We start from the raw sequence: 57,671 nt of genomic DNA on the forward strand, positions 1-57,671 counted from the left end.
ATGGTGCCGCAGATGGGTGCTGGCTGGTGTCCGCCGGGAATGCTGGGTATCGGTATCGGCGGTACCGCCGAGAAGGCAATGGAACTGGCAAAGGAATCCCTGCTGGACCCGATCGATATTCATGATCTGCAGGCCCGTGGTGCCTCGAATCGCGCTGAAGAGCTGCGTCTGGAGCTGTTCGAGAAAGTTAACGAGCTGGGCATTGGCGCTCAGGGCCTGGGCGGCCTGACCACGGTTCTGGACGTGAAAGTGAAGGATTATCCCACCCACGCCGCCAACAAGCCGGTGGCGATCATTCCGAACTGCGCCGCCACCCGTCACGCGCACTTCGTACTGGATGGCTCCGGCCCCTCACTGCAGACTCCGCCGAGCCTGGAAGACTGGCCGGAAATTACCTGGGAAGTGGGGGACAGCGTGCGCCGCGTGAACCTGGATACGGTGACACCGGAAGATGTGAAAGACTGGAAGCCGGGCGAAACCGTGCTGCTTTCCGGCAAGATGCTGACCGGTCGCGACGCTGCCCACAAGAAGATGGTGGATATGATCGAACGCGGTGAAGAGCTGCCGGTGGATCTGAAAGGCCGTTTCATCTATTACGTGGGCCCTGTCGATCCGGTGCGTGAAGAAGTGGTTGGCCCCGCAGGCCCCACCACCGCGACCCGAATGGACAAGTTCACCCGCACCATGCTGGAGCAAACCGGCCTTACCGGCATGATCGGCAAGGCCGAGCGTGGTCAGGTGGCGATTGATGCCATTCGCGAGTTTGGCGCTGTCTACCTGATGGCGGTTGGTGGCTCTGCCTACCTGGTCTCCAAGGCCATCAAGCACGCCGAAGTAGTGGCCTTCGAGGAGCTGGGTATGGAAGCCATCTACGAGTTTGAAGTGGAAGACATGCCGGTCACGGTAGCGGTCGACTCCAAAGGCTCCTCCGTCCACCAGACCGGGCCCGCCGAATGGCATGAGAAGATCATCGCCGCAAAAGCGGTCTGATACTCCCGGCCGGAATTACGACGAACAACTGATGCTGAGGTGCTTCCCCCAATTCGGGGGAGGCGCCGCGTACTCCTCGAAATGCGGCTGTTCGTCGAACGGCTTCTTCAGCACCTCCAGCAGCTCCTTCATCGGCTTGTAGTCCCCGCTCTGTGCTTCCAGGATCACCTGCTGTGCCAGGTAGTTTCTCAGAATGTACTTGGGGTTCACTTTGCGCATCTGGTATTCCCGCTCGTCATGGGCACGGGTTTCCGATTGCAGGCGCCGTTCATAGCGTTCCAGCCACTCATCCGCCACGCTGCGATCCACAAACAGATCACGGATCGGGGCCGAGCCACGGGAGATGAGGCTGGAAAGCCCCCGGAAGAACAGGGTGTAGTCCACATGGTGCTCGTGCAGCATGCTGAAGGTATCCATGATCAGGCTCAGGTCGGATTCATCCTCCAGCGCCAGCCCCAGCTTGTCCCGCATGTTCTGCAGGAAGCGTTCGTTGTAGGCCACCTCATAACGCCGCAGCCCCCGACGCACATCATCTTCGTTCATCACCGGCAGCAGCGCATTGGCCAGATACTGGCAGTTCACGAAACCGATGTTGGGCTGGCGATTGTAGGCGTAGCGGCCACCCTGGTCAGTGTGGTTGCAGATGTAACCGGCGTCGAAATCGTCCAGAAACGCGTAGGGGCCATAGTCAAAGGTATCACCGATGATCGACATGTTGTCGCTGTTCATCACGCCGTGACAGAACCCCACTGCCTGCCAGTCCGCGATCATCCGCGCCGTGCGCTCGACCACCTCAACGAACCAGCGCTGGTAACGCTCGTCCTGCGGCAGATCAATCAGGTGAGGAAAGTGCAGCGCAATCACATGCTCCATCAGGGCCCGCAGGGTCTCCTCGCCTTCATGATGCGTCGCAAACTCAAAATGCCCGAAGCGGATATGGCTTTGGGCCACCCGCATCAGCGCCGCCGCGGTCTCAATTGACTCCCGCCGCACCGGATCCCTGGCACTCACCATAAACAACGCCCGCGTGGTACGAATGCCCAGCGCCGCCATCGCCTCACTGCACAGATACTCCCGAATGGTAGAGCGAAGCACCGCCTTGCCATCACCGAACCGCGAATAGGGCGTCATCCCGGCCCCCTTGAGATGCCAGTCCCAACGCCGCCCGTCCGGGCCAATGGTCTCCCACAACAACAATCCACGGCCATCCCCCAGATCCGGGTTATACATCCCGAACTGATGCCCCGTGTACTTCATCGCCACCGGATCCATCCCCTCCAGCAATTCCGTCCCGGCACCCACACCGGTCCACTGCTGCGGATTCTCCGAGTGAAAACCCATCTCCCGGGCCAGATCATCGTTAAAACACACCATCCGCGCATCTTTCAGCGGTGTTGGCTGCACCCGCGTATAAAAACTGTCCGGTAGCTCAAGATAGCGATGTTCGATTTTAAAACCGTTGCTGCTCATAATGAATCTTGTCTGTTTTACTGAGTAGTTAACTCCCAAGTCTGAGAGCGGTGGTGGAAGCTGTCCTTTGCAGACCGTGCATTGCCAGGGATGGCAATGCCGAGCCCCCATGGACGGGTTCACGGCGTGTCTGCAAAGGACAGCTTCCATCGCCGCGTACTCCGAAGTTCATAACGCCAGTGTCCCAGATAACTCCCGGCCATCACAAACACACCCGCTTCCAACACCTATACTCCAATTGGTACAAAACCTGCAAAACCCGAAACAAACCAACAAGAGGGAACCAAGAACGTGTCCGCACCCGATCTGACCACCACCATACAAAACCTGATCAACCAGGAATCCCTCCCTGCTTCCTACGCCGACACCGTAAAAAAGACCATCCTCCCCCTCGCCCAACACATCCACAGCCTCCGCAAAGCCCGGGAGGAACCCGTCGTCATCGGCATCAACGGCGCCCAGGGCACCGGAAAATCCACCCTGACCGAATTCCTCAGGGAACTGCTGACCACCCATTACCGCATGCCCACCGCCAGTTTCTCTCTCGACGACCTCTACCTTACCCGCGCCGAGCGCGAAAAACTGGCACAAGATGTCCATCCGCTATTTATCACCCGCGGCGTCCCCGGCACCCACGATATTGCCCTGGGCCAGCGGGTCATCGACCAACTGAAAGCTGCCGGCCCCGGTACCGAAACCCGCATTCCCGTCTTCGATAAATCCCGCGACGACCGCAGCCCGCAGCACCTCTGGCCGGTATTCCGGGGCAGGGCGGAAGTGATCCTGATCGAGGGTTGGTGCATGGGCGCTGCACCCGCAGCCAGCGAGTCGGAACTGATGCAACCGGTCAATGAACTGGAACGGTCGGAAGACCCTGAAGGCACCTGGCGACAATACGTTAACCGGTGTCTCAAGGGTGGGTATGGCCGTTTTTTCAATCAGATCGACAGTCTGATTATGCTGCGGGCGCCTTCCATGGAATGTGTTCTTGAGTGGCGCACTCTTCAGGAGCACAAACTCCGTGAGCGGTCCGGCGTTGCACCGAAAGAGAGCGAAATAGCGAGTGAGGCTGCACAGCCATCGCGCATCATGAGCGATGAGGAGGTCGTGCGCTTCATCATGCACTACGAGCGAATCACCCGTGCCAGCCTGGATGAAATGCCGGCACGTGCCGATTGCCTGATCAATGTGGCTGAAGACCACAGTTTCGGTGAACCGCTGATACGTCAGCGATCCTAGAGGACGCAGCCATGCCCAGACCCCGTCTGGTTCTGTTTTCCGACCTTGATGGCACCCTGCTGGACCACGACAGCTACGACTGGTCCCCTGCGAAACCCGCGCTGGCGCGCCTCGCAGCGAGTGAGATACCCGTGGTGCTCAATTCCAGCAAAACCGCAGGCGAGATCCGTGCGGTCAGGCAGCAACTCGGTAACACGGCCCCTTTTATCGTGGAAAACGGTGCTGCAGTCATTATCCCCGCGAACTATTTTGAGCCGGGCCCGGAGCAGGTGCGGAGTTTCGGGGCATCGCGGGATGAGGTGCTGGCGCTGCTTGGGCAGTGCAGGGCGGAGGGTTTCCGGTTTCGCAGTTTCTCGGACATGAGCCCGGCGGAACTGGCCCGGCACACCCGCCTCTCGGAGTCGGAAGCCGTACTGGCGAAAGACCGCGTCGGCACAGAGCCGTTGCTGTGGCAAGGAGACGGGGATTCTCTGGTCCGGTTCCGTCAGAAACTGGGTGAGCATAACTGCCGTCTGGCGCAGGGTGGGCGCTTTCTTCATGCCATGGGCACCTTCGATAAAGCCGATGGGGTCCGGTTTTTGCTGGGTAAATACAGGCAGCATCATCCCGTTGAGAGAGTCATCGCTGTTGCGCTGGGCGACAGTCCCAATGACCAGCACATGCTGGAAGCGGCGGATATTGCGGTGATCGTTCGGGGTGTGCAGTCCGGGAGCGTGTCCCTGCCGTCACAGAGCCGCGCCATAAAGTCGATCAAGACTGGCCCGGCCGGCTGGAACGAATGCGTACTGAATCTGTTGATTGAGTACGGTTACTGAAACCGGGTCTTGGACTAACAGGAGAGCCGCCATGGGCGACTTTTATCAGAACGGCATCATCACCACCCTCCATAATCTGTGCCGGCGACCGGTCGAAGAGCTTGAGCGGGAACTGATGAGCTTTCGCAAGACCCGACCCATGTCGCTGGTATTGCCATCGCTGTATTCAGAACTGGAAGGTCCGGCCCTGAAGAACATCGTGAAGGAACTGGCAAAGGTGCCCTATCTTGAGCAGATCGTCATCGGCCTGGACCGCGCCAATGAACAGGAATATCGCCATGCCCTGGAGTACTTCGCCGGACTGCCCCAGCATGTGCGGGTGCTGTGGAATGATGGCCCAAGACTGAAGGCTCTGGATCGCCAGCTTCAGGAGCAGAACCTGGCACCCACGGAAATGGGCAAAGGCCGCAACGTCTGGTACTGCTTCGGGTATGTACTTGCTTCCGGCATGAGCAGATCAGTGGCTCTGCACGATTGCGACATACTGACCTATTCCCGTGACATGGTAGCCCGGCTGATCTACCCGGTAGCCAATCCCAACTTCAACTACATGTTCTGCAAAGGCTATTACGCACGGGTGGCGGATAGCAAAATGAACGGCCGGGTCAGCCGCCTGCTGGTCACGCCGCTGATCCGCGCCCTGAAAAAAGTCTGCGGCCCCAATGACTTCCTGGATTATCTGGACAGCTATCGCTACCCGCTGGCCGGCGAGTTCTCCTTCCGTACCGATGTGATTGACGACCTGCGCATACCCAGCGACTGGGGGCTGGAAGTCGGCGTGCTGTCGGAGATGAAACGCAACTACGCCACCAATCGCCTGTGCCAGGTGGATATTGCCGATACCTACGATCACAAGCATCAGGAGCTGTCCCCGCAAGATGCCAGCCGTGGCCTGTCCAAGATGAGCACGGATATCAGCAAGGCGCTGTTCCGCAAACTGGCCACCAATGGTGAAATCTTCTCCAATGAAAAATTCCGCACCATCAAGGCCACGTATTTCCGCATCGCGCTCGATTTTGTGGAAACCTACCAGAGCGATGCTGTCATCAACGGGCTTACTTTTGACCGCCACAAGGAAGAGAAGGCGGTGGAACTGTTCGCCCAGAACGTCATGAGGGCAGGGGCCTATTTTCTGGACAACCCCATGGACACGCCTTTCATTCCAAGCTGGAATCGCGTCACCAGCGCCATTCCGGATATCAAGGAACAACTGCTTGAAGCCGTGGAGCTGGACAACGAGGAATATCGCTAGTGCGCACCGCGCCGGAGCCCAAGCCATGAGCAACACCCTGCACCACAAGCTCGCCACCATGCTGGAGGTGGTTTATCCCGCCACTGATACCGGCTTCCTGGCGGACCAGCTCATCAAAACCATGGGGCTGGAGCCGGACACCCCGGCGCCTCCCGCCCACCAGAATAACTGGGACGAAGCCGATGTCATGCTGATCAGCTACGCAGACACGGTTCAGAGCAGTGACGAAAAGCCCCTGAAGACCCTGTTCCGGTTTCTCGAGGACTGCCTCAGGGACACGGTATCGGCAGTGCATATCCTGCCGTTCTTTCCGTACAGTTCGGACGATGGTTTTTCCGTGATGGACTATCTGTCAGTGAACGAATCCCATGGTGAATGGGAAGACATCGAGCGCATCGCCGGTAATTACAAAGTGATGGCGGACGTGGTGATCAACCACATGTCGGCCCGAAGCCGCTGGTTCGAGAACTTCAAAAAACGGATTGATCCCGGCAGGGATTATTTCTTCGAGGCCAGGCCTGCCGACGACCTGAGCGCCGTGGTCAGGCCCCGGACATCGCCGTTGCTCAATGCGGTGCAGACAGACGACGGCGAGCGTTATGTGTGGTGTACCTTCAGCGAAGACCAGGTGGACCTGAACTTTGCCAACCCGCAGGTGCTAAACGAGTTCGTGGCCATCATCCGCTATTACCTGGAACGGGGCATAACCATTTTCCGGCTGGATGCCGTGGCGTTTTTGTGGAAAGAGGTGGCTACACCCTCCATTCACCTGCAACAGACCCACGAACTGATCAAGATACTGCGGCTGCTGATCGAGCATCACACCCCTCATGGCGTGGTGATCACCGAAACCAACGTCCCCAACCGGGAGAACCTGACCTACTTTGGCAACGCCAACGAAGCCCATGTGATCTACAACTTTTCACTGCCGCCATTGCTGATCAACACGCTGGTTACCGGCAACTGCCGGCACCTGAAAACCTGGCTGATGAGCATGCCCCCGGCCCAGATGGGCACCACCTATCTGAATTTTATCGCCTCCCACGACGGCGTGGGCCTGCGCCCGACCGACGGGCTGCTCTCGGAGAAAGAAAAGCAGCGGCTGATCAATACCATGGAATCCTTCGGCGGCAAGGTGTCCTATCGGCGCACGCCGGACGGCAAGGATCAGCCCTATGAAATGAACGTTGCACTGTTTGATGCGTTAAAGGGAACCGCAGAGCGGGGCGCAGACCATTGGCAGTTGCACCGGTTTATCTGTGCCCACACCATCATGCTGGCTCTCGAGGGTATTCCCGCATTCTATATCCACAGCCTGCTGGGCACCGAAAACGACCGCGAGCGGATGGAGAATACCGGACGTCTGCGCTCCATCAACCGCAGCCAGTGGAACCTGGACCGGCTGGAGGCAGAGCTGGCGGACCCCCTGAGCCATCACCACAAGGTGTTCACCGAACTCAAGCGGCTGATCGCCATTCGCCGCAGGCAGCCGGCTTTTCATCCCAATGCCACCCAGTTCACCCTGCACCTGGGCCTGCAGCTGTTCGGCTTCTGGCGCCAGAGTATGCGCCGTGACCAGTCCATTTTCTGCATCCATAATGTTACCGACGAGGTACAACAGGTCTCCCTGGGGGATATCAATCTGATCGGTACCGACCAGTGGCAGGATCTGATCTCCGGCCTCCGGATAGACGACCTGTCCGGGTGCCTGACCCTCAAGCCCTATCAAAGTGTGTGGCTGTCCAACCGGGAATGATGGCAGAATGCGCGGATGCCATCACAGCTTCCATACCATCGGCCCCGCATCCTGCTTTTATCCGCCTACGACGCCGGCAGCCACCAGCGCTGGCGGGAACAGCTGGTTGCCAGCCAGCCGGATTTCCACTGGGAGGTGCTGGCGCTGCCGCCCCGGTTTTTTCGCTGGCGGATTCGGGGCAACGCACTGAGCTGGCTGCAGGAGCCGGCGCTTCGGGGCCGTTATGACCTGCTGATCGTCACCTCCATGGTGGACCTGGCCTCGCTGAAGGGGTTTCATCCCCATCTGGCGCACACGCCCTCGATTCTTTATATGCACGAAAACCAGTTTGCCTACCCGGACTCCGGTCGTCAGCATTCCAGCGCTGAACCGAAAATGGTGAATTTATACAGCGCTGTTGCGGCTGACCAGGTACTGTTTAACAGCACGTGGAACCGGAACAGTTTTCTGCAGGGAGCCTGCCGGTTCCTGGACAAGATGCCGGACGGACTTCCCGATGGTCTGATTGGCCGTATCCGCGAAAAATCCCGGGTGTTGCCGGTGCCCATTGAGGATCGGTTGTTTACCGAAAGACATTATACCGTCAACACTCAGTGCCCCCATCTGCTCTGGAACCATCGCTGGGAGTACGACAAGGCGCCAGACCGGTTGCTATTGATGCTGGATGCCCTGGCGGCGGCTGGCCAGGACTTCCGGCTGAGCGTGGTGGGGGAACAGTTCCGTAATCAGCCCAAGTCATTTAACCTGATACACGAGCGTCACCGGGAACGAATTGTGGGCTGGGGGTATCTGCAAAGCAGGGCAGATTACGATCGCCTGCTGGCGGAAGCGGATGTGGTCATTTCCACCGCTCTCCATGACTTCCAGGGGCTTTCGGTGCTGGAAGCGATGGCCTCCGGTTGCGTGGCGTTGACTCCGGACCGCCTTGCCTATCCGGAATACGTGCCTGCCACACAACGATACGCCAGCCATGCTGATGACCCGGTGGCGGAAGCGAATGCAGCAGCCAGCCTTTTGTGCAAGCTGTTGCAACAGAATACCGGCCCTTGCGTGCCGGAGGCCTGGCGACTCAGCGAACTGCAAAAGAAATATTACAATGTGATCAGTGCAACTCTGGGCCGGCTGACGGTATCCTGAGCCTGACTCAAAACATGGAGTAAGCGCAGATGATGAGAGCCATCAAGGTCAGTGGCGACACCTTAAGTTGGGAGTCTTACGACATCCCTTCCGAAGTACCGGAACATCATGTAGCTATTGATATTGCATGGACCGCCATCAACCGTGCGGACCTGATGCAGCGAGCCGGTGTGTATCCGCCACCGCCGGGCGCCTCGGAAATCCTGGGTCTGGAAGTGAGCGGAACCATTTCCGAAGTGGGGGAGGGCGTGGATCACCTTAAACCGGGCGACGAAGTCTGTGCCCTGCTTACCGGCGGTGGTTACGCTACCCATGTGGTGGTGCCGGCTGTTCAGGTACTGCCGATTCCGAAAGGTTTTACTCTGGAAGAGGCAGCGGCAATTCCGGAAGTGTTCGCCACGGCCTGGCTCAATCTGTATCACGAAGCTGGTCTGAAGCCCGGTGAAAAAGTGCTGGTTCATGCTGCTGCCAGCGGTCTTGGTACAGCAGTTATCCAGTTGGCGACGGCGCTAGGTAATCCCGTGTTTGCCACCGCAGGGGATAACGGGAAACTGGAGACCTGTAAGAGACTGGGCGCCAGTGGCGTCTGGAATCGCAAGGACGGTTCGTTCGTCGACGCTATCAAAGCCTGGGGCGGGGTAGATATGGTGCTGGATCCGGTTGGTGGCAACTACATCACTGACGATCAGAAGGTGCTGAACGCGGATGGCCGGATCATACTCATTGGGCTGATGGGCGGGCGCATGGCGGAAGTCGATCTGGGACTGATGTTGATGAAGCGTCATCGGCTGATCGGCTCGACCCTGCGTTCACGGCCGGTAGCAGACAAGGGCGACGTAATGAGCGCCCTTTACAAGCATGTCTGGCCGCTGCTCAGTGCGCGGCAGATTGATCCGGTGATTGACAGTTCCTGGCCCATTGAGAAGGCCGGCGAAGCCATGGAGTACGTCGCCCAGAACCGGAATACCGGAAAGGTGTTGCTGCAGGTAGTCGGGTAGACCTCCATCCCTGGAGGTCTGACGGGTCAGTCGGCGATGTGCACCAGTTGCTTGCCGAAGTTCTTGCCTTTCAGCATGCCTTTGAAGGCTTCCGGCGCGTTTTCCAGGCCTTCGGCGATGGTCTCGAGATATTTGAGCTCACCGGCGGCCACACGATCCGCCAGGATATTGGTGATTTCCTGGTGTCTGTCCTGCCATTCGGTGACCAGGAAGAAGCGATGCTCCGGCACCGGGGCCAGCGCCTTGAGTACGTGGAAGGGGGTTTCCACCGAGCTCATGTCTTCCGCGTTATAGGCTGACACAAAGCCGCAAATGGGCACCCGCGCGCCAGGATTCAGCAGGGGCGCCACGGCACGGGTCACCGCTCCGCCAACATTCTCGAAGTAGATATCGATGCCATCAGGGCAGGCGGCTTTCAGGTCGGCCTCCAGGTTGCCCGCTTTGTAATCGACACAGGCATCAAAGCCCAGCTCTTCCACTACGTAACGGCATTTTTCGGGGCCGCCGGCCACACCGACTGCGCGACAGCCTTCTTTCCTGGCGGTCTGGCCAACCACGGTTCCAACGGGGCCGGACGCCGCAGAGACCACCACCGTTTCGCCGGCTTCTGGCCTGCCCACGTACATCAGGCCACAGTAGCCCGTACGCCCGGGCATGCCGGCCACACCCAGATAAGCCTGCAGGGGTACATTGTCCTTCTGGTCTATTCTGTAGATCATTTCCGCATCGCCGGGCAACACTGCATACTCCTGCCAACCGGAATAACAGGTTACCAGATCGCCCACCTTCAGCTTGTCGGAGCGGGACTCAACAATTCGCGCAACGCTTTCGCCAACGATCACCTCACCAAGACCGATAGGGTCCATGTAACCTTTGGCGTCGTTCATGCGTGGGCGCATGTAAGGATCCAGAGACAACCACAGCACTTTGGCCAGAACTTCGCCTTCCTTCAGGTCACGGACCGGGCGTTCTTCCAGTACCAGGTCGCCCTCGCTGATCTCGCCCCTGGGGCGCTGGTCAAGAATCACAGCTCGATTGGTATAGTTGCTCACAAAATCTCTCCGGTTGCATAATGAAACCAGATTAGGGTGCAGCAGAATCGTTTTGAGGTCAACATCGGAGGTTGGAGAACGCCGGGTTACACGCAAGGTAGGTGTTACTTGCAATAATTTTCAAATTTTTACGTTTGCGGTAAGCAGGCCGGTAATTTTCGGCGTACTCTGGTGGCCACCATTCGGAAAACCGGTCTCTACATGAGTCAGTCCAGGTTTATGGCTGCCAGGAATCCAGTCAGGGAAAGTCGTCCGCAGTTCTGGCAGGTCGCCAAGCGCTGTTGTCAGCTCGCGGCAACGGTTGATGTGGCGTTTTTCTTCCTTTTCCATCTTCTCGGCTCCCCCATTCTGGCCTGGGTCAATGTGGTCAGCGTTGCCATGTATGTGGTGGCTTACCGGGCGCTGGGCAAAAAACAGAATGGCCTGGCCATCACGTTGATCTGGGCCGAGGTAATCATTCACGCCGGGCTTGGGGTCGTGCTCATTGGCTGGGAGAGCGGTTTCCATTATTACCTGCTGATGTTCATTCCGGCGCTGTTTGTCAGTATGCGGTTGCGGGGAGCGATAGCGGCGCTCGCCGGACTATGGGGCTATTACGTCGCGTTGTATCTTTTGATGTGGTTTATTGAACCATTGCAGCCCATTGCTCCCGGGCCCCTGCTTGGAGTTTACCTGTTCAACCTGAGCGTGGTGTTCGCCATGTTCAGTTATCTCTCCTTTTTCTACGTCACCATGGTGACATCGGCGAACAGGAAGCTGCGGCGAATGGCGACCACGGACCCGTTAACGGGCCTCTTTAACCGCAGGCATATGACCTGTCTCGTGGAGAAAGAACTGGCCCGGTTTCGGCGAAACGGCCATCCGGTGGCTTTCCTCGTGCTCGACATCGATCATTTCAAGGCGATCAATGACCAGTACGGCCACGAAACCGGCGATCGGGTACTTGAAGATGTTGCCGGTATTATCAAGACCCGGTTGCGTACTCAGGACCTGATTGCCCGGTGGGGCGGGGAAGAGTTTCTCGCGGTACTTCCGGATACCGGCATACAGAGCGGCCAGGCCAGCGCCGAGCGGGTGCGGGAGGCGCTTCTGACCCACGACTGGCTGGCGCCGAACGGGGAGCGGATCGACCTTACCATCAGTGCTGGCGTCAGCGAGTTCCGTGCGGAGGACGACCTGAATTCCGCCATCAACCGGGCAGACAGGGCGCTCTATCGCAGCAAGGAACTTGGCCGCAACCGGGTAGAGCTGGAGGTGGTTCAGGAGGTCGCTCTTCAGTCCTGACGGGCTGAAGCGGGCCAGATACCCGGAACCACAAATATCCGCGATGTTTCCTGCCAGTAGCCGTCCACCGGCGATTGTTCCAGCCGGGCAAACAGGCGCGGAATGCCGGCTGAACGGACAACCTCCAGTGCCGCCCCCGTTTCCCGGAAGTCGGGCGCCGCCTGCTGGCGCCAGGGGCCCAGCCAGTGGGGCTTGACCAGCGGAATCCATTGTTTTGTGCTCTCAACCATCCTCTCCAGCTGGTCAATGTAAAGCCAGTCACCCCGCAGGTGGTTTGCCGGTACGCCGGCGGGCACCGGAAGAGGGGCGCCCAGTGGATGGAACAGGTACCCCGGCATGAAAATCCTTGGCCGGGACGGTGCTTCTATCCCCATTGACGCCAGAAGGCTGCGCGCTTCCGGCCGTTCTGACATCCGGCTCTGATGACTGATCAGCCGACCGGTCTTGATGTCCAGGCGATCCCTTGAATCGGGCCCGTACCACATCGCTGCGTCCCCACCTGCCTCGAGGTGGCCAAGGTAGAACTTCACCGCAATCTCATGGTGCTCAACAGCATTGTCTGCGGGATTCCGGACCACAAAATCCAGCTCGCCCAGGGTAATGCCACGGCTTCTGACGGGCTGGTTCCTGAGCAGGATCTCCCAACCGAGCAGATCCCGTACCAGGCACTCGTAAAGACGCTCGAAATAGTGCCCGAGGCGTCGGGCCGGCTGTTCCGTGAGCACGCTCGGGCCAAGGCGGGGTGCGCTGTCCCAGGCCTTCAGTCGTTCTTCAGCATCTGCTGGCAGGTGTTTTTCCGGAACAAATCCCATGGCAGAGCTGATAAGCTGGGGGGCATGACACATCCACGCCAGATGGCGCACGGCTGGAAGGCGGTATTGAAGATGGGCTGTGGTTTCCGGATGTTGGCTCATGATGGCAGGATAACCCAACAGGAGGCGAGATATGCAGTATCTGCACACGATGATCCGGGTCAGTAATCTGGATGAGACCCTGCATTTTTTCTGCGACTTGCTCGGCATGGTTGAAATCAACCGCAAGAGCAGCGAGAAAGGCCGTTTTACCCTGGTTTTCCTGGCAGCCCCGGACGATGAAGGGCGGGCGAAAGAGGACAAGGCTCCGATGATTGAGCTCACCTACAACTGGGACCCGGAAGAGTATACTGGCGGTCGTAATTTCGGGCATCTGGCTTATCGGGTGGATGATATCTACGCACTGTGTAGTCACTTGCAGGCCAATGGCGTTACTATCAACCGCCCGCCCCGCGACGGCCATATGGCTTTTATCCGGTCGCCGGATGCCATTTCCATCGAACTGCTCCAGAAAGGCGAAGCTCTGCCAGCCAGGGAACCCTGGGCCAGCATGGAAAATGTCGGGACCTGGTGAGCCGATGCCTGGTTATACTTTGGGTGAAACCGGTTCAAGCGCCAGCAGCGGGACAATCCGGCGACGTTTGGGGTAAAATTCGCGAAAATTCAAGACAAGGACGACCCATGCTCGCAGTGATTCTTTCTGGCGGTTCCGGCACCCGTTTGTGGCCGCTATCCCGTGAAGCCTATCCCAAGCAGTTTCTGCCGGTGGTGTCGGACGAGACCCTGCTGGCGGAGACCATTGACCGTGGCCTGACCCTTGACGGGAAGGCCAGGGTGATGGCAATCACCAATGAAGAGCACCGGTTTGTAGTGGCTGCCCATCTGCAGGCGCAGGCACCGGAACGTACCGCGGGAATCATCCTCGAGCCGGTGGGCCGCAATACCGCCCCGGCGATCGCCCTGGCAGCATTGTCGGCGGCCGAAGAAAACCCGGAAGAGTTGCTGCTGGTCATGCCTTCGGATCATGTACTGAAGAACCTGGACGCCTTCCGCCAGGCCGTCAGCCAGGGTGCAGAAGCGGCCCGGGCGGGAAAACTGGTCACTTTCGGTATTGTGCCAAGCGCACCGCACACCGGTTATGGCTATATCAAGGCCGGCCAGGCCCATGAGGGCTTTAACGACGTTGCCGCTTTTGTGGAAAAGCCGGACGAAGAAACGGCTCGCCGGTATCTGGAGGAGGGCGACTATTTCTGGAACAGCGGCATGTTCCTGTTCCGGGCCGACCGCTATCTGGAGGAACTGGAAAGCCAGCAACCCGAGATGATCGACGCCTGCCGGGCGGCCTGGAAGGAGCGGAATACCGACATGGATTTCACCCGTGTCGGCAGCGATGCTTTCAAAGCCTGCCCGGATAATTCCGTTGACTACGCTGTTATGGAAAAAACCCGCGATGCCGTGGTGGTGCCCCTGGACGCCGGATGGTCGGATGTGGGTTCCTGGTCGGCGCTCTGGGACATCCAGCCCCACGATGGCAACAACAACGTATGCCGCGGAGACGTCATCACCGAGGACGTCTCAGGCTCCTATATCCACTCCGAAGGCCGTCTGATTGCCGCCCTGGGCATTACCGATCACGTCATTGTTGAAACCGATGACGTGGTGCTGGTAGCGGATCGTAACCGGGTTCAGGATGTAAAGAAGCTGGTTGCCCAGGTCAGGGATCAGGGCCGGCATGAGCACCGGTTCCACAAGAAGGTGCACCGCCCCTGGGGCACTTATGAAGGCATTGCCATGGGTGGACGCTTCCAGGTGAAGCGCATTACCGTCAACCCCGGCGCCTCGCTTTCGCTGCAGAAGCATCATCACCGTGCCGAGCACTGGGTGGTGGTCAAGGGCACGGCAACCGTCAATCGTGGTGATGAGGTATTGCTCCTGACCGAAGACCAGTCCACCTATATTCCGTTGGGCATCACTCACAGGCTGACCAACCCCGGTGTGATTCCCCTGGAGCTGATTGAGGTGCAGACTGGCAGTTACCTGGGTGAGGACGACATTGTACGTTTCGAGGACACCTACAACCGGGTCTGACCGGATTTCGTGAAAACGGCATCAGGACGATGCCGGCCACCACAAGGAGAAGTGAATGGAAGACTGGCAAGGATGCCTGAGCCCCCTCTGTCAAACCGCACTACAACGCGCAAGGGATAGCGTCGCCCAGCGTGGCGGCTATGCCATCACCGTCGAGGATTTCCTGCTGTCGCTGCTGGATGGCGAGCCTGCCATTTGTGAATTCCTGCGTCGCGGTGGCGTCGACCTTGATGAACTGACCCGCACCATCCAGTGCGAGCAGCCCATCGTCACCGAAGTAGGTGGCGAAGGGCTGCTATCGTCGCAGCTTTTGTACTGGTTCTCGGCGGCCCGTGAACTGAGCGATGCTCCCTGGCTGGACTGGCCGCTACTGTTCTCGGCGCTGACCCGCAATGCCGAGCGGTTGCAGGAAAAAGCCTACGTCGCCGTACTGGAACTGGTGAGCCGCTGGCCTGCTGGTGAGGGCTGCCTGCGCCAGGTTGCCGAGACCGCCGCCGGAGAAGCTCCGGTGGTTATTACCGATCCTGAGTGGCTGGCGCTGGCGGAAGATGTGGCCGTTACCATGGCGTCGGTTCCGGGGGCGATGGTGTGGGTCAGGGGCGCAAGAGGCAGCGGTAAAACCAGTTGGTTGCAGGCACTGCTACCGTTTCTGGAGTCCGGATTTGTCAGCCTCGACCTTCGCAATGAGGCGGAGATGATGGCCAGTGACCGGCCCGTCATGCCTGCCCGGGGCGGCGACCGGCGAGCCTGTCCGGCGCTGATTCTGGATAACATTTCCCCGGCTGATCTGGCTGCCATGATGTCATCCGAACAGGGTCTGGCCAGAAGACTGGTGACTGGTTACCCGGGCCCTGTGATCATGCTGGGGCCTGCGTCAGCCCGGGTTGATGAAGCCATTGAGGAGCTGGAATGCTCTCTGGGCAGAGAGCTTGATGTTTTCGACATGCCTGGCGCCAGCGCGGGACAGAAAACAGCCATTCTTATCGCCCATCAGTCGGCCATAGAGCGGCACTGGAACGTTGAGCTTTCCCAGGCGCTGGTCCGTTATGCGGCTTCCAGCAAAAGCGGGCTGGCGGGAACTCCGGGCGGTATGCTGCAGTGGGTGGAACGGGCGGCCGCCAGGCTGAATCTGTTTGCTGAACGCGGCTCCATTGATGGTCTGGCACTGGCCGGGATGACAGATACGCTCGGGCGTCAGGCCCTGGTGGCGATGGCGCGACAACAGCCGCTGGAAGGACTTGAGCAGTCCCTGGAAAGTGTTGCCATCGAGCGTGCAGCAGCGGACGTGGCGTGGCATGAGCGCAAGGCCGAGGGCATGCTTCGCACATTGAAGGTGGAAGACCTTCGCCATGAACTGGAACGCTGGGTTGCAGCCCGTCCCGGGCCGGTTCACTATGTTGTCCATTGTGACCAACCGGCAGGAGAAACAGAGGGTGCAGGATCTCGAAATCTATATTCGTGACCTTGAGTCGGCGGCGGTATCGGACTGGCTGGCCAATCATCTTGATGAAGTTGAGCTTGCGGACGATACGCTGGCGGGCCGGGCGGTAAAAGGCAAAGCCTGGTATCGGGGGCATAGCGTACGGGTCAGTCTGTATCCGGGAGCGGGCGGCAGGCGCTATACGTCTGTGATTCTGGAGGGGGAGGACCTGCCCTGGGCTTCGGACCTGGACTGCGCCCGCAGTGCATGGCGTGCCATGGGTACCGAGATTCGCTGTAGCGCCGGTGACTGGAAGGAAGGGGAACCGGTGGAAGACGAGCGATGGTGGCGGCTGGACCAGCGCGGAGAGCAGTTGGCGGTCTGGAACTGACAGAACAAAAAAGGGGCAGCCAATGGCTGCCCCTTTTCCGATTACTGCCAGGCCTTGCGGTTCATTCGTCGCTCAGGATCGACACGTTGTCTGCCTGGAGGCCCTTGTCTGCCTCCACAACACTGAACCGGACCCGCTGGCCCTGGCGCAGGACGCGGCGGCCACGGCCACGAATTGCACGGAAGTGGACAAAGACTTCATCGCCACTTTCGCGAACGATAAAGCCAAAGCCTTTTTTGACGTTGAACCATTTGACGGTGCCCTCTTCATCACCCTCTGGTGTGGTGTCGTCGAAATCTTCCTCGTCATCGTAATCGGGTTGGGACTGTTGACGTGGAGCAGCCTGGCGCGGCGGGGCGCTGCTGCGGGGGGCCTGCGGCTTCAGTTCTGATGGTTTCTTGGCGGCCAGAGCCACTGTCACAAAGCCTGCCAGGCCGAAAAGAACAACAGTGATGATGTAAGCGGCAATGCCCTGGGGGCTGCCCAATACAAACGTCGTATTGGTTGCCACTTCGCTGGTGCCGGACTGTGACAGAATCTGGAAGAGCTCCGGGGTGAAAGTCACCAACAGAAAGCCGAGGATAAACGGTGACGGAATGGCGACCAGGAGAGCAAGAACGATCGCTTTTGCTGGGTTTTGCATGGACTTAAGTTTCTCCATTAATAATCAAACGCTAACGATAAAAAACCGGATATCGGGTAAAATCGGGTCTCCGGTCGGTGAAAACCGCGAGGATTCTGTGAGGCACAAACATGCCTCTGAGATCCCTGGCGGGCAAAAGCGGCATGATACCAGATAACAGGGAGCGCTGACCAAGCGGCATGAGCACATGAGCGATAAAGATCTAGAAACCAGGCTGGATGAGCTGGAAACCCGACTGGCGTTCCAGGACGATGTCATCCAGACACTGAGCGAGCAGGTGGCGCGGCAGGAACTGGATATCCGCGAGCTCTGGGAAGCGAAAAAGCACCTGAACACGCAGCTCAAGGAAGTGTCGTCGTCAAACATCAGGAAGGAGGAGGACGAAACCCCTCCTCCTCACTACTGATCAGGCCAGCAGCTCGATGAGGATCTGCTCGTAAATTTCTGACAATGTATCCAGGTCTGTCGCCTTTACGCATTCATTGACCTTGTGGATGGTGGCGTTGAGCGGGCCCAGCTCCAGAACCTGGGCGCCCGTCGGGGCAATGAAGCGCCCGTCCGAGGTGCCGCCGGAAGTGGACAGCTCGGCTTCCCGGCCCGTGACAGTGCGGATGGCACTTTGCGCCGCAGAGACCAGTGCGCCCCGGTCCGTGAGGAAGGGGCGGCCGCTCAGGTGCCACTGCAGCTCATACTTCAGCTCAAGGCGATCCAGAATGGCCACCACACGCTCTTCCAGGCTCTCCGCCGTGTTTTCCGTGCAGTAGCGGAAGTTGAAGTGCACCAGACATTCACCCGGAATGATGTTGCTGCCGGTACCGGCCTCGATTCTGGTGATCTGGAAGGTAGTGGGCGGAAAGAAGTCATTGCCGTTATCCCAGAATTCCTTTGCCAGCGCATCCAGCGCAGGGGCAACGGTGTGCACCGGATTCTCCGCCAGATGGGGGTAGGCCACATGGCCCTGGGTTCCGTGTACGGTCAGGTAACCATGGAGTGAGCCCCTGCGCCCATTCTTGATGACATCGCCCACCTCGCGGGTGCTGGACGGCTCACCAATCAGGCACCAGTCGATCTTCTCATGCCTGGCTTCCAGGGTTTCCACCACTTTCACGGTACCGTCCCGCGCGGGGCCTTCCTCGTCGCTGGTGATCAGCAGGGCAATGGAACCCCGGTGGTCCGGGTACCTGTTCACGAAACGCTCGCAGGCGGTGATGAATGCCGCCAGACTGCCTTTCATATCGGCGGCGCCGCGGCCATGGAGATAACCGTCATCAATCACCGCGTCGAATGGCGGGTGACGCCAGTTTTTCTCCGGGCCGGTAGGGACAACATCTGTGTGTCCCGCGAACGCCAGCAGCGGGCCATCCGAGCCCTTGCGGGCCCAGAGATTGTCGGTCTCACCAAAGCGCAGGGCCTCGCCCTTGAAGCCAAGGGCCGCAAGCCGCGACATCATCAGCTCCTGGCAGCCGGCATCATCGGGGGTAACGGATGGCCGGCGGATCAGGTCAATCGCCAGATCCAGGGTCGGGGAAAGCGCAGGGGGATTAGTTGTTTGCATGCAGCTCGTCGTTCAGCTCAATGGCGGTCTTGTTGGTTTTGCATTCAACCGCACCAGTCTGGCTGTTACGGCGGAACAGCAGGTCCGGTTTGTTGGCAAGATCACGCGCCTTGATGACTTCAACCAGCTTGTTGTTGTCGTCCAGCAGTGCCACCTTGGTGCCGGCGGTGATGTAGAGGCCGGCTTCCACCTTGCAGCGGTCTCCCAGGGGGATGCCAATGCCGGCATTGGCGCCGATCAGGCAGTTCTCACCTACGGAGATGATGATGTTGCCGCCACCGGAGAGCGTGCCCATGGTGGAGCAGCCGCCGCCCAGATCGGAGCCCTTGCCGATCATCACGCCGGCGGAAATACGGCCTTCGATCATGCTGGTGCCCTCGGTGCCGGCGTTGAAGTTGATAAAGCCTTCGTGCATGACCGTGGTGCCTTCGCCTACATAGGCGCCCAGGCGAACACGGGCGGTATCGGCGATGCGAACGCCCTTTGGAACCACGTAATCGGTCATCTGCGGGAACTTGTCCACGGATTTCACTTCCAGTGTGCGTCCTTCAATGCGCGCCTTGAGCTGGCGGTCCGGCAGTTCGTTCAGGTCCACCGCGCCTTCGCTGGTCCAGGCGAGGTTGGGTAGCAAACCGAAGATGCCGTCCAGCTTCAGCTCATGGGGTCTGGCCTGGCGGCTGGAGATCAGATGGAGCTTGAGATAGACCTCGGCAGTGCTGGCAGCGGTCTCGTCGGTTTCCAGCAGGGTAACCACGACCGGCCGACGGCTGTCTGCCGCCTTGCCTGCCAGTGTTGACTGTTCCATCTGGCCAAGCTGGCGCAGGCCGTCGGAGAGCGCTTTGAGCTGATCGGACGTCGCCGGTACCGCGTGATTGCCACCCTGGTATTCCAGTACGTTACGAGCCACTTCGATGAGACCGTCATCGGGGGTGATGACCGGCTGCTGGTAAAACACTTCCAGCCACTCGCCCTGCTTGTTCTGGGTGCCGATACCAATTCCGAATGCAAAACTCATTGATGTGCTCCTGGTTTTCAGTGTTTGAATCTTTCGGCCCATCCGTCGGCATCAAAGCCGACGCTGACCGTGTCGCCATGCTCAACCACGGGTCGCTTGATGATGGACGGATTATCCAGCATCAGGCGATGGGCGGACTGGGCGCTAATATTATCACGAACCTCGTCCGGAAGTTTGCGCCAGGTGGTGCCGCGACGGTTCAGCAGCAGTTCCCAGCCTACTGACTGCTCCCAGTGGCTGAGCCGGTCGCTGTCCAGGCCGTCTTTCCTGAAGTCGTGGAACTTGTAGTCGATGCCAGCGTCATCCAGCCATTTACGGGCTTTCCTGACGGTGTCGCAGTTTCTGATGCCGTAAAGCTTCATGCCTTGTTCGCCTTTACAAATGTCACAATGCGGTTTGCGGCTTCCACGCATTCCTCGATTGAAGCCACCAGGGCCATCCGTACCCGGTTCTCGCCGGGGTTGTGGCCATCCACCGTGCGGGACAGGTAACGGCCGGGCAGAACGTGTACATTCTGTTGGGCCGACAGCTCCCGTGCAAAGGTTTCATCGTCCATCGGGGCTTCCGGCCAGAGGTAGAAACCGGCGTCGGGAAAGTCCACATTCATCACTTGCCGCAGGATGGGTACCACTGCTTCGAACTTGGCGCGGTAGGCGGCCCGGTTTTCCCGCACATGATCCTCATCGTTCCACGCGGCAATGCTGGCCAGCTGGTTGTGGATCGGCATGGCGCAGCCATGGTAGGTGCGGTACTTGAGGTAGCCCTTCAGGATCTCTGCATCGCCGGCCACGAAGCCGGAACGCAGGCCGGGAAGGTTGCTGCGCTTGGACAGGCTGTGGAATACGATGCAGCGGGCAAAATCGTTGCGGCCGATGGCGGCGCAGGTCTGCAGTAGCCCTTCCGGCGGCCGGCTTTCATCAGGGTAGAGCTCGGAGTAGCACTCGTCGGAGGCGATAATAAAGTCGTGCCTGTCCGCCAGTTCGATAACCTGCGTCAGGGTTTCCCGGGGCATCACCGAGCCACTCGGGTTGCCCGGCGAGCACAGGAACAGGATCTGGCAGTCTTTCCATACCGAAGCGGGCACCTGGGCGAAGTCCGGTATGAAGCTGTTGGCGGCATCGCAGGGCAGATAATGCGGCGTTGCGCCGGCAAGGAAGGCGGCGCCTTCGTAGACCTGGTAAAACGGGTTGGGGCTGACCACGGTCGCGGGGCGGCTGGAATCGACGACTGACTGGACCAGTGAGAAGATGCCTTCCCGGGTGCCATTCACCGGAACGATGTGGTGCTGCGGAGTCAATGTTCCGGATGCCAGTTCAAAGCGCCGGGTAGCCCATCCGGCGATGGCCTGCCTCAGTTCATCGGTGCCTTTGGTGGTGGGATAATTGGCAAGCTTGTCGAGGTTATCTGCAATCACCTGTTTGACGAATCCGGGGGACGGATGCTTGGGTTCGCCGATGCCCAATGAGATCGGGCTCAGGTTTTGTGGGACCTCGATGCCCGCTTTCAGGTTTGTGAGTTTTTCAAACGGGTAGGGGTGGAGTCTGTCCAGGTCCGGGTTCATTGAGTGTCGTCCAGCATTTGGCAAAGATCCTGCTGCAGAGCCTGGCAGACAGCAGGATCTCGGATCTGCTCGCCATGCTCGTCGGTTACAAAAAAGACGTCTTCCACTCGTTCGCCGAGGGTGGCTATTTTGGCGTTGGTGAGGCGCACGCGATGCTCCAGCAGTACCTGCCCGACCCGCGCCAGCAACCCCGGACGGTCCGGGGTAACAACCTCTATCACCGTGCGCTGATTGACGGTGTCGTTGGAAAACGTCACCTCGGTGGGGAAGGCAAAGTGCTTGAGTTGCCTGGGGGTGCGCCGATGGATGATGTCCGGGTAATCCTCCGGATCATCCAGTTCCTCGATCAGGCGGCTGCGTACCCGGTTCTTGCGGGCCGGGTCAGTGCCCAGCGGCTGGCCTTTCTCGTCCAGCACAATGTAGGAACTGATGGAGAAGGGACCTTCGCTGGAACTGATGCGGGCATCAACGATGTTGAGGTTGAGCTGTTCCAGCACCGCAGTGGTGGCGGCGAACAGGTCGATACGGTCGCTCATGTAGATGATGATCTGGGAATAGCCGTCCGTGGGCCCGCCGCGGGTGTCGCGGATCAGCACCAGCGGATCAGGATTGTCGCCATGGCGGATGATGGCGGCAGTCTGCCAGGCGATATCCACCGTGGAATCCTGCAGGAAGTAGTCTTCGTCCAGGGTGTCCCAGATGGCGTCAATCTGCTCGTCGGTCATGTTCTGGGCGTGGAGAATTTCCCGCGCCTCGGACTGGGTGGCTCGCACCCATTCCTGCCGGTCAACCGGTGTTTCCGAGCCGCGCCTGAGTGCCCGTTTGGTTTCGATATAAAGCTGGCGCAGCAGCGACGCACGCCAGGTATTCCAGAGTTTCGGATTGGTGGCGCTGATGTCGCACACGGTCAGCACATAAAGGTAATCCAGGTGGATCTGGCTGGGGACCGACTGTGCAAATCCGTGAATGATGTCCGGGTCGGAAATGTCCTTGCGTTGAGCGGTCATCGACATCAACAGGTGATTCTCCACCAGCCATGAAGCCAGTTGAGTGTCCCGTTCGCTGAGGTGGTGGCGTTTGCAGAAATCCTCTACATCAATGGCGCCCAGTTCCGAATGGTCGCCGCCACGACCCTTGGCTACATCGTGATACAGGCCGGCTATATACAGCGTTTCCAGTTTTGGCAACCGATGGATAAGCCGCGAGGCCAGGGGGTAATCATTGCGGGCCTCGGCGCTGTCCAGTCGCACCATGTTGCGGATGACCCGCATGGTATGGGCGTCCACGGTGTAGATGTGGAAGAGGTCGTGCTGCATCTGACCGATAATCTGGCCGAACTCCGGCAGGTAGCGGCCAAGCACGTTGTATTTCTTCATCGCTGACAGGGTCTGGTCAAGGGCGTGCGGGGTGCGCAGCAACTCCATGAACAGGGAGGTGACCGCCAGGTCCGAGCGGAAGGCGTCGTCAATCAGATGCCGATGGGCCCGCAGCGAGCGAATGGTGGTGGCCCGTATGCCCTTGATTTCCGGATGCTGCGCCATCAGCACGAAGATTTCCATGATGGCGTAGGGGGCGTAGGCGAAGACCTGGTTGTTGACCGCCTCAATATAGTAGTTGCGAATCTGGAAGCGCTTGTTCAGGGGCAGGATGTCATCGTCGTTACCCGAGCCAAGGATGGCCTCATCGTAGTACTGCAGGATGACATCGGTCAGCTCGGCCAGGGCCAGCACGGTGCGGTAATAGGACTGCATCATCAGCTCGACACCAAGGCGCTTGCCTTCATCCCGGTATCCGAGCATCTCGGCAAGGGCACGCTGATGGTCAAACAGCAGGCGGTTTTCGTTGCGGTCGGCGATCAGTTGCAGGCCATACCTCAGGCGCCAGAGGAAGGTTTCCCCCTGCAGCAGAATCTGGTGCTCTTCTTCGGTCAGTATGCTGAAACGTGTCAGATCGGCGATATTCTGCAGGCCAAAATGCCGCTTGGTAATCCAGCCGATGGTCTGTATGTCGCGCAGTGCTCCGGGGGAGCCTTTGACATTGGGCTCAAGATTGTACTCGGTGTCCCCGTACTTCGCGTGCCGGCGCTTCTGTTCTTCGCGCTTGGCGATGAAATAGTCGCGGTCGGAACTGATAGCGTCGGAATACACCTGGTGGCTGAGTTTGTCCCGCAGTTCGTCGGGGCCTGCGATGGTGCGGGTTTCCAGCAGATTAGTCAGAATGGTGACGTCTTGCCTGGCTGCATTCATGCTTTCTTCAATGCTGCGGACACTGTGGCCGATGTCCAGCTTCAGATCCCACAGCAGGGTAACGAAAGCGCCCAGGTCTTCCTGCCAGTTTTCCTCTATGCCATTGCGGGTGAGAATCAGCAGGTCTATGTCGGAGTGGGGGTGCAGTTCCCCGCGGCCATAGCCGCCGACTGCAACCAGGGAAATATCCGGGGAGGCCGCAAAGTCATACCGGTTCCAGATCAGGGCAAGAACGGTGTCCAGTGTCCCCGAACGGGAATGGACCAGGGCGCGGACATCAGCTCCCTGCCGAAACGCTTCCGCATCGGCGGTGTAACGTTCCTTCAGCAGTTCCCGTGCTGCCCTGATGGGAGATGCATCGTTTCTGATCCTGGCTTCGAGGTCGCTGAGATCCACCTAGAATGACTCTTCCGTGCGTTTGGTCAGTACCTCATGACCGTCTGCTGTCACCAGGATGGTATGCTCCCATTGTGCCGAGAGTTTGTGATCCTTGGTGACAACCGTCCAGCCATCCGGCAATAGCTTGGTGTGATACTTGCCCTGATTGATCATCGGTTCAATGGTAAAAGTCATACCTTCCTGCAGTTCCATACCGGTTCCCGGCTTGCCGTAATGCATCACCTGCGGGTCTTCGTGGAATACCTGGCCGATACCGTGGCCGCAATAATCCCGGACCACTGAGTAGCGGTGCTTCTCGGCGTGCTCCTGGATGACGTGGCCTATGTCTCCGAGGCGCGCCCCCGGCTTCACCAGTTCGATACCTTTATACAGACACTCCTGGGTAATCTGGATCAGGCGCTCGGTTCCCGGTTTGGGTTTGCCGACAATAAACATTTTGCTGGTGTCGCCGTGCCAGCCATCTTTAATAACGGTGACATCAATGTTGAGAATGTCGCCGTCCTTTAACACCTTCTTTTCGGAAGGGATGCCGTGACAGACCACATGGTTCACCGAGGTGCAGACCGACTTCGGGAAACCCTTATAGTTCAGCGGTGCCGGAATGGTTTTCTGCTCGTTGACCATATAGTCATGGCAGATGTTGTCGAGTTCCTCGGTGGTTACGCCGGGTTTGATGTGCTCTCCAATCATCTCGAGAACGTCGGCAGCGAGGCGGCCGGCGACGCGCATCTTTTCGATTTGTTCCGGAGTCTTGATCGATACCTGCATTGGGTTTCCCGTTGATTTGGATCAAACAGTCATTTTAAGGGGGAGTGTGGCCCGGTACAAGGAAGAGGCGACTGCCGGCCCCATATCGTCGCTACAAATTAATGGAATCCGGCCGTCGGTTTGTGGTATAAACGCGCCCGCCGGAAACAAATCCGGCAAATTCGCACACACGTCGGCACGTTGTCCCAGGGTGCCTGCTTCCGTTGCTCACATAACAGGCAACGGGCCCAGGTTGGGTCAATCGGACGTGTGGAGGACTAACCCGAAGCTAAAAAGGTAAATATCATGGCTCAGGTAAATATGCGTGACCTGCTGAAGGCAGGCGCCCACTTCGGTCACCAGACCCGTTACTGGAACCCGAAAATGTCGAAGTTCATCTTCGGCGCCCGTAACAAGATTCATATCATCAACCTTGAGCAGACTGTTCCTGCCATGAACGATGCGTTGAACTTCGTTCATAACCTCGCAGGCAACAGGAACAAGATCCTGTTCGTTGGCACCAAGCGTGCAGCGGCCAAGATCATCAAGGAAGAAGCACTCCGCTCCAACCAGCCTTATGTGAACCATCGCTGGCTCGGTGGCATGCTGACCAACTACAAGACTATCCGTCAGTCAATCCGTCGCTATCGTGACCTGGAAGCCCAGAGCCAGGACGGTACCTTCGACAAGCTGACGAAGAAAGAAGCCCTTGATCGCACCCGCGAAATGGACCGCCTCGAGCGTTCCATCGGCGGCATCAAGGACATGGGCGGCCTGCCGGACGCCATGTTCGTGATCGATGTGGACCATGAGCGTATCGCCATCAAGGAAGCCAACAAGCTGGGCATTCCTGTTATTGGTGTCGTTGATACCAACAGCGACCCGGACGGCGTTGATTACGTAATCCCGGGTAACGATGATGCCATCCGCGCGATCCAGATTTACGTGCAGGCCGTTGCGGACACCTGCCTTGAAGCATCCCAGGCTGGTGCTGCCGGTGCTGACGAGTTTGTTGAAGTCAGCGAAGGTACGGAAGGTGCTGCTCCCGCCGCGGAGTAATACGTTCTTCGTAAATGGTTTGCAGGGTGTGCCCGTGCTTAAAACGCCGGGCACACCGGTACAGAATTTGGATTGGAACAGTTAAGAGGAATGAACATGGCTGCAATTACTGCTGCAATGGTCAAAGAGCTCCGTGACCGCACCGGCCTTGGCATGATGGAATGCAAGAAGGCTCTGGTAGAGGCTGACGGAAGCGTTGATGCCGCTATTGAAGAACTGCGTAAGTCTTCAGGCCTGAAGGCTGCCAAGAAGGCGGGCCGTACCGCCGCTGAGGGTGTTTCCCTGATCCGGGTGTCTGACGACAGCACTGTCGCTTACATCCTGGAAGTGAACTCTGAAACCGACTTTGTTGCCCGCGACGACAACTTCATGAACTTCGCCAACGAAGTTCTGGATGTTGCTTTCGAAAAAGGCGAAACCGACGTTGCCAAGCTGATGGAAGGCGACCTGGAAGCCAAGCGTGAAGCGCTGGTTCAGAAGATCGGCGAGAACATCACCGTTCGTCGCATCGTGCGCGTTGAGGGCCCGGTTGTCGGTGCCTACGTTCACAGCAACAACAAGATCGCCGCGGTTGTCGCCCTGAGCGCCGGTGATCCTGAAGTGGCCCGCGATATCGCCATGCACGTTGCCGCTGTTAACCCGCGGGTTGGCAAGCCGGAAGACATGCCGGCCGATGAGCTCGAGAAAGAAAAAGCCGTTATCAAGGCCCAGCCGGATATGGAAGGCAAGCCTGCTGAAATCATCGAGAAGATGATGGGCGGCCGCATCAAGAAGTTCCTGGCGGAAAACAGCCTGGTCGAGCAACCGTTCGTCAAGAATCCTGACCAGACTGTCGGTCAGCTGATCAAGGACAACGGCGCTGATCTGGCCAGTTTTGTTCGTCTGGAAGTCGGCGAAGGTATTGAAAAGGAAGAAGTGGACTTCGCTGCCGAGGTCGCTGCTGCAGCGGGCACCGGCAAGTCCTGATCCTTTTGACAGGTGCTGAAGCGCATGCCGACGCACCGCTCGAGTCTGCCACGTTAGCTGGAGTAGTCCGGCTCTCGTGGCGGGCTTGTATCTGAGATGCCCCTTTTTTTAAGGGGTATGTCAGATGCCAGCCTGAAAAGCCTGTCCTGCCAGACACCACGCCAGACATAAAGAAGGGGATCCTCATGCCGAAATCGTCCAATACCCAGCCCAGATATAAGCGCGTTCTTCTCAAGCTCAGTGGTGAAGCCCTGGTGGGCGACCACGGTTTTGGTATTGACCCCAAAGTGCTTGACCGGATGGCGCTGGATATTGGTTCCCTGATCGGTATCGGTGTCCAGGTGGCCCTGGTGATTGGTGGTGGTAACCTGTTCCGTGGGGCTGCTCTGAACGCTGCCGGCATGGACAGGGTGACGGGCGATCACATGGGCATGCTGGCAACGGTGATGAACGGCCTGGCCATGCGTGATGCGCTTGAACGCTCCAACATTCGTACGCGGGTTATGTCTGCCATCCCGATGAGTGGTATTGTTGAACATTATGACCGCCGCCGTGCCGTGCGTGATCTCAAAGACGGCGACGTCGTGATCTTCTGTGCGGGTACGGGTAATCCGTTTTTTACAACAGATTCAGCGGCTTGCCTGAGGGGTATCGAGATCGAGGCCGATGCAGTGCTGAAAGCCACCAAGGTTGATGGCGTTTATTCCGCAGACCCCTACAAGGACCCGACGGCAGAAAAGTACGAGCACCTCACTTACGATGAAGTGCTGGACAAGAAACTGGGAGTGATGGACCTGACCGCTATCTGCCTTGCCCGGGACCATGGCATGCCCCTTCGGGTCTTCGATATGAACCGGGCCGGCGCACTGACCCGGATTGTAACCGGAGAATCGGAAGGCACATTGATTGAATGATCTGATTGAGTAATTTTGAACAACGAATCCGAGGACGTTGCAGTGATTGACGATATTAAAGCCGATACCGAAAAGAAGATGAAGAAAAGCCTGGAGTCGCTGAACTGGGCTTTCAACAAGATCCGTACCGGGCGCGCGCATCCCTCCATTCTGGATAGCGTAACCGTGGACTATTACGGCCAGGAGACACCGCTGAAACAGGTGGCGAGTGTCAACGTGGAAGACAACCGCACCCTGGCTGTGTCGCCCTGGGAGAAGCCGCTGTTAGGCAAGATCGAAAAAGCCATCATGATGGCGGATCTGGGGCTGAACCCTTCCAACAACGGCGAAGTTATCCGGATTCCCATGCCGATGCTGACCGAGGAAACCCGCAAGGACATGGTCAAGCAGGCCAGGGCCGACGCTGAACACGCCAAGGTTTCCGTTCGCAACGCGCGTCGTGATGCCAATAGTACGCTCAAAGAGCTGCTGAAGGACAAGGACATCAACGAAGACGAAGAACGTTACGGCGAGGAAGAAATCCAGAAATTGACCGACCGTTATATCGCCGAGATCGAGAAGCAGCTAAAGGCCAAGGAAGAGGATCTGATGGCTGTCTGAGCAGCCGGTCAATTTCAGCAACGTGATCAGCCAATGCCCGCGGGTGTCCCGGGTGTTGTCTGAACAGGGGATTGCATGACGGAAAGTGTATCCGCAGAGATTCCGGTGTCGGCTGGCAGCCGGCCCCGGCATGTGGCTATCATCATGGATGGGAACAACCGCTGGGCCAAAGCCAGGCGGTTGAGTGGGGTGTCAGGCCATAAGGCGGGTGTCAAGGCAGTCAGGTCGGTGGTGGAAACCTGTGCCCGGGAGGGGGTAGAGGTGCTGACCCTTTTTGCGTTCTCCAGTGAGAACTGGCGCCGGCCGGCAGAAGAAGTGTCGGCCCTGATGCGCCTGTTCCTGTTTGCTCTGGAACGGGAAGTGAAAAAGCTTCACCGCAATGATATCTGCCTGCGCATTATCGGTGATCGCACGGCATTCAGCGCGAACCTTCAGGAACAGATGGCCCGCGCGGAAGAACTGACCTGCGACAACACCCGGATGACCCTTGTTATAGCCGCAAACTACGGTGGCCACTGGGACATCACCCAGGCCACCCGCAAGGTGGCAGAGAAGGTGCGAACGGGCGAGCTGGCACCTTCGGACATCACCGACGACCTGATACAGCAGCATCTCTCCATCGGCGATCTGCCCATGCCGGATCTGATGATCCGGACGGCAGGCGAGCAGCGCATCAGCAATTTCATGCTCTGGCACCTGGCTTACACCGAGTTGTACTTTTCTCCTGTTTACTGGCCGGACTTCCGTGAACAGGAAATGAGCCAGGCGCTGCAGGCGTATGCGGGCCGAAAACGCCGGTTTGGTCAGACAGATGACCAGATCGCAGGTGTTTCGTCGGAACAATAACGACAAGATAGCGAACGATACCGTGCTTAAAACCCGTATTATTACCGCGCTCATACTGGCACCTATTGCCATTGGCGGCATTTTCTTCCTGCCGCCTCTGGGCTTTGCCCTGTTTACCGGCGCCATCATTACCATTGGTGCCTGGGAGTGGGCCAACATGTCCGGCCTGGTGGCTCCTGCGGCCCGCGCTGCCTATGCCCTGGTGGTTGCCGCCGTACTTTATGGCCTGTTGAACGTGCCGGCTGTGGCTGTGCTCTGGCTGGCGCTTTTGTGGTGGATTCTGTGTTTTCTGATGGTGCGAAGCTATCCGGCAGGCGCCGAACGCTGGGGTAGTGTGCCCGGCCGAGCCATTATGGGGTTGCTGGTGCTGGTTCCCGCCTGGGTCGGGCTTAACCATATCCGTACCGGCGGCTTCGAGTTTGGTGATAGCGACAACAACCTCCTGCTGATTCTTTATGTCTTCTGTGTGGTGTGGGTAGCGGATATTGGTGCTTACTTTGCTGGCCGCGCATTCGGCAAGGCCAAGCTTGCGCCACGGGTCAGTCCAGGCAAATCCTGGGCAGGAGTCTGGGGTGGCCTGGCAGCGGTTGCCGCGTTTGCGCTCATTATCAGCATGTTGGCTTCGGCAACGGCGGTGCAGTCCCTGCTGCTGGTTATTGCCAGCCTGATCACCGGAGCCGTTTCAGTACTGGGTGATTTGCTGGAAAGCATGCTCAAGCGCTTCCGCGGCATCAAGGACAGCAGTCAGCTGTTGCCGGGCCATGGTGGAATAATGGACAGAATCGACAGCCTGACGGCGGCGATTCCGGTATTCGCACTGATGGTTACGCTTCTTGGCTGGCTGACAGCCGGGCAATGGTGACCCCTGTGAAGCGATGCATAACGATACTGGGTGCAACTGGCTCTATAGGCCTCAGTACGCTTGACGTTGTCCGCCGCCACCCGGATCGGTTTTCAGTGCATGCTCTCACCGCCTGCTCCAGTGTTGAGAATATGGCCAGACTGTGCCACGAATTTCGCCCGCGTTATGCGGTGATGGCGGATGCAGAGGCCGCCCGGGCGCTGGCCTCGGCGCTTTCCAGCCTGCCATCAGTAACCGTTCTCAGTGGCGCCGAGGCGCTCGGCCAGGTCGCTGCGGATGCCGAAGCAGACACGGTAATGGCGGCCATTGTTGGCGCTGCGGGCCTGCCGCCCACCCTGGCGGCTGTGCGGGCCGGCAAGCGTGTGTTGCTGGCTAACAAGGAAGCGCTGGTGATGTCCGGCAAGTTGTTCATGGATGCCGTTGCTGAGTCCGGTGCAGAAGTGTTGCCGATCGACAGCGAGCACAATGCCATTTTCCAGTGCATGCCCCCCGACAAGATCCGCAATACAGGCAGTGCGGGCATCACGCGCATTCTGTTAACGGCCTCGGGCGGCCCTTTCCGCAACCATTCTGCCGAGGCACTCCGTCATGTATTGCCGGCAGAGGCCTGTGCACACCCCAACTGGTCCATGGGTCGGAAAATTTCGGTGGACTCCGCAACACTGATGAACAAAGGGCTGGAGCTGATTGAGGCGTGCTGGCTGTTCAATACCACGCCGGAAATGATCGAAGTGCATGTGCATCCGGAGAGTATCATCCACTCCATGGTGGAATACGCCGATGGCTCTGTGCTTGCCCAGCTTGGTAGTCCCGACATGCGCACTCCGATTGCCAATGGCCTGGCCTGGCCCGAGCGAATAGATGCCGGAGTGGCGCCGCTGGACCTTTTTCGTATCGGGCAGTTCAATTTCGAGAGGCCAGACCTTCAACGCTTCCCCTGTCTCCGGCTCGCCGCCGAGGCTTTCCAGCAGGGGGGGACCGCACCGGCGGTGCTGAATGCAGCGAACGAAGAGGCAGTAACGGCCTTTCTTGCGGGTAAACTGTGTTTTGCCGATATTCCCTCTATCATTGAGCGAACCCTGGCCGCGACCGAGGTTGTGCCAGCAGACAGTTTCGACACCATTTTCGCCAAAGATGCGGAAGCACGCTCCCGGGCCCGGGAACAGATTCCCGGGCAGGCTGTCTGACACGGGCGGGCTCGACTGGGGGGCTGATCAACATTAACAGAGAACACTATGCAGATAGTTGAAACCATCCTGGCGCTGATACTGACGCTGGGCATCCTGGTAACCCTTCATGAGTTCGGGCACTTCTGGGTCGCCCGGCGCTGTGGAGTAAAGGTGCTGCGTTTTTCGGTGGGTTTCGGCAAGCCACTGTACTCCTGGTACGACCGCCAGGGCACTGAGTTTGCGGTGGCAGCCATTCCGCTTGGCGGCTATGTAAAAATGCTGGACGAGCGGGAAGGGCCGGTACCTGAGGACCAGAAGCACCTGGCCTTCAACTCGAAACCGCCTTCAAAACGCATCGCCATCGCCGCGGCAGGGCCGATAGCCAATTTTCTTTTTGCCATTTTTGCCTACTGGCTGCTCAGCGTTGTTGGTTTTACCACGGTGGCGCCCATCGTTGGCGAGGTTAACGAAGGCAGTGTCGCTGATCGCGTCGGGCTCGCGTCTGGTATGGAAATCCACGAAGTTGACGGTCGTCCGGTAACATCCTGGCGTGATGTAAACATGCGTCTTCTCGAGCGCACCGGTGAGGCCGGAGAGATAACCGTCGATGTCTCAAGGGACGGCAGCCGGGGCACGTTGACCGGCTCTCTTGAGGGCTGGCGTCTCAATGATGAAAACCCCAATCCGCTGGCTGAGTTCGGCGTCACGCCCTGGCGGCCGGATGTGCCACCTGTACTGGGAGAGATTGTTAGCGGGGGAAGGGCTGACGCCGCAGGCTTGGAGTCCGGAGATCGCGTGGTTGCTGTAGATGGCGAGCCGGTGTCTGACTGGTTCGAGCTGGTTTCGTTTATTCGTGACGCCCCCGGGGAGACTCTGGAGTTCACGGTAGAGCGCGATGGCAGCACCCAGCGTATCGAAGTGACACCTGCGGAAAACAGGGCGGAGGACGGAACCGTGACAGGGCTTGTCGGCGCCGGTGTCAGTGAGGTGACCTGGCCCGATGAGGTGCTGCGGGATGTCAGTTACGGCCCCCTGGCGGCGATTCCCAATGCCATGTCCGAAACCTGGGGTGACACCAGACTGACCCTGGTTGCCATCAAAAAAATGGTGACCGGGCTGCTTTCTCCCACTAACCTTAGTGGCCCGATTACCATTGCAAGGATAGCCGAAGCCAGTGTAAGTTCCGGCTTTGAAGATTTTGTACGTTTTCTTGCCTACCTCAGTGTCAGCCTCGGGGTGCTGAATCTGTTGCCGGTACCGGTTCTGGATGGTGGGCATATTGTCTATTACACCATCGAAGCCGTCCGTAAAAAGCCGCTTTCCGAACAGGCGCAGGCTTTTGGATTACGTATAGGTATGGCGATGATCCTCACATTAATGGTGTTTGCACTTTACAACGACCTGATGCGGTTGTGAGAATTGCGAACCCTTACGCGCATCAACAGGCGAAATTATTGAATGAGACGTTCTTTTCTGGGTTTAGCTGTAGGCTTGGCATTAGCCACTTCCGCCATGAAACCGGCTCTGGCTGATGAATTCACTGTATCCGACATCGAAGTGGAAGGCCTTCAGAGGGTGTCCGCAGGAACGGTATTCTCCGCTTTCCCTGTATCAATCGGCGAACCGGTTGATGAAACCGAGTTGGCATCGGCCATCAAGGACCTGTTTCGCACCGGGCTGTTTACCGATATCGAGGCCAGCCGAGACGATGGCGTGCTTATCCTCACCGTCAAGGAACGGCCATCGATTACCTCCATTGATATCGAAGGTAACAAGAACATTGAAACCGACATGCTGATGGATGCGCTGGCCAGTGCCGGGCTGCAGGAAGGCCAGGTGTTCCGCCGGGCTACCCTGGAACGGCTTGAGCTGGAGATTCTGCGGTCTTACATCAGCCAGGGGCGTTACAATGCCCGCGTGAAGGCAACTGCTGAAGATCTTCCGCGAAACCGCGTTGCTATCCGGCTGGATATTAATGAAGGCACCGTGGCGGCGATCCAGCATCTCAATATCGTCGGCAATGAAGCCTTCGACGATGAAACCCTGCTGGACCTGTTCGAGCTGAGAACCTCCAGCTGGTGGAACTCTATCACCAATTCCGACAAGTACGCCCGTGAGCGCCTGAGTGGCGACCTGGAATCCCTGCGTTCTTTCTACCTTGACCGGGGCTATATCGACTTCAATGTCGAATCCAGCCAGGTATCCATTTCACCGGACAAGAAGCAGGTGTTCATTGCCATCTCGCTGAACGAGGGCGCCCAGTACACAGTTTCCGAGGTCAATCTGCGGGGCGAACTCATCGTTGACGAAGAAGAACTGCGAGCGCTTATTCCCATCGAAGAAGGCGATGTGTTTTCCCGTTCACGTATGATTGCCATTTCCGAATCGCTGTCCCGGCGCCTTGGCCGGGAGGGTTACGCCTTTGCCAACGTCAATGCCGTGCCTGAGCCGGGTCAGGACGACACCGCATCCGTGACCTTCTTTGTGGAGCCCGGCAAGCGGGCATACGTCAGGCGCATCAATTTCGACGGCAACGTTTCCACAAGAGACGATGTACTGCGCCAGGAAATGACCCAGATGGAAGGCGGCGTTGCGTCCACAGACAGAATCGAGTTTTCAAAAACCCGGCTCGAGCGGCTCGGCTTCTTTGAAACCGTGGACGTTGAGACGGTACCGGTTCCCGGCACCGATGACTTGGTGGATGTGAACTACTCGGTAAGAGAGCAGGCAACCGGCAGTCTCTCCGCGTCGGTGGGTTTCTCCCAGGCTTCGGGTGTTATCCTTGGCGCCAACGTCTCGGAGAATAACTTCTTTGGCACTGGCAAGCGGGTATCCTTCGGCGTCAACGTCAGTGATTCCATCAAGAGCGCCAACTTCTCCTATCAGGACCCGTATTACACTGTCGACGGCGTAAGCCGGGGCTTTAGCGTATTCGCCCGTGAAACGGACTTTGAAGAGCAGGATATTTCATCCTACCTGCTCGACGAGTATGGTGGCCGGCTCACCTTCGGCTACCCGACCGATAACGTTACCCGGCTTAACTTCGGCCTTGGTTACACCCTTTCCAAGGTCAAGGCAGGTTCGTTTACCTCCGAGGAAGTGCGCACCTTCATCGAAGAAGAGGGTAACGACTTCAACAATTACTTCCTGTTTGGTTCCTGGCGTCGCAGTACGCTGAACCGGGGCGTTCTGCCAAGCGATGGCTACAGTGTGTCTCTGTCCACCGATATCGCCGTGCCCGGCAGCGATCTGACGTTCTATAAAGTGAATCAGAGAACCGAGTTCTACCAGCCGTTCAATGAGAACCAGACCTGGGTCTTCCGGGCGCGTTCAGAGATCGGCTATGGTGACGGTTACAGCGGGCGCACCGTGATGCCGTTCTACGAGCACTTCTTTGCCGGCGGTTATGGCTCGGTGCGTGGTTACGAGGCAAACTCCCTGGGGCCGAAGGCCACCAATGCGCCCAACGACTTTTCCGATCCGGATCCGTTCGGTGGTAGCCTGCTGACAGAGGGTAGCCTTGAACTGATCTTCCCTACGCCATTTGCCGGCGATACCCGTTCAATGAGAACGGCATTCTTCCTGGATGCAGGGCAGGTGTTTGACGCTGACCGGAACTTCGATCCGGCACTGGATGAAGTGCGGCTGTCAGCCGGTATAGGCTTCCAGTGGATCACAGCAGTTGGCCCGCTGGCCTTCAGCCTTGCCAAGCCTCTGAATGACAAGAGTGGCGACGATACCCAGATATTCCAGTTCTCTCTGGGCCAGACATTCTGATCAGAGAGCGAACGGAAACCCGGTAAAACCGAAACACAGGAGAAACAACATGTTCCGATTGTCCATGGCAGTACTTTTGGCGGCACTGATGGCGTCCACCCCGGTGGCGGCTGAAACCCGGGTGGGGGTGGTTGATTTGCGCCAGGCGCTGTTCTCCTCCAGCGATGCGAGAGCATTCAGTGAGAAGATGCAGCAGGATTTTGCCGGTGAGGAAGCAAGGGTCAGGGAAGCCCAGGATACCGCCCGCAAACTGAAAGAACGTCTCGAGAAAGACGGCGCGATGATGAACGAGTCAGAGCGTAGTAAAATAACCACCGAATTCCAGGAAAAGGTCAAGGAGTTCAATTTCCTCAAGCAGCGCCTGGATTCCACAGTGGCAAGCCGCAAACAGCAGTTTCTGGAGGATGCCCGTCCGGAAGTGGACGCAGCCGTCAAGGAGTTGCTGGAAGAGCACGACCTCGACCTGATTCTGCCCAGTGAGGCCGTTGTGTATGCCAAGCCCGACATGAACCTGACAGACGAACTCCTGGAGAAGCTGAACCGCTGATAATGGCGGCCGGATGATGGCCAGCCCGGAAAAACCTTGTGGAGCTGATAATGACAAAGCGTTCATACCGGCTGGGCGATATTGCCTCCGAGCTTGGGGCGGAACTCAGGGGCAATCCCGATGCTGAAATTGGCGGCCTGGCCACGCTTCAGGCGGCGGCTCCCGGCGAGATAGCTTTCCTGGCCAATCCCTCCTACGCCCGCTATCTTGCAGATACCCGGGCCTCTGCGGTCATTGTCTCCCCGTCCGTCGCCGATCAGTGCACTGCCAACGCCCTGTTGCTGGACAATCCGTATCTTGGCTATGCTCGCCTGAGCCATTGGTTCGACCCTGCACCCGTTCCGCAGCCCGGTGTCCATGACTCTGCAGTAGTGGACCCTTCTGCGGAGGTTTCAGAAAGCGCCAGTATCGGACCCCAGGCGGTTGTCGAGGCCGGAGCTGTTATTGGTAACAACGTGGTAGTCGGTGCCGGCTGTATCATTGGCGCCCGTTGCAACATTGGCGAACGTTCAGTGCTGCGTCCCCGGGTGACCCTGGCCCACGACATTGTGCTGGGCAAGCGCTGCCACATTCTGAGTGGCGCTGTTATCGGGTCGGACGGCTTCGGATTTGCCAATGAAAAAGGTACCTGGCACCGGATCGCACAGCTTGGCAGAGTCGTCCTGGGCGACGATGTAGAAGTAGGCGCGAACACCACCATCGATCGCGGTGCGCTTGATGACACGTTGATTGGCAATGGTGTAAAACTCGACAACCTCATTCAGATTGCACATAACGTCAGCATTGGTGATCACAGCGCCATGGCGGCAATGGTAGGTATCGCCGGCAGCACCCATATTGGTAGCCACTGCGTCTTTGGCGGCGCTTCCGGGGTGGCTGGACATCTTACGATTGCCGATCAGGTACATCTGACCGGCATGACACTGGTTACTGGCGATATCCGGGAGGCCGGTGTTTATTCGTCGGGGACCAGCGCCGACAGTAACCGGCAGTGGCGCAAGAATGCCGTGCGTTTTCGTCAGCTTGATGCCATGGCGCGTCGGCTAAAAGAACTGGAAAAGAAAATAGAAGGCTGAGGCCGTTACTGATGATTATGACCATCAAAGAAATTATGGAATACCTGCCACACCGCTACCCGTTTTTGCTGGTTGACCGGGTGACGGAGGCAGAGAAGGGGGAGTTTATCAAGGGATACAAGAACATTTCCCTGAACGAGCCCTTTTTTAACGGCCACTTCCCGAACAATCCCATTATGCCGGGCGTGCTTATTATTGAAGCCATGGCGCAACTCTCGGGCATTCTCGGTTTTCTGACGGTGGGCCGGAAGCCGTCAGATGGCGTGGTACAATATCTGGCCGGTTCCAGTAAAGCGCGCTTCAAGCGCCCGGTTGTGCCGGGTGACAGGCTGAGCCTGGAGTCCCGGATGATCTCCGGCAAACGTGGAATCTACAAATTCGAGTGCCGCGCACTGGTAGATGACGAAGTCGTCTGTGTGGCAGAAATACTGACCGCTGAGAGAGAAGTCTGATGGCGACAAAAGAATGGTCGGGAGTCCATCCTCAGGCGATCGTGGATCCGTCGGCCAAATTGGCTGACAACGTAACTGTTGGTCCGTGGAGCTATATCGGCCCGGACGTGGAGATCGGTGAAGGCACCGAGATCATGTCCCATGTAGTGATCAAGGGCCCCACCAGGATTGGTCGCAATAACCGCATCTTCCAGTTCTCCAGTGTGGGCGAGGAATGCCAGGACAAGAAGTATGCGGGCGAGCCCACCACGCTCCTTATTGGCAACGACAACACAATCCGTGAGAGTTGCACCATTCACCGGGGCACAGTTCAGGACCGGGGCGAAACCAGCATCGGCAACGGCAATCTGTTGATGGCGTACGTTCACGTCGCCCACGACTGTGTCATCGGAAACAACACCATACTGGCTAACTGCGCCACACTGGCGGGCCATGTGTCCGTGGGCGACTTTGCCATCCTGGGTGGTGGCACCATGGTCCATCAGTTCTGCCACATCGGTACCCACAGCATGAGTGCCGGCGGAAGCATCGTTCTCAAAGATATTCCTGCCTACATCATGGCAAGTGGCCAGTCAGCCCAGCCATTCGGTATGAATGTGGAAGGGTTGCGGCGCCGTGGCTTCAGCAAGGAGGTTCTGCTGGTACTTCGTCGCGCCTACAAGGTTATCTATCGCCAGGGCCTGACAACCGAACAGGCCGTTGTGGAACTGGAAAAAGCCTATTCGGATATCCCCGAAGTGCAGCCGTTGATTGAATCCCTTCGTGGTGCAGACCGCGGCATTATCCGCTGATCAGCGAGTGGCGACCCCGGTGACGGATCCTACCGACATTCCTGCTGTCAGTGACCGCAAAGTAACCTTTGCCATGGTGGCCGGAGAAGCCTCTGGCGATATCCTTGGCGCAGGCCTGATCCGATCACTGCGGCAGCGGTACCCCAACGCACGGTTCGTAGGCATTGGCGGTGAGGAAATGACGGCAGAAGGCTTCCATTCGCTGGTGCCCATGGAAAGGCTTTCCGTGATGGGACTGGTGGAAGTGCTTGGCCGCATCCGTGAGCTGTTCAGCATTCGTGCCCGATTGATGGACTATCTGCTGGCAACACCACCGGACGTGGTGATTGGTATCGATTCCCCGGATTTCACGCTGGGCATTGAGCGGCGCTGCCGTGACGCCGGCATGCTCACTGCTCACTATGTCAGCCCGTCGGTCTGGGCCTGGCGCCAGAAACGCATCTTCAAGATTGCCAGATCTGTCAATCTCATGTTGACGCTGTTTCCCTTTGAGGCGCGTTTTTACGAAGAACACAATATACCCGTGGCCTTTGTGGGCCATCCCCTGGCAGACCGTATTCCGATGACCCCGGATACCACCGCTGCCCGCCAGGCGCTGGGTCTTCGCGAAGACGCGCCGGTGCTGGCCATCCTGCCCGGAAGCAGGGGAGGCGAGGTGGAACGTCTTGGCACCCTGTTTCTCGAGGCGGCGCGCTGGATGCAGGGCAAACGCCCCGATCTGCAGCTGGTGATTCCGTGTGTCAACCGGGAGCGGGAAATTCAGGTTCGCGCCCTGGTGGAAGCGCTGGATGTGAAGCTTGAGGTAACCATTGTAAGGGGGCGCTCGCGGGAAGTGATGGCGTCCTCGGATGTAGTCCTGTTAGCTTCCGGAACGGCAACCCTGGAAGCCATGTTGCTGAAAAAGCCCATGGTAGTGGGTTACCGGCTGAGCAGTTTCAGTTACGCGCTGGTATCGCGGCTGGTAAAGGTTCCCCATGTAGCGCTGCCCAACCTGCTGGCGCGGGAGCCCCTGGTACCGGAACTGTTGCAGGACGAGGCTACTGCAGAGACCCTGGGCGAGGCCGTTCTCGAGCGCCTCGAAAACGTAACCGAGCGCGCCCGTCTTACGGAGGCCTTCTCCCGGTTGCATGAGCAGTTAAGGCAGAATGCCGACGAACAGGCTGCAGCAGCCGTTTCAGCACTCATTGAAGGTAAGCAGCCATGAGCATGAGCAAAAGCCCGCTACCAGCTTTCGAATGTCGCTATCAGGGCCGGCTGCTGGCCGGTGTGGATGAAGTCGGCCGCGGCCCGCTGGTGGGCGCTGTGGTGACAGCGGCAGTGATACTGGATCCGGAAAAACCGATACCCGGCCTGGCAGATTCCAAAGAGCTGACCGCGGAGCGCCGTGAGGCATTGTACGAACTGATTATCGAGCGGGCCATCGCCTGGAGCCTGGGCCGTTGTGAAGCCGAGGAAATTGACCGCCTGAATATTTATCGCGCCACCATGGTGGCGATGGAGCGGGCGGTGGCCGGGCTGCATATAAAACCCGAATACGTACTGGTGGATGGCAATTGCTGCCCGGACTGGCACTGGCCATCGGAGCCGGTCATCAAAGGCGATAGCCGCGTGCAAGCTATCAGCGCTGCCTCCATACTCGCCAAGGTAACCCGCGACCGGGAAATGGTTGTGCTCCATGAAGCCTATCCTCACTACGGATTCGCCAGCCACAAGGGCTATTCCACGCCAGTACACCTGGAAGCACTCGCCAGACTGGGTGCCACAAGCCAGCACCGGCGTTCATTCCGGCCCGTGCAGGAGGCAATTAAGGCGGTTGGCATGATCGACACAAATCCGGCTGGTGAACTGCTGTATCCTTCAGACCTCTTCGAAAATAAGGATTGACAGGCCGTCACCAGTTCCTTAGTATACGCGCACGTTGATGCGGGGTGGAGCAGTCTGGTAGCTCGTCGGGCTCATAACCCGAAGGTCGTAGGTTCGAATCCTGCCCCCGCTACCATATTTAAGAAAGGCAGATCAGTTACTTACTGGTCTGCCTTTTTTCGTTTCTGTCGCCAGAATTTTCTCCGTGCCCTGAGCGTGCCCTAACCGTGCCATCTTCGGGAAAGGGTTTTTCAGGCTCCTATTGAATTTGACCGTAAGGCAATTCGGGGCACGAAGGAACGATCCTGCGTTGCCTACCGCTTAGTCCTCTTTCCCGTCCCCAGAGTATTCACCGACATCTTCAGCCTGGCGCTGGTCTTTGATGTGCGTAATCAACTGGTCGATATCGCAACTGAAATAGTTGCACAGTTTGTCCAAATTGTCCGTCACCGTGCTGTGGCCAGGATGGTTGATGATTTTGGATAGCGTCATCCGGTTGATGCCCGTCTCCTTGGCGATTTCCCCAATAGTTATTCTCCGCTTCTCAGCGAATTCCTTATCTGCAATGAGCTCTTTCAAGTGATAGCGAATCATTTGTTGACCGAATGATAAAAAAAAGCATCAAACGCCACTTGCAATTATCAGCAGGGGGCGTATATTGATGATCAAGTGATAACAAATGTTATCAAATGATCGCTTGAACGATAAAAGGTGATAGTCGCATGAACAACACTTACCTGACAACTGAAGAACTCTCCGAACGCATCAAGTATGACGCTCGCACGATTCGCCAGTGCTTAAAGGATAGCGTCCTGTTTGAGGGCAAACACTACATCCGTCCTTTCGGGGGCAGGAAGATTCTCTATATCTGGGAGGTGATTGAAGAGGACATGCTGAGCCGGGCTCAGGACAACCTGACAATCCCAATGGCAAATGGTGGTGTCTGCCATGGCTAAGGTGAGGGTGCGTCAGGATACGAACAAGTTGTTTATTGACTTCAACTACCAGGGGGTGAGATGTCGGGAGCAAACATTGCTGACCGACACTGCCAAGAATCGGAAGCAGTTGGAGATGTTGGTGCAGCGTATGGAAGCAAAGATGCTGCTTGGTGACTTCGACTACGCTGAATTTTTCCCGGGCAGTAAGAACCTGCAAAAGCTAACCAAGGCAGGAGCATTATCCGGAAATGCTGGGGCTTCAAATGTCATGGCTGATTCGGAACAGGGGGCTGATCAGGCGCCGCTGTTCTCGGATTTCGCCGACCTCTGGCTGCAAGAAAACAAAATTCAGTGGCGCGCCTCCCATCTGCGCAATGTCGAGTCCATTCTCGAGAGCTCCCTCAAGCCGGCGTTCAATAAAAAGCGCCTGACAGAGATCACCAAAGCCAACATTCTGGTAGCCCGCAACAAACTGGCGAGCCGCAAGGGCAGGGCAGGCAATGCCCAGATGGCACCCAAAACCATCAACAGCCACATGGCGGTCCTGCGGATGATTCTGACCGAAGGTGCCGAGCGCTACGACTTTGCCAATCCGTATCGCAATATCAAGCCGCTGAAGCTGAAGAAAGTAAGCATCCAACCTTTTTCTTTAGACGAAGTGGAGCGGATCACCAAGTACGTGCGGGAGGACTACCGAAACTACTATCAGGTGCGCTTTTACACCGGCATGCGCACTGGCGAAATCGATGGCCTGAAGTGGGAGCACGTGGACTTCATTAGGCGTGAGATTCTGGTTCGCGAAACGCTGATCAACGGGGAGACCGAGTACACCAAAACCGATGGCTCCCAGCGGGAAATTCCCATGTTTGGACCGGTATACGAGGCGCTTAAGGCCCAGTACGAGGCCACGGGCAAGCTCAGCAAGTTTGTGTTCTGCAACCGCTTGGGACAGCCTCTGGACCACAACAACGTGACCAAGCGTGTCTGGTATCCGCTACTGGAATTTCTGAAACTGAAGAAGCGCAGGCCTTATCAAACCCGGCATACGGCAGCGACTCTTTTGCTGGCTTCCGGCGAGAATCCGGAATGGGTGGCTCGGTTATTGGGTCACTCCTCCACCGAAATGCTGTTCAAAGTGTATTCCCGCTTTATCCCGAATGTGACCCGCATGGACGGCAGCGCCTTCGAGCGCCTGATCCAGAGCCGGGTGATCGATAACGATAAGGAGGTAGGTGATGAAACTGAATGAACTGTGCCCGATTCAGCAGGAAACCTTCAAAGGCACCTACCGCCTCACTGGCCGAATTGCCTGCTTCGACGACGAGGGCATTCCGTACCTGAAGCTGCGCCTTAGTAGCTGTATCAGTGATTTTGTGGTGCTGGCAGTGGTTGGCTCCATGGTAATCCCGGAACGCTTGGGCCACATGGATCTGGTGGTCGTGAAAGGGCAAGTGTGCGTTGGCCCGCAAGAGAGCGAGATCTTGCTGACCGAGATTCGCCGACCTCGGCAGACCGACGTAGCTCACTTGCCGGCACTGCAGACCCTGCCGAGAACCTACTGCCCGAAGCCAGAAGCACTGGACCAGTTGATTACCGCCGTGCGCATGCTGGAATCGACACCTTTGCAGATCTTCATCAAGCGGGTACTGGAGCGGCGGGACCGGTTGGAGCTCTTTCTGAAGGCCCCGGCGAGTAAGAACTACCACCATAACGAACCCGGTGGCCTGCTGTCGCATTCGCTGGAGGTAGCCCAGAACGTACTGCGAATGGCCCAGATCAACGAGCCGGAAATGCCCCGAAATCTTCAGGAAATCGGCTTTGTGGCAGGCTTGCTCCACGACATCGGCAAAACCTACACCTACGATGTGCGAGGCAAGCCAACCGCAGCCGCGCAACTGTGTGACCATGCCGATCTGACCTTGGAGGCCTGCGCATCCGGCCTCGCATACCTGGATAAGGTGGATCATGATGCCGCCTTGGCACTCCGCCACATCTGGACCTGCGCCTCCCCTGGCGCGCGGTATGGCGCCAGGCCGGCTATGACCCTGGCCCGCTACGTTCGGGACGCGGATGCTCAGAGCGCCATGGCAGACAATCAACGCAGGGCCTATCGGAAACGCACGCCTACGGGCTTTGGTCGGCTTGGGAACAACGTTTATTGGAGGCCATCGATCGAGGTTTATGGATGAGGCTTTGGAGCTTATTCGGAATCATTTCGCTGACCAGGCGTGTCGATTGAGGCACAACTTAAGCTCCCAATCAGAAACCCTCCAGTGGCACCGACCAACGCTGCCACTGGTCCGATCATGCCGCCTACCAGTCCACCGATAAACATGAGTAACACACTTTTCATACAGCCCCCTTCTGCCAACCCTGGCAGTCTGCATTACGCTGAGTACAGATGATGGTTCTCGTCCCCGGGTTGACCCGGCCGGATTTGCTCTCCAAAATACTGTATATTCAACCAGTATTCGGTGTAAAGCATGTCCTGCATTCTTCTTGGTGACTACGCGTCCTTCTCACGGCTCAACATACCGCTGTTTCTGGAGCGGGTTTCGGCTGGCTTTCCGTCGCCAGCGGAGGATTATGTTGAAAAAACCCTCGATCTGAACGAGCTGTGTATTCAACACCCCGCCTCGACGTTTTTCGTGCGAGTGCAGGGCGAGTCGATGGTGGAGGCCGGCATCCTGCCGGAGGATGTGCTGGTGGTGGATCGGTCTCTCAGGGCCAAACACGGGGATATCATCATCGCCAGCCTGGAATCGGAAATGACAGTGAAGCAGCTTCACCTGACGCCACCGCCAGTCCGGCTTTTACCCAGAAACCCGGCCTATCAGCCGATGATCATTGACGCTGATATGGTGCTGGAAGTGTTTGGTGTCGTGACCAATGTCGTGCGTTCGCTCAAGCGGGGAGTGAGCCCATGACAGGAAAACTGTCGGCAACCGGCAGTTATCGGGAACAGGATCAAGCCGGGTGAAGCAGGTTTATGCGCTCGTTGACTGCAATAATTTCTACGCTTCCTGCGAGAAGTTATTTCGTCCGGATCTGCGGCAAACGCCGGTCGTTGTGCTCTCCAATAACGATGGCTGTGTAGTGGCCCGCTCCAGAGAAGCCAAAGCACTGGGTATCAAAATGGGCGTGCCGGCTCATCACATTCAGGACGAAATCCGCCGCTATGGCATCCAGGTGTTTTCTTCGAACTACATCCTCTACGGCGACATGAGCCGGCGCGTCATGGTCACACTGGAATCTTTGGCACCCCGGGTGGATGTCTACTCCATCGACGAGGCCTTTCTGGATGTGAAGGGTATAGACGCCCTGGTGCCTTTCGAGGACTTCGGTCGACAGGTCAAAGACACCGTATACCAGAACATAGGGCTGCCGGTCTGTGTTGGCATTGCGCCAACCCGGACGCTGGCAAAGCTCGCCAATTACGCCGCGAAGAAATACCCCGCGACGGGCGGGGTTGTTGACCTGACGGACCCAGCCAGACAGCGCCGGCTGATGGCTCGGGTGCCTGTCGAGGAAGTGTGGGGGGTGGGGCGCAAGCTCACAGCCAAGTTGCAGGCCATGTCGGTAACAACGGCGTTGCACCTGGCGGATGCTGAGCCGGCAACCTTGCGAAAACGCTTCTCTGTGGTCCTGGAACGAACAGCCCGCGAGCTCAATGGCATTCCCTGTCTGCCCTGGGAGGATGCGCCGCCACCCAAGAAGCAAATTATGTGTTCTCGATCCTTTGGTCACCCGATTCAGGCGTTGCCGGACCTGGAGGAGGCGGTGTCTCATTACGCCACCAGAGCCACCAAAAAACTTCGAGGCGGTCAGCAGTATGCTGGAGAGCTGATCGTGTTCATCCGGACCAACCCGTTCCGGGCGACTGCCCCACAGTACTCCAAAAGTGCTTCGCTACGCCTGGTTAGCCCCACTCAAGACTCACGCGTCATTGTGGGGCAGGCACTGAACCTGCTTCGGTCCATGTATCAAAGCGGGTATGAATACGCCAAGGCAGGGGTCATGCTCAGTGAGCTGGTGGGCGAAACAGGCCATCAAACCGATCTATTTGAAGGACCCGTTGGAACCGATATCACGGATGACAGGGCCGTACGGCTGATGGCCGTGATGGACGACATCAATCGAAAATCCAGTACCTCCATCTGTATGGCCCGGGAGGCCGGGCCGGCGGCTTACGCAATGCGCCGGGAGCATCTGTCGCCGGCATACACAACGAACTGGAAGCAGTTGCCAAAGGTGATGTAGAGTATCGCGACATAAAAGGTCGCATACGCTCAATCAAGCCCGGCAAGGATCTGCTCATGTCTAACACCGCTGTCCGCTATTTGACCATGCTCCGGATGGTGCCCCGGTCTCCCAAAACCATCACGACCACTGAGTTGGCGAAGCGGCTTGAAGGGCATGGGTTCCCGGTAACCATGCGCTCAATCCAAAGGGATCTGGAAAAGCTGAGCGCGGATTTTCCTCTGCTTGTAGACGAAAATTCCCGACCATTTCAATGGTCGTTCGACCGCAATGCCACGATCGATATTATCCCCGCTCTGGACTTACCGGCGGCACTCACGTTTGAACTGGCCAAAGCCTACCTCAGCCCCATGCTTCCGCCTCGGGCGCTTTCACACCTGAAACCGCATTTCGATGAAGCCCATCGCACCCTGCTGCGCGAGAAAAACCCGCTGGGGGAATGGCCCAACAGAGTCCGTGTCATTAACCGCGGCCTCGGAGGTCTGCGACCGAACATCGACGCCGATGTTCTGGAAACCGTGACTGAGGCGCTGTTAAGGGAATTCCGCTGCAGACTTACCTACCAGGCCCGCAACTGGCCGGAACCCGAGGAGATCATTGTTCACCCATTCGGTCTGATCTTCCGCGATCCGAACGTGTACCTGATCGGCGTCATTGAGGGCAGGGAGGGTATTCGTCAGCTGGTACTGCACCGCGCAACGGCCGGAGAGCTGGTCGAACAGCCCGTTGAGAGGCCGGAAGATTTTGATCTGGATCTTTATATCCATTCCGGGGCAATGGGCATGCTCCACTCCACCAAACCGGTCTATCTCAGGCTTCGGTGCGATAAACCCGCCCTGAATCATCTGATTGAGTCGCCGCTTGGGTTTGACCAAACCACTACGGAAATTGATGGCAATACCTTTGAAATCGCTGTGACCGTGGGCGATACCCAGGACCTGCGCTGGTGGCTGACGGCACAGGCGGTCCACTGCGACATCCTTGAGCCACAATGGCTGCGTGAAGAGACCGCCTCCACTTTGGAGCGGGGCCTGAGCCGCACACAGCGAAGCAAATAAGTCTGCACCCCTCAGAAAATATTGTTGTCGCGACCGTATGTGTCGCTTCCTGCGACTAACCTGTATACCCTGCGTTCGGTGGCAAAACCGCCATTGAGACGTTTTACTCGAAAAAGGATGTCGACATGAAATTGAATAAATCAGCCTTGCTGCTTTCCATTGCCACAATGGCCAGTGTGCCGGCTCTCGCTGCGGAAGCTCGACCAGGTTATATCGGTATTTCTGCTGGCCAGGCAACCGTCGAGGATTTTTGCGGCGGCGGAGAATCTTCCTGCGACGACAGTGCGGGGACTTTTCGAGTGCACGGCGGCACCGAACTTAACAATTTTGCAAATCTTGAGTTTGGCTATCGGTATATCGATGATGTTGAAGCCTCCGGTGTCATTAGCGGCGTGGGCGTGGCGATCTCGGTGAATGGCCATTTTGTCGATACAACGCTGCAACTTGGTATGCCTGAATCGGGCCCCTTCAAAGTCTTTACCAAGGCGGGGCTTATGCTGTGGCGATTGAACTACGAGGCAGCAGCCAGCAACGGTTTTCAGACCTTCTCGGTAAGTGATGATGACACGGGCGTCGCATTCAGGACCGGCCTTGGAATCAGTTATGACGTTTCGGAAAGCGTTCGGCTCCGAGCGGACTGGGATTACCTGGTGAACATCGGTGATGAGGACGAGCTGGGGGAAACGGATATCAACGTATTTTCCGTTGGGCCAGAATTTAAATTCTGAATCGTTGCGCGGGCGCCATACCATCGGTTGATGATACTGCAGTTGTCCTCAAGCATGGCCGGGCGCGTAGTCCGCGTCCAAAGGCTCAATAGCCCGAAAAATCCCGGTTTTGGTCATGTCCCGCCGCAGCTCAAAGGCGGCCAGGGCTTCAACCGGGTCTACCTCACTCAGGTTGCCGAAATGAATCTGGCTCCAGGCCTGTCGAGTCACCTTCACGCTGTATAGATACTTGTCTTCCCCGCGTCCAGTCGCGGCATTGGTGACCTGCGTGAAAGCCGAGAGAACGACCGTTTCAACAGAAGGCGCGCAGGCGAAGCCCTCGCCAATCAAGCGAAACCCCATTCCATGTACGTGAGCCATGTAGAGCTTTCGGGAAGCGGTATCAGACAGCTCTTTGACGGAGACGCCGACTCCACGCTGGTAGGTACGTAGTTCCGTGGTTGGGAAATCCTCGATCTCGGGTAAATCCACGTCCATCATTAACATTGTTCCCTCACCAGACAACTCAAAGGAAAGGTCGGTCTCGCGAGGCCAGTCGATGTCCAACAGGTGGTCATCCAGCACCGATTCCATGGCCGTCACATCGCCTCGTTGGGCTTTTTCATAAATCCCGGCCCGTGCAACCTCCCGCCGCTCTTGCTGCACCTTGTCTTGCTGCCACTGCTGGTAAGCCTGTCGATAGCGGTTGCGCCTACGCTCATTAGACTCATCAAAGGCTTTACGCCGGGCAGGACAGATAACCGCCAGCCAGTCCCGCTTTCTGAGTGCTGGCTCAGTTGGCTCTGGTTCCTCAAATGGCTCGGCGACCATGGCCGGAAAGGTATCGGGAGCGGGCGTGTCCAGATGAATATTCCCGATTCGCTCCATCATCCGGTTATGAGTATCGACCTGCTGCTGCAGCGTATTGTCCAGATCCTCCCTGGCGTGGGTTTTGGCAATCTCGAACGCTTCGGGGCCAAGGTCATTGCCTGCGGAATCCAGAATAGCGATGTCACCGGTCCTGGTATTCAACCGAACCTGAGCGATCTCCCCGGCCAGTGGTGGAAGCTCGGGGGAGGGCTGGGCAGCCTTGGATCGCTTGCGTGTGCCGACCTTGTCCTGCTCAAGCAGCCTTTCACGGTAGGACAAGCCAGTGCCTGGAATCCCCACATTCCCATACAAACCATTACGTCCCAGTGTGACGCTGGCACCGCGTAGGCCTGCCGAAACACTGACCCCACGTTTGCCAAGATTTAGCCGGACACCCGGGAAAATAGAGACGGTTCTGCGAAAACGAAACGCCATGAAAACCCTTGCTTATTAATTTGCGGCGCATCCTATCATTAACCCTCCACCCAGCGCCGCACGATATCCAGTGCACCGGGTGACGGGTTTGCGTTGCAGTAACTCCGAACCTCTCCCGCAACTTAAAAGCCCCAGGCGACACTAGCTGACGCATTGGCAGGATAAAATGGCTTTCAACGAATCGGGAGGTCCACCTATATGCTGTTGTGGAAAGAGCTGATCAACGAAGCCAACGAACTGGAGCAAAGCACCACGGCATCAAAAGATGACCTCAAGCTGCTTCAGATCTATCTTTGCCGGTTGTACCTGACTCCGAGCTACGAGAATACGCTTAACCTCTTCAACGCAGAAGACAGCCTGGCGTTCCTGGGGATCAAGCCGCTTCAGGAAGGTGACACCCCAGCCGGTACCCAGGATTATCTTAAAGCCATCCGGAAGCGGGAAAAGTCTCTAACAGCTTCCCTCAAAGGAACACCGACGTTGTCCTTCGAGCCTCTGTTGTCGAGTCTTGTAAAGTTGCTCAAGCCCAATCTGGTTGAGATCAAACTGTTGATCTACGCCTTGCTGCTTCTGCAACACCCACAGGCCAAACAAGTTCTGCGGGAGTTGGAAATCAACGAGTTCAACAACTCGGTCAACGCGTTGGCCAAAGCGATGCGGGAGTCGTCTCGCATGGTTGCTCGGGCGCTGGATGACGAGGCCATGCTGTGCCAGATTCGACTGCTTGAAGCGCCGAATCGTGGCAGTGATATATGGGATCTTATCGAAGCCGGCCCCTTGCTTGGACAATTGGTTCTGGCCGTTTCGGAGGACAAAACCGGACAGGCTGACACTGATCTCGAACAAGTGCTGTTCCGCCATGTATGTCCGCCCGGGCCGACCGCCCAACATCAGATTGGCGATTTTCAGGGGGTGCCGGAACTGCAGCTCATGCTGGATTACCTAGGAAATGCGTTAACGACGACAGCCCGGGGAAAAAATATTCTGCTCTATGGCAAGCCCGGTACCGGGAAAACCCAGCTGGCCCGGGCAATGGCAGAAAAGCTGGCGGCTCCGCTGTATGAAGTGCCCACCAAAGACGGCCATGCTGGTGCCATGACCGGCCGAATTCGTCTGGATGCCGCCAAATTGGCCCAGATGTTTCTGGAGGATCGCCTGGGTGCCGTCCTGTTGTTTGATGAAATGGAAGATGCTTTCCGTAAATCCGATCAGCTCGCTAAAGGTTGGTTCAACCAACTGCTTGAAGAAAACCAGGCGCCAGTCATCTGGATCAGCAACAACATCAGAGAGGTAGATCCAGCCTTCCTGCGCCGCTTTGACTTCATTGTGGAGGTAAAGGGCTCCGGGTCCGACCAAGAGGTGGAAAAGCTCAAACAGGCACTGTCCGTTCTTCCTGTGGCGCCGGAATGGATTGCAGAAGCTGCCCGGAAATCCTGGATGACGCCGGCATTGGCCCAGAATCTGGTTGAGGTTGCTCAGTACTTGCCAACCAGGCAAATCACCCGTAACCAACAACGTTTGGAAGCCCTGATGAATCAGCGGCTTTCCGTAATGGGTGAAGGCCGGCCGACCCGGATTCTCCACAAAACGCCAAAACAGGACTTCCCGCAATTCCGGCAAGAGTGGATCAACACACGCCCAACGCTCCTGAACGTGGAACGCCTGCTGCGAAAAGAAGACACCGCACGAATCTGCCTGTACGGCCCGCCTGGGGCTGGCAAAACCGCCTACGCTCAGGAGCTGGCCAGACGTTTGAAAAAGCCCTTCATGCTGAATTCCGGCAGTGATCTGTTGGGGATGTATGTCGGTCAGACGGAGAAAAACATTGCCGCCATGTTCGACAAAGCCGAGAAGACCGGTGCGGTGCTTCTGCTGGATGAAGCAGATACCTTTCTCTACAACCGGAACATGGCTCAGCAGAGTTGGGAAGTGAGTGCCATCAACGAATTCATGGTGCGCCTTGAGCGATTTGAAGGGGTATTCTTGGCGACCACTAACCGGTTTGACAGCTTCGACAAGGCCATACTGCGCCGCTTTCAACTGAAGGTGGAGTTCGGTTATCTGAACACCGAGCAACTGAAAGACCTGGTAGAGGCCTGCGTGGTAGATAAAGGCAAAGCCCGTGAGCTTACACGTGATCGACTAAGCGCCTTTGAATATTTGACGCCAGGCCTGGTACGAGCGGCCGTTCAGAACCTACTGCTCAGGGGATTCAAACCACGCACTGCCCGACTGTTGGAGGCGCTTGACGTTGAACAGGCGCAGCAGATTGATGGTGTGATCGGTCAGCCAATAGGTTTCATGCATTGAGGGGGGACAGCATGTTTTATGTGCGGAGTAAAAACCGAATCGGCTGCACGTATCGCGTGTCCTCGACGTATGCGGAATTCCCAGACGAACCTGACTACGGTCCAGAATGTGGACTGCTTTTCAGTCGCGAGTCTATTTCAAAATTAGCTCCCGAATTCAAATCAATGCTTTCAGGTTCTATGGTAGCCACAGCGTTACTAGGCTTTCGGGGAGTTTGCCTGTTTTCGGAGCAGAAGTGGGAGAAGGTTCGCACCGTGTTCGAAAGATTGCCAAATGTGGATTTTGAAGCAAGGCGACTTCAACGGGTGGCCTTGGGCTATGCGACTCCGCTGGAGGCTTCTTGCCCATTTGTCATACCGGTTACTTTGCAGAGCTACGCGCGACTTACGGGCGACGATGTTTTGATTGTTTTCGAGGACGATTACGCGGAGGTCTGGTCAGACCAGAATGTGGGAGATTCTCTAAGCCCCGATCCAAGTTAACTAACTGATCGGCGAAAACGATAATCTGCGCAGATGTTAGATGGCGAGAGCTTCTTCGTTGTCAATTGGTTGTACGGTCGCTGTTCTTTCTCTACCTTAACCTGGCGCTCACGCCATATTCAGCCAGGTAACTTTGGTTGAGGTCAGATGCGCAACGCCTATCAAAGATAGGTGATTGGCGATCCGGTAAACGTGTTCTTTAACACAAATTGACCAATAGAGATTTGTTATTTCAACGTGGTGGAAAATGCTTGGGACCGCTGTTTCGGAACGAATTCTTGGAGCTATCCCTTCCACATACTTTAATAGGTCTCTTCGATTCCCAAATCCCGTAGCGAGGACTTCTTGCGCGAACGGTGTTGCTACAAGAAAGAATATGCCTTAGGCCGACCAAACACATCAGCTGGATCAAAAGATGTAACCGTCCGGTAATCCCATCTTGAGCCTGACGCTGCCGCCGTCAGGATAGTGTCCACTTATTTTCTAGTGGACACTTAATATGAACGATTTAAGCGTAACCAAGCCCTACCAGCGCCGCCGCCGGTTTTCCCGGGAATTTAAGGCCGAGATTGTCGCCCAATGCCTGGCACCTGGTGCCTCCGTTTCCCGGATCGCCCTGGATAACGGCCTCAACGCCAACATGGTCCGGCGCTGGATGAGTGAAGCGCAGCGGGCGGATAAAACACCGGGATTTGTACCGGTCAAACTGCCAGCGGCAACCTCAGCACCGAGCAACCAATCGTTCTCGGACAAGCGTAGCACCATCCGCATTGAGATTCCCCGCGCCGGCGGTGCGGTTGTCGTGGAGTGGCCTGCGGAGCAGGCCCTTCAGTGTGCCGCATTGCTGCGGGATCTATTGGGATGATCCGTATCGATGAGATCTGGCTGGCTACCGAACCACTGGATATGCGGGCCGGTCCAGACAAGGCCCTGGCCCGGGTTATTCAGGTGTTCGGTTCAGCCAGGCCCCATTGCGCCTACCTGTTCGCCAACAAACGGGGCAACCGGATGAAGGTGCTGATCCACGATGGTCTGGGTATCTGGCTGTGTGCCCGCCGGCTGAACCGGGGCAAGTTCCACTGGGGCGAAACCTGGCGCGGTGACCAACTGCGCCTGACAGAGGAACAGTTATCTGCCCTGGTTCAGGGCCTGCCCTGGCAACGCCTTGGCGCTGAAGGCGTCATCTCCATTCTGTAACCACAAGTGCCATAATGCCGCTATAGCCAGAACCGCGAATCGCCTGCCGCACAGGGACTTGGCATACTAAGCGGCATGACTCAGCGCCCCGACATCAACCAACTCTCTGCCGATCAGCTCCGTGCCCTGGCGACGGAACTGATGGACTCTCTGGACGCCAAAGATCAAGTCTTGGGCCGGAAGGAACGGGCGTTGGTGCGCAGCAACGCCATCATCGAGAAGCTGACCCACGAAGTCGCCATCCTCAAGCGTCACAAGTACGCCCGTCGCAGTGAACAACTCGATGCGGTTCAGGGGAAGCTGCTGGACGAACTGATCGACAGCGATCTGGCCGCCATCGAAGCCGAGCTGGACCAGGCGATGGCCGAGCAGGAGAAGGCCTCTCGGCCCAAGCAGCAACCCAAGCGTACCCCACTACCGCCAGAACTGCCCCGTACCCTGATCCACCATGAACCTGAAAACACCCAATGCCGTTGCGGCTGCCAGCTCAAGCGTATTGGCGAGGACATCAGCGAGAAGCTGGATTACGTCCCGGGCGAGTTCACGGTGGAGCGCCACATCCGGGGCAAGTGGGCCTGCAACGAATGCGAGACCCTGGTCCAGGCACCGGTACCACCGCAGGTAATCGACAAGGGCATCCCCACTGCCGGCCTATTGGCTCAGGTGCTGGTGGCCAAGTACGCGGATCATCTGCCGCTGTACCGTCAGGAACGCATCTTCGGCCGTGCCGGACTCACGATCCCGCGTTCTACTCTGGCTGAATGGGTGGGCAACTGTGGCTTCCAGTTGCAGCCCCTGGTCGATGCACTGAGAAACATCTTGCTGGAGCACAACGTTCTGCATGCCGATGAAACCCCAGTCAGCATGCTGGCTCCAGGCAAGAAGAAAACTCACAAGGCCTATGTCTGGGCTTACTGCACCACGCCGTTCTCGGACCTGAAAGCCACCGTTTATGACTTCGCACCCAGCCGTGCGGGTGAACATGCACGCACCTTCCTGGGCGACTGGCAGGGCAAGCTGGTCTGTGACGATTACGCCGGTTACAAGGCAGGGTTCGGCAACGGCATCACTGAAATCGGCTGTATGGCCCACGCCCGGCGCAAGTTCTATGATCTGCACGAAGCCAACAAGAGCGAGTTGGCAGCCAAAGCACTGGAATACATCGGTAGCCTCTACGAGATCGAGCGAGATACCAAAGACCTGCCGCCGGATAAGCGCCGGGAAATCCGACAAACCAGAGCCAAACCACTGGCTGACGCACTGCATCAGTGGATGTTGGCGCATCGACAGAAGGTGCCGGATGGATCCGGCACGGCCAAAGCCCTGGATTACAGCCTCAAACGCTGGGAAGCGCTGACGCGCTACCTCGACGATGGTGCTGTGCCCATCGACAACAACTGGGTGGAAAACCAGATCCGACCCTGGGCGCTGGGACGCAGCAACTGGCTGTTCGCGGGATCACTGCGCAGTGGCCAGCGTGCGGCTGCGGTCATGAGCCTGATCCAGTCTGCCAAGCTGAACGGGCATGATCCCTATGCCTACCTGAAAGATGTGTTGGTTGGCTGCCAACTCAGAAGAACAACGCTATCAACGAGCTGTTACCTCATAACTGGAAGCAAGGAGCGCCTAACAAGGTGTGATGGCAGACATTCAGGTTATAGAACAACTACATGTAGCGAACTCGTAGTATGGCAGCCAGAGAATATCGAGACCGACCGCTCTAGCCTCCGCGGCAATAACAGTCTACCTTCCTTTCTAACTGCTTCCAGAGAATCAGTTCGTCCATCCATTTCAAAAAAATGTTGCGGCGGATCTTGCGTTTCCTGCTCTGGTAATCAGCTTCGGAGAAGAAATCTGGTCCATGGCGGTAACGAATCCTATGCGATTGACGGAGGCCGTTTTATCGATGATTTTGAGATCCATTGAGAATGTCCCTAAGTAACCAGAGGCGGATAGATGACTGGTGTACAGCCCTCGCGATTGCAGAATTTCCCGATTTCCTGGTTTGCTGTGGTCATGGGAATGGCGGGGTTCACAGGGGCCTGGCATCATGCGGAAATCCTTCTGGCACTTCCTGTTCGGCCGAGCCTTGTCTTGCTGGCTCTGACTGTTATTACGTTTGTACTTCTGTTGGCACTTTACCTGACCAAGATTCTGAAATACCCGAATCAGGTAAAGGCGGAATATTCAAATCCGATAAAGCTTAATTTTTTTCCCACGGTCTCCATCGACCTGATCCTGATCAGCGTGGTACTGCTGCCCTATAGCCATTCGCTTTCACTGGTAAGCTGGGCTGCGGGCGCTGTTCTGCATCTGGCATTTACTCTTCATGTGCTTTCGATGTGGCTGCACCAGACCCATTTCGAGGTTGATCACGTCAATCCAGCCTGGTTTATCCCTGTTGTTGGCAACATTCTGGTGCCCATTGCCGGCGTCAGTCATGCATCGCCAGAGATTTCATGGTTTTTCTTCAGCATCGGCCTGATATTCTGGCTGGTACTACTTACCATTATTTTCTACCGCATGCTCTTCCATCAGCCGCTGCCCGCCAAGCTGCTGCCAACCCTGTTTATCCTGATCGCACCACCGGCGGCGGGCTTTATTTCCTGGCTACAGCTCACTGGCGAGCTGAATGCCTTTGCTCGTATCCTCTATTACGTGTCCATCTTCCTGACGCTGATGCTGATGACGCAGGTTAAACGCTTTCTGAAGCTGGAGTTCTCTCTGTCTTCCTGGGCTTACTCCTTTCCCATGGCGGCCATCACTATTGCCACTTTCACGATGTACGAGCAACTTCACCTGCCATTCTTCAAAGGCCTGGGGATGGCTCTTCTGATATTGCTCACCGTATTGATAGCAATGCTGGTCTGGAAGACTGCCCGGGCAGTGCGGCACAGGGCGATTTGCATTGAGGATTAGCGCGTGCAGTCACCCTCACACTCGCTTTTCCTCCATTCATTCCGGGTATCTCTAGGGAGCTGTCAAATCAATATTGAAAGTTACAAGGCGGGATTTCCGGACGCTTACCAAAAGATACCCGAAAGGAAGTCGTGAGGCATCTAACCTCACATCTGGGGCGACACGGGCTTCATACGCCTGAACCAGCACATACTCGCGCAGGTTGTCTGCGAACATCTGTGCTTTCCGGACCTCCCCAAAGACGTCTGGCGATTCTCCAACGACCGGCGATTGGGTTGGACCCTGTGTCCTGGTTGGAAACATATCTATGAAATTGGCAGAAATCTTGGAATCTGAAGGTTGATCCAGCAGAATCAAAGAAAAGGGGCAGCTGATCTGCGCCTGACCATTCTTAAGGGGAGCAGAAAGTCATCACGAAGGCGAGCCGCGCAGCTTAGCACTAATAGCCTTCTTAAGAACCAATGACGTACCGTGATTAGAGATACCCACCGCAATTGGCAACACCCGGAACTCAGGAGCATTAGCCATCAGTCTTTTTAGAGAAGGGCAGTTTTCAGCTGGGGCTCGCAGAGTGAAGAGAGCAATCAATACCAACGTGCACCACGCACTTGTTGGCATCGCCCTGTTTGCGTGGGCAGTGATGCCACTCAACGTGGCAGATTTAATGTTCTATCCCTTTCTTATTTGCGTAATAGGCATCATTGCTAGGGCCGGCTATGAACAGGGAAAGTTGCGAAGGCGGGCCTGGCTTCGCCAGTATCTTAAAGAAGACTCCATTTTACACAGACGACTGTCCGTTGGGCTTCTGTCGTGGCTAGTCACGTTGCCTGTGGCCACTTTCCTGGCCTTTATTCTTCTTTTAAATATCAGATCTGGGGATTGGGGGCTCTGGCTGGTCCTACTAACCGGCTTTATCGTTTTCATCTGGGCAAAAGGCTACTTTGTTCCGCGGCTAGAGAGTCATGTAGTTGAGGACTCTCTGGCTTCTATTGGACGGAAAGTGAGTATCCTCCCCACCGCTGGTGCGATGATTACTCTTTTTGTAATTCTCGCCCAGGTACTACCGCATCCAAATGTCGAAGGTATGGCTTGGCCTGAAATGATCAGGATTGGAACTAGCCATATTCAGGGGGTGGGCCTCCTGCCGTTCCTGGAGCGAATGTTTCTCGCCCTAACGCTGACGGAGTACTGGGCCATGCAGAACGCTATCCAATCCCTCGGTACACCTTTGACCCTTAACCTGATGGGCTGGACTCTGTTTTTTTTGTCACAATGTGCTTTTATCTGGGCTTTCTGCCGATTGCTGGCTGGCACCGAATCTCTGAAAGCTCGACTGCTGGAGATAAAGTAGTGAATGACGTTGCAAAAACTTTTGGGCCTGATCATAGCGACACACCGCAGAATTCAGGTTCTGAGATAAATGACGGCAAGCGACCGGTTAACAAAGGCATCATTTTTTCCCTGCTTGTTTTGGGCCTTGTGCTGACTCTCGGTTTTCAATGGCTTTATAGTTATGTAAGCGACGTGTTGGCGCCCACTTCCTTTGCCTATATAACGGCATCGGGTGATCAGGTTGTGCTGGACCGGTCTGGCCAGAAAACTTTTGCTGGGCTGCTTTCACGAGAAACGGATGCTTTCGAAAGTGATGTGATTGGCGAGCTGGATCCGGTCGCTGAACGCGGTGTGGACAAAAGTTTTAATCAATTACAAAACGGCGTAGATGCATATCTGGACTGGTATTTTTCGGTTTCAGGAAGCTACATGCGGATGTATGTCGCTCTTACCAAGGATCTGGATGAATGGTCAGAAAAGCAAATTCAAGAGCGGCTGCTCGAGGAGAGCGGATTTTTGGATAGCCTCGCGGATTTTGAGCGCGAATATCGCCAGCGACAAACCGAGTTGGTTAAGGCTGAATTACAGGAAACACAAAACTCATTACACAAGTTCTTGCAAGCGCACGGTACCGAGATATTGCCGGAAGAATTAACACCAGATATTCTCTTACTCAACTTCAGTATAGTAACTGATGCTCCTGATGTTCAGGTGGAAATCGAACGCGTTGAAAATTCCATGGTAATTGGTGGCGCTTTTGGTTTGGCCGCGAGAGTGGCCAGCTTAGGGGGAGTGAAGGCGGCCACCGTTTTCGCTAGGCAATTTACCGTTAGAGTAGCAGGCCATGGGATCAGAGCAGCAACCTCTGGCGCATTGAGTGCTGCGGCAACAAGTTTCACCGGGCCGGGTGCTGCTGTTGTTGGTGCAGCTGTTACAGGTGCTTCTATTGCCTCTTATATCGGCGCTGAATACTTGGCACTCAATGCTCAGGAGACGCTGTATCGCCCGAAAATGGAGCAAGATTTGCGCGATTTAATTGAGTTGAAGCGCAAAGAAACGAGGGTTGGCCTCAAAGAAAATACCCAGCAAGAAATACGCAGCATTGCGCAAACGATTCAACAAGATGTAGCCGAGCAGGAGCGGGTGAAAGGGATCCCGCGAACCTATCGAGTATGGGATGATCCTATTTGATAGTGCGACGCCCAACCTCGGCAAATTATCAAAGGCTCACCCCATTACAGTTTCTATACACGCTGTATAACTTTATCTGATCCCTAAGTTCGTTCGAATCTTGCCAATCTTTTGCTTTTCCCGCATTGAGATCCCTTTCTTTTTATTGCAGAGCAACCCAACCAACCAGGTTGCGGCATC

Annotated in this window: 53 protein-coding genes, 1 tRNA gene and 1 pseudogene (1 of these 55 only partly in view); 43 read left to right on the top strand and 12 right to left on the bottom strand. The window is 57.1% G+C overall.

Annotated elements, in window-relative coordinates:
- On the top strand, nucleotides 1–990 hold the 3' portion of the coding sequence (locus tag DIT72_RS13760) for a fumarate hydratase (protein ID WP_135955821.1). 525 nt of this gene lie to the left of the window's left edge; only the last 990 of its 1,515 coding nucleotides appear in the window; its start codon lies beyond the left edge, outside the window; it ends in the stop codon at nucleotides 988–990.
- Nucleotides 991–1,005: 15 nt separating this feature from the next.
- On the opposite strand, the gene DIT72_RS13765 is transcribed toward DIT72_RS13760, so the two are convergent.
- Entirely contained in the window at nucleotides 1,006–2,460 is a 1,455-nt protein-coding gene (locus DIT72_RS13765; RefSeq protein ID WP_135955822.1) for a protein adenylyltransferase SelO, read from the bottom strand.
- A gap of 291 nt (nucleotides 2,461–2,751) precedes the next feature.
- Between DIT72_RS13765 and DIT72_RS13770 the strand changes: the two genes are divergently transcribed.
- Genes DIT72_RS13770 through DIT72_RS13795 form a run of 6 tightly spaced genes read left to right on the top strand, consistent with a single transcriptional unit; the run spans nucleotide 2,752 to nucleotide 9,657 of the window.
- On the top strand, nucleotides 2,752–3,699 hold the full coding sequence (locus tag DIT72_RS13770) for a hypothetical protein (protein ID WP_228260823.1): 948 nt from the start codon (nucleotides 2,752–2,754) through the stop codon (nucleotides 3,697–3,699).
- Between the two features lie 11 nt (nucleotides 3,700–3,710).
- A complete protein-coding gene (locus tag DIT72_RS13775; protein ID WP_135955823.1) occupies nucleotides 3,711–4,514 on the top strand; it encodes an HAD-IIB family hydrolase in 804 nt (267 codons plus the stop codon).
- A 31-nt stretch (nucleotides 4,515–4,545) separates the two neighbouring features.
- Nucleotides 4,546–5,766, top strand: coding sequence for a glycosyltransferase family protein (locus DIT72_RS13780; RefSeq protein WP_135955824.1), 1,221 nt, complete (start codon nucleotides 4,546–4,548; stop codon nucleotides 5,764–5,766).
- A gap of 25 nt (nucleotides 5,767–5,791) precedes the next feature.
- A complete protein-coding gene (locus DIT72_RS13785; RefSeq protein ID WP_135955825.1) occupies nucleotides 5,792–7,522 on the top strand; it encodes a sugar phosphorylase in 1,731 nt (576 codons plus the stop codon).
- Nucleotides 7,523–7,537: 15 nt separating this feature from the next.
- Nucleotides 7,538–8,659, top strand: a complete 1,122-nt coding sequence (locus DIT72_RS13790) for a tRNA-queuosine alpha-mannosyltransferase domain-containing protein (RefSeq protein WP_135955826.1) — start codon at nucleotides 7,538–7,540, stop codon at nucleotides 8,657–8,659.
- Nucleotides 8,660–8,688: 29 nt separating this feature from the next.
- Nucleotides 8,689–9,657, top strand: coding sequence for an NAD(P)H-quinone oxidoreductase (locus tag DIT72_RS13795; protein ID WP_135955827.1), 969 nt, complete (start codon nucleotides 8,689–8,691; stop codon nucleotides 9,655–9,657).
- 26 nt (nucleotides 9,658–9,683) lie between these two features.
- On the opposite strand, the gene DIT72_RS13800 is transcribed toward DIT72_RS13795, so the two are convergent.
- On the bottom strand, nucleotides 9,684–10,709 hold the full coding sequence (locus tag DIT72_RS13800) for an NADP-dependent oxidoreductase (protein ID WP_135955828.1): 1,026 nt from the start codon (nucleotides 10,707–10,709) through the stop codon (nucleotides 9,684–9,686).
- Nucleotides 10,710–10,910: 201 nt separating this feature from the next.
- Between DIT72_RS13800 and DIT72_RS13805 the strand changes: the two genes are divergently transcribed.
- Nucleotides 10,911–11,993, top strand: coding sequence for a GGDEF domain-containing protein (locus tag DIT72_RS13805; RefSeq protein WP_228260824.1), 1,083 nt, complete (start codon nucleotides 10,911–10,913; stop codon nucleotides 11,991–11,993).
- Here the strand turns inward: DIT72_RS13805 and DIT72_RS13810 are convergent.
- Entirely contained in the window at nucleotides 11,984–12,907 is a 924-nt protein-coding gene (locus DIT72_RS13810) for a DUF1853 family protein (protein ID WP_135955829.1), read from the bottom strand. The genes DIT72_RS13805 and DIT72_RS13810 overlap by 10 nt on opposite strands.
- 31 nt (nucleotides 12,908–12,938) lie before the next feature.
- On the opposite strand from DIT72_RS13810, the gene DIT72_RS13815 reads away from it, so the two are divergent.
- From DIT72_RS13815 to DIT72_RS13830, 4 genes are all read left to right on the top strand, one after another.
- Entirely contained in the window at nucleotides 12,939–13,379 is a 441-nt protein-coding gene (locus tag DIT72_RS13815) for a VOC family protein (protein WP_135955830.1), read from the top strand.
- Between the two features lie 107 nt (nucleotides 13,380–13,486).
- The gene (locus DIT72_RS13820; protein WP_135955831.1) at nucleotides 13,487–14,893 is read left to right on the top strand and encodes a mannose-1-phosphate guanylyltransferase/mannose-6-phosphate isomerase; all 1,407 of its coding nucleotides are present in this window, start codon (nucleotides 13,487–13,489) and stop codon (nucleotides 14,891–14,893) included.
- Nucleotides 14,894–14,948: 55 nt separating this feature from the next.
- Nucleotides 14,949–16,355, top strand: a complete 1,407-nt coding sequence (locus tag DIT72_RS13825; protein ID WP_135955832.1) for a hypothetical protein — start codon at nucleotides 14,949–14,951, stop codon at nucleotides 16,353–16,355.
- Entirely contained in the window at nucleotides 16,327–16,704 is a 378-nt protein-coding gene (locus tag DIT72_RS13830; protein ID WP_135955833.1) for a hypothetical protein, read from the top strand. Before DIT72_RS13825 ends, DIT72_RS13830 begins: the two co-directional genes overlap by 29 nt.
- A 61-nt stretch (nucleotides 16,705–16,765) precedes the next feature.
- Here DIT72_RS13830 and DIT72_RS18525 read toward each other — a convergent pair whose 3' ends face one another.
- The gene (locus tag DIT72_RS18525; protein ID WP_135955834.1) at nucleotides 16,766–17,347 is read right to left on the bottom strand and encodes a cold-shock protein; all 582 of its coding nucleotides are present in this window, start codon (nucleotides 17,345–17,347) and stop codon (nucleotides 16,766–16,768) included.
- A 187-nt stretch (nucleotides 17,348–17,534) separates the two neighbouring features.
- On the opposite strand from DIT72_RS18525, the gene DIT72_RS13840 reads away from it, so the two are divergent.
- Nucleotides 17,535–17,753: a SlyX family protein gene (locus DIT72_RS13840; protein ID WP_135955835.1), complete on the top strand. Its 219-nt coding sequence runs from the start codon at nucleotides 17,535–17,537 to the stop codon at nucleotides 17,751–17,753.
- Here DIT72_RS13840 and dapE read toward each other — a convergent pair whose 3' ends face one another.
- From dapE to map, 6 genes are read right to left on the bottom strand one after another with little or no spacing between them, the layout of a single operon-like run.
- Nucleotides 17,754–18,902: a succinyl-diaminopimelate desuccinylase gene (gene dapE, locus DIT72_RS13845; protein ID WP_135955836.1), complete on the bottom strand. Its 1,149-nt coding sequence runs from the start codon at nucleotides 18,900–18,902 to the stop codon at nucleotides 17,754–17,756. It abuts the gene before it with no gap.
- Entirely contained in the window at nucleotides 18,889–19,917 is a 1,029-nt protein-coding gene (gene dapD, locus DIT72_RS13850) for a 2,3,4,5-tetrahydropyridine-2,6-dicarboxylate N-succinyltransferase (protein WP_135955837.1), read from the bottom strand. The genes dapE and dapD overlap by 14 nt, the downstream gene beginning before the upstream one ends.
- A 17-nt stretch (nucleotides 19,918–19,934) precedes the next feature.
- Nucleotides 19,935–20,279: an ArsC family reductase gene (locus DIT72_RS13855; RefSeq protein ID WP_135955838.1), complete on the bottom strand. Its 345-nt coding sequence runs from the start codon at nucleotides 20,277–20,279 to the stop codon at nucleotides 19,935–19,937.
- Nucleotides 20,276–21,478, bottom strand: coding sequence for a succinyldiaminopimelate transaminase (gene dapC, locus DIT72_RS13860; protein WP_135955839.1), 1,203 nt, complete (start codon nucleotides 21,476–21,478; stop codon nucleotides 20,276–20,278). Before dapC ends, DIT72_RS13855 begins: the two co-directional genes overlap by 4 nt.
- Nucleotides 21,475–24,120 (bottom strand): [protein-PII] uridylyltransferase, encoded by a 2,646-nt coding sequence (locus DIT72_RS13865; RefSeq protein WP_135955840.1) that lies wholly within the window; start codon nucleotides 24,118–24,120, stop codon nucleotides 21,475–21,477. The genes dapC and DIT72_RS13865 overlap by 4 nt, the downstream gene beginning before the upstream one ends.
- Nucleotides 24,121–24,891, bottom strand: coding sequence for a type I methionyl aminopeptidase (map, locus tag DIT72_RS13870; RefSeq protein ID WP_135955841.1), 771 nt, complete (start codon nucleotides 24,889–24,891; stop codon nucleotides 24,121–24,123).
- A gap of 285 nt (nucleotides 24,892–25,176) precedes the next feature.
- Here map and rpsB point away from each other — a divergent pair, with 285 nt between their 5' ends.
- The 16 genes from rpsB (at nucleotide 25,177) to DIT72_RS13950 (ending at nucleotide 39,928) form a co-directional block, all read left to right on the top strand.
- On the top strand, nucleotides 25,177–25,929 hold the full coding sequence (rpsB, locus tag DIT72_RS13875) for a 30S ribosomal protein S2 (protein ID WP_135955842.1): 753 nt from the start codon (nucleotides 25,177–25,179) through the stop codon (nucleotides 25,927–25,929).
- 96 nt (nucleotides 25,930–26,025) lie between these two features.
- A complete protein-coding gene (gene tsf / locus DIT72_RS13880) occupies nucleotides 26,026–26,895 on the top strand; it encodes a translation elongation factor Ts (RefSeq protein ID WP_135955843.1) in 870 nt (289 codons plus the stop codon).
- 185 nt (nucleotides 26,896–27,080) lie between these two features.
- Nucleotides 27,081–27,809 (top strand): UMP kinase, encoded by a 729-nt coding sequence (gene pyrH / locus DIT72_RS13885; RefSeq protein WP_135955844.1) that lies wholly within the window; start codon nucleotides 27,081–27,083, stop codon nucleotides 27,807–27,809.
- Nucleotides 27,810–27,851: 42 nt separating this feature from the next.
- Complete coding sequence (gene frr, locus DIT72_RS13890; RefSeq protein WP_135955845.1) at nucleotides 27,852–28,409, top strand: ribosome recycling factor; 558 nt, start codon at nucleotides 27,852–27,854, stop codon at nucleotides 28,407–28,409.
- 75 nt (nucleotides 28,410–28,484) lie between these two features.
- The gene (uppS, locus tag DIT72_RS13895; RefSeq protein WP_135955846.1) at nucleotides 28,485–29,255 is read left to right on the top strand and encodes a polyprenyl diphosphate synthase; all 771 of its coding nucleotides are present in this window, start codon (nucleotides 28,485–28,487) and stop codon (nucleotides 29,253–29,255) included.
- 22 nt (nucleotides 29,256–29,277) lie between these two features.
- Entirely contained in the window at nucleotides 29,278–30,117 is an 840-nt protein-coding gene (locus DIT72_RS13900; protein ID WP_135956007.1) for a phosphatidate cytidylyltransferase, read from the top strand.
- Nucleotides 30,111–31,304: a 1-deoxy-D-xylulose-5-phosphate reductoisomerase gene (gene ispC, locus DIT72_RS13905; RefSeq protein WP_135955847.1), complete on the top strand. Its 1,194-nt coding sequence runs from the start codon at nucleotides 30,111–30,113 to the stop codon at nucleotides 31,302–31,304. The genes DIT72_RS13900 and ispC overlap by 7 nt, the downstream gene beginning before the upstream one ends.
- Nucleotides 31,305–31,352: 48 nt before the next feature.
- On the top strand, nucleotides 31,353–32,702 hold the full coding sequence (gene rseP, locus DIT72_RS13910; RefSeq protein ID WP_135955848.1) for an RIP metalloprotease RseP: 1,350 nt from the start codon (nucleotides 31,353–31,355) through the stop codon (nucleotides 32,700–32,702).
- A gap of 42 nt (nucleotides 32,703–32,744) precedes the next feature.
- Nucleotides 32,745–35,063: an outer membrane protein assembly factor BamA gene (gene bamA / locus DIT72_RS13915; protein WP_135955849.1), complete on the top strand. Its 2,319-nt coding sequence runs from the start codon at nucleotides 32,745–32,747 to the stop codon at nucleotides 35,061–35,063.
- A 49-nt stretch (nucleotides 35,064–35,112) separates the two neighbouring features.
- Nucleotides 35,113–35,610: an OmpH family outer membrane protein gene (locus tag DIT72_RS13920; protein WP_135955850.1), complete on the top strand. Its 498-nt coding sequence runs from the start codon at nucleotides 35,113–35,115 to the stop codon at nucleotides 35,608–35,610.
- Nucleotides 35,611–35,660: 50 nt separating this feature from the next.
- Nucleotides 35,661–36,686, top strand: coding sequence for a UDP-3-O-(3-hydroxymyristoyl)glucosamine N-acyltransferase (gene lpxD / locus DIT72_RS13925; protein ID WP_135955851.1), 1,026 nt, complete (start codon nucleotides 35,661–35,663; stop codon nucleotides 36,684–36,686).
- Nucleotides 36,687–36,700: 14 nt separating this feature from the next.
- A complete protein-coding gene (gene fabZ, locus DIT72_RS13930; RefSeq protein ID WP_135956008.1) occupies nucleotides 36,701–37,138 on the top strand; it encodes a 3-hydroxyacyl-ACP dehydratase FabZ in 438 nt (145 codons plus the stop codon).
- The gene (gene lpxA, locus DIT72_RS13935) at nucleotides 37,138–37,929 is read left to right on the top strand and encodes an acyl-ACP--UDP-N-acetylglucosamine O-acyltransferase (protein ID WP_135955852.1); all 792 of its coding nucleotides are present in this window, start codon (nucleotides 37,138–37,140) and stop codon (nucleotides 37,927–37,929) included. The genes fabZ and lpxA overlap by 1 nt, the downstream gene beginning before the upstream one ends.
- Nucleotides 37,930–37,948: 19 nt before the next feature.
- Nucleotides 37,949–39,133 (top strand): lipid-A-disaccharide synthase, encoded by a 1,185-nt coding sequence (lpxB, locus tag DIT72_RS13940; RefSeq protein WP_265937505.1) that lies wholly within the window; start codon nucleotides 37,949–37,951, stop codon nucleotides 39,131–39,133.
- A gap of 2 nt (nucleotides 39,134–39,135) precedes the next feature.
- Complete coding sequence (gene rnhB, locus DIT72_RS13945) at nucleotides 39,136–39,813, top strand: ribonuclease HII (RefSeq protein ID WP_135956010.1); 678 nt, start codon at nucleotides 39,136–39,138, stop codon at nucleotides 39,811–39,813.
- 38 nt (nucleotides 39,814–39,851) lie between these two features.
- Nucleotides 39,852–39,928, top strand: a tRNA-Met gene (locus DIT72_RS13950).
- Between the two features lie 185 nt (nucleotides 39,929–40,113).
- Here the strand turns inward: DIT72_RS13950 and DIT72_RS13955 are convergent.
- Complete coding sequence (locus DIT72_RS13955; RefSeq protein WP_135955853.1) at nucleotides 40,114–40,386, bottom strand: helix-turn-helix domain-containing protein; 273 nt, start codon at nucleotides 40,384–40,386, stop codon at nucleotides 40,114–40,116.
- Nucleotides 40,387–40,514: 128 nt separating this feature from the next.
- Between DIT72_RS13955 and DIT72_RS13960 the strand changes: the two genes are divergently transcribed.
- The 7 genes from DIT72_RS13960 (at nucleotide 40,515) to DIT72_RS13990 (ending at nucleotide 46,776) form a co-directional block, all read left to right on the top strand.
- The gene (locus DIT72_RS13960) at nucleotides 40,515–40,748 is read left to right on the top strand and encodes a hypothetical protein (RefSeq protein WP_135955854.1); all 234 of its coding nucleotides are present in this window, start codon (nucleotides 40,515–40,517) and stop codon (nucleotides 40,746–40,748) included.
- Nucleotides 40,741–41,979, top strand: coding sequence for a tyrosine-type recombinase/integrase (locus DIT72_RS13965; protein WP_135955855.1), 1,239 nt, complete (start codon nucleotides 40,741–40,743; stop codon nucleotides 41,977–41,979). The genes DIT72_RS13960 and DIT72_RS13965 overlap by 8 nt, the downstream gene beginning before the upstream one ends.
- Nucleotides 41,966–42,919: a TraI domain-containing protein gene (locus tag DIT72_RS13970; protein WP_135955856.1), complete on the top strand. Its 954-nt coding sequence runs from the start codon at nucleotides 41,966–41,968 to the stop codon at nucleotides 42,917–42,919. The genes DIT72_RS13965 and DIT72_RS13970 overlap by 14 nt, the downstream gene beginning before the upstream one ends.
- A 294-nt stretch (nucleotides 42,920–43,213) precedes the next feature.
- Nucleotides 43,214–43,657: a LexA family protein gene (locus tag DIT72_RS13975; RefSeq protein WP_135955857.1), complete on the top strand. Its 444-nt coding sequence runs from the start codon at nucleotides 43,214–43,216 to the stop codon at nucleotides 43,655–43,657.
- A 49-nt stretch (nucleotides 43,658–43,706) separates the two neighbouring features.
- Nucleotides 43,707–44,990, top strand: a complete 1,284-nt coding sequence (gene umuC, locus DIT72_RS13980) for a translesion error-prone DNA polymerase V subunit UmuC (protein WP_135955858.1) — start codon at nucleotides 43,707–43,709, stop codon at nucleotides 44,988–44,990.
- A 56-nt stretch (nucleotides 44,991–45,046) separates the two neighbouring features.
- Entirely contained in the window at nucleotides 45,047–46,048 is a 1,002-nt protein-coding gene (locus DIT72_RS13985; RefSeq protein ID WP_135955859.1) for a helix-turn-helix transcriptional regulator, read from the top strand.
- A 125-nt stretch (nucleotides 46,049–46,173) separates the two neighbouring features.
- Complete coding sequence (locus tag DIT72_RS13990; protein WP_135955860.1) at nucleotides 46,174–46,776, top strand: outer membrane beta-barrel protein; 603 nt, start codon at nucleotides 46,174–46,176, stop codon at nucleotides 46,774–46,776.
- 48 nt (nucleotides 46,777–46,824) lie between these two features.
- Here the strand turns inward: DIT72_RS13990 and DIT72_RS13995 are convergent, their stop codons facing one another.
- A complete protein-coding gene (locus DIT72_RS13995) occupies nucleotides 46,825–48,060 on the bottom strand; it encodes a DUF4236 domain-containing protein (RefSeq protein WP_135955861.1) in 1,236 nt (411 codons plus the stop codon).
- Between the two features lie 198 nt (nucleotides 48,061–48,258).
- On the opposite strand from DIT72_RS13995, the gene DIT72_RS14000 reads away from it, so the two are divergent.
- From DIT72_RS14000 to DIT72_RS14030, 7 genes and pseudogenes are all read left to right on the top strand, one after another.
- Complete coding sequence (locus tag DIT72_RS14000; protein ID WP_135955862.1) at nucleotides 48,259–50,370, top strand: ATP-binding protein; 2,112 nt, start codon at nucleotides 48,259–48,261, stop codon at nucleotides 50,368–50,370.
- A gap of 981 nt (nucleotides 50,371–51,351) precedes the next feature.
- Nucleotides 51,352–51,717, top strand: coding sequence for an IS66-like element accessory protein TnpA (tnpA, locus tag DIT72_RS14005; protein WP_135955863.1), 366 nt, complete (start codon nucleotides 51,352–51,354; stop codon nucleotides 51,715–51,717).
- Nucleotides 51,714–52,049 (top strand): IS66 family insertion sequence element accessory protein TnpB, encoded by a 336-nt coding sequence (tnpB, locus tag DIT72_RS14010; RefSeq protein WP_048494323.1) that lies wholly within the window; start codon nucleotides 51,714–51,716, stop codon nucleotides 52,047–52,049. The genes tnpA and tnpB overlap by 4 nt, the downstream gene beginning before the upstream one ends.
- 75 nt (nucleotides 52,050–52,124) lie before the next feature.
- A pseudogene (tnpC, locus tag DIT72_RS14015) lies at nucleotides 52,125–53,689 on the top strand (IS66 family transposase).
- A 316-nt stretch (nucleotides 53,690–54,005) separates the two neighbouring features.
- A complete protein-coding gene (locus tag DIT72_RS14020; protein ID WP_135955864.1) occupies nucleotides 54,006–54,968 on the top strand; it encodes an SLAC1 anion channel family protein in 963 nt (320 codons plus the stop codon).
- 571 nt (nucleotides 54,969–55,539) lie between these two features.
- Nucleotides 55,540–56,319 carry a hypothetical protein gene (locus DIT72_RS14025; RefSeq protein ID WP_135955865.1) on the top strand — a complete coding sequence of 260 codons (780 nt, stop codon included), beginning with the start codon at nucleotides 55,540–55,542 and terminating at the stop codon, nucleotides 56,317–56,319.
- Nucleotides 56,319–57,491, top strand: a complete 1,173-nt coding sequence (locus tag DIT72_RS14030) for a hypothetical protein (RefSeq protein ID WP_135955866.1) — start codon at nucleotides 56,319–56,321, stop codon at nucleotides 57,489–57,491. Before DIT72_RS14025 ends, DIT72_RS14030 begins: the two co-directional genes overlap by 1 nt.
- The last annotated feature ends 180 nt before the right edge of the window (nucleotides 57,492–57,671 follow it).

Source organism: Marinobacter orientalis, from assembly GCF_004792665.1.
Lineage (GTDB): Bacteria > Pseudomonadota > Gammaproteobacteria > Pseudomonadales > Oleiphilaceae > Marinobacter > Marinobacter orientalis.

Coding starts and splice junctions, on each gene's coding strand:
- DIT72_RS13840 (WP_135955835.1), top strand. CDS start 17,535: ATGAGCGATAAAGATCTAGAAACCAGGCTGGATGAGCTGGAAACCCGA.
- DIT72_RS13995 (WP_135955861.1), bottom strand. CDS start 48,060: ATGGCGTTTCGTTTTCGCAGAACCGTCTCTATTTTCCCGGGTGTCCGG.
- DIT72_RS13855 (WP_135955838.1), bottom strand. CDS start 20,279: ATGAAGCTTTACGGCATCAGAAACTGCGACACCGTCAGGAAAGCCCGT.
- DIT72_RS13815 (WP_135955830.1), top strand. CDS start 12,939: ATGCAGTATCTGCACACGATGATCCGGGTCAGTAATCTGGATGAGACC.
- DIT72_RS13825 (WP_135955832.1), top strand. CDS start 14,949: ATGGAAGACTGGCAAGGATGCCTGAGCCCCCTCTGTCAAACCGCACTA.
- dapD (WP_135955837.1), bottom strand. CDS start 19,917: ATGAGTTTTGCATTCGGAATTGGTATCGGCACCCAGAACAAGCAGGGC.
- rpsB (WP_135955842.1), top strand. CDS start 25,177: ATGGCTCAGGTAAATATGCGTGACCTGCTGAAGGCAGGCGCCCACTTC.
- DIT72_RS13805 (WP_228260824.1), top strand. CDS start 10,911: ATGAGTCAGTCCAGGTTTATGGCTGCCAGGAATCCAGTCAGGGAAAGT.
- DIT72_RS13795 (WP_135955827.1), top strand. CDS start 8,689: ATGATGAGAGCCATCAAGGTCAGTGGCGACACCTTAAGTTGGGAGTCT.
- DIT72_RS13985 (WP_135955859.1), top strand. CDS start 45,047: ATGTCTAACACCGCTGTCCGCTATTTGACCATGCTCCGGATGGTGCCC.
- uppS (WP_135955846.1), top strand. CDS start 28,485: ATGACGGAAAGTGTATCCGCAGAGATTCCGGTGTCGGCTGGCAGCCGG.
- DIT72_RS13810 (WP_135955829.1), bottom strand. CDS start 12,907: ATGAGCCAACATCCGGAAACCACAGCCCATCTTCAATACCGCCTTCCA.
- rnhB (WP_135956010.1), top strand. CDS start 39,136: ATGAGCAAAAGCCCGCTACCAGCTTTCGAATGTCGCTATCAGGGCCGG.
- DIT72_RS13955 (WP_135955853.1), bottom strand. CDS start 40,386: ATGATTCGCTATCACTTGAAAGAGCTCATTGCAGATAAGGAATTCGCT.
- lpxD (WP_135955851.1), top strand. CDS start 35,661: ATGACAAAGCGTTCATACCGGCTGGGCGATATTGCCTCCGAGCTTGGG.
- tsf (WP_135955843.1), top strand. CDS start 26,026: ATGGCTGCAATTACTGCTGCAATGGTCAAAGAGCTCCGTGACCGCACC.
- DIT72_RS13990 (WP_135955860.1), top strand. CDS start 46,174: ATGAAATTGAATAAATCAGCCTTGCTGCTTTCCATTGCCACAATGGCC.
- DIT72_RS13785 (WP_135955825.1), top strand. CDS start 5,792: ATGAGCAACACCCTGCACCACAAGCTCGCCACCATGCTGGAGGTGGTT.
- DIT72_RS13960 (WP_135955854.1), top strand. CDS start 40,515: ATGAACAACACTTACCTGACAACTGAAGAACTCTCCGAACGCATCAAG.
- DIT72_RS13820 (WP_135955831.1), top strand. CDS start 13,487: ATGCTCGCAGTGATTCTTTCTGGCGGTTCCGGCACCCGTTTGTGGCCG.
- ispC (WP_135955847.1), top strand. CDS start 30,111: ATGGTGACCCCTGTGAAGCGATGCATAACGATACTGGGTGCAACTGGC.
- dapE (WP_135955836.1), bottom strand. CDS start 18,902: ATGCAAACAACTAATCCCCCTGCGCTTTCCCCGACCCTGGATCTGGCG.
- map (WP_135955841.1), bottom strand. CDS start 24,891: ATGCAGGTATCGATCAAGACTCCGGAACAAATCGAAAAGATGCGCGTC.
- DIT72_RS13780 (WP_135955824.1), top strand. CDS start 4,546: ATGGGCGACTTTTATCAGAACGGCATCATCACCACCCTCCATAATCTG.
- pyrH (WP_135955844.1), top strand. CDS start 27,081: ATGCCGAAATCGTCCAATACCCAGCCCAGATATAAGCGCGTTCTTCTC.
- DIT72_RS13765 (WP_135955822.1), bottom strand. CDS start 2,460: ATGAGCAGCAACGGTTTTAAAATCGAACATCGCTATCTTGAGCTACCG.
- DIT72_RS13965 (WP_135955855.1), top strand. CDS start 40,741: ATGGCTAAGGTGAGGGTGCGTCAGGATACGAACAAGTTGTTTATTGAC.
- tnpB (WP_048494323.1), top strand. CDS start 51,714: ATGATCCGTATCGATGAGATCTGGCTGGCTACCGAACCACTGGATATG.
- bamA (WP_135955849.1), top strand. CDS start 32,745: ATGAGACGTTCTTTTCTGGGTTTAGCTGTAGGCTTGGCATTAGCCACT.
- DIT72_RS18525 (WP_135955834.1), bottom strand. CDS start 17,347: ATGCAAAACCCAGCAAAAGCGATCGTTCTTGCTCTCCTGGTCGCCATT.
- lpxA (WP_135955852.1), top strand. CDS start 37,138: ATGGCGACAAAAGAATGGTCGGGAGTCCATCCTCAGGCGATCGTGGAT.
- DIT72_RS13790 (WP_135955826.1), top strand. CDS start 7,538: ATGCCATCACAGCTTCCATACCATCGGCCCCGCATCCTGCTTTTATCC.
- rseP (WP_135955848.1), top strand. CDS start 31,353: ATGCAGATAGTTGAAACCATCCTGGCGCTGATACTGACGCTGGGCATC.
- dapC (WP_135955839.1), bottom strand. CDS start 21,478: ATGAACCCGGACCTGGACAGACTCCACCCCTACCCGTTTGAAAAACTC.
- DIT72_RS13920 (WP_135955850.1), top strand. CDS start 35,113: ATGTTCCGATTGTCCATGGCAGTACTTTTGGCGGCACTGATGGCGTCC.
- DIT72_RS13975 (WP_135955857.1), top strand. CDS start 43,214: ATGTCCTGCATTCTTCTTGGTGACTACGCGTCCTTCTCACGGCTCAAC.
- tnpA (WP_135955863.1), top strand. CDS start 51,352: ATGAACGATTTAAGCGTAACCAAGCCCTACCAGCGCCGCCGCCGGTTT.
- DIT72_RS14000 (WP_135955862.1), top strand. CDS start 48,259: ATGCTGTTGTGGAAAGAGCTGATCAACGAAGCCAACGAACTGGAGCAA.
- DIT72_RS13970 (WP_135955856.1), top strand. CDS start 41,966: ATGAAACTGAATGAACTGTGCCCGATTCAGCAGGAAACCTTCAAAGGC.
- DIT72_RS13775 (WP_135955823.1), top strand. CDS start 3,711: ATGCCCAGACCCCGTCTGGTTCTGTTTTCCGACCTTGATGGCACCCTG.
- DIT72_RS14020 (WP_135955864.1), top strand. CDS start 54,006: ATGACTGGTGTACAGCCCTCGCGATTGCAGAATTTCCCGATTTCCTGG.